This is a genomic window from Streptococcus sp. Marseille-Q8145 (assembly GCF_965112035.1).
The window spans coordinates 1-57,391 of sequence record NZ_CBCOPQ010000004.1 but is presented as its reverse complement, the minus strand read 5'-3'; the positions used below and the strand labels follow the sequence as shown (position 1 = coordinate 57,391).

54 protein-coding genes, 1 tRNA gene, 1 other RNA gene and 3 pseudogenes (1 of these 59 cut by a window edge) are annotated in these 57,391 nt (G+C 42.4%); 13 read left to right on the top strand and 46 right to left on the bottom strand.

Going from position 1 to position 57,391, the window contains the following annotated elements:
• The 4 genes in view from ACWPVL_RS08545 to ACWPVL_RS08530 are tightly spaced (at most 45 nt apart) and all read right to left on the bottom strand, a layout consistent with a single transcriptional unit that may run on beyond the window.
• A protein-coding gene (locus ACWPVL_RS08545; RefSeq protein WP_009659642.1) for a site-specific integrase crosses the window boundary here: on the bottom strand, positions 1-1,025 show its 5' portion. Its footprint begins 115 nt before the window's first position; only the first 1,025 of its 1,140 coding nucleotides appear in the window; it begins with the start codon at positions 1,023-1,025; the stop codon falls past the left edge of the window.
• A gap of 1 nt (position 1,026) precedes the next feature.
• On the bottom strand, positions 1,027-1,215 hold the full coding sequence (locus tag ACWPVL_RS08540; protein WP_000369785.1) for a DUF3173 domain-containing protein: 189 nt from the start codon (positions 1,213-1,215) through the stop codon (positions 1,027-1,029).
• A gap of 11 nt (positions 1,216-1,226) precedes the next feature.
• Positions 1,227-2,204 carry a replication initiation protein gene (locus ACWPVL_RS08535; RefSeq protein ID WP_454388280.1) on the bottom strand — a complete coding sequence of 326 codons (978 nt, stop codon included), beginning with the start codon at positions 2,202-2,204 and terminating at the stop codon, positions 1,227-1,229.
• A 45-nt stretch (positions 2,205-2,249) separates the two neighbouring features.
• A complete protein-coding gene (locus tag ACWPVL_RS08530) occupies positions 2,250-2,432 on the bottom strand; it encodes a hypothetical protein (RefSeq protein WP_002916824.1) in 183 nt (60 codons plus the stop codon).
• A 207-nt stretch (positions 2,433-2,639) separates the two neighbouring features.
• On the opposite strand from ACWPVL_RS08530, the gene ACWPVL_RS08525 reads away from it, so the two are divergent.
• On the top strand, positions 2,640-3,149 hold the full coding sequence (locus ACWPVL_RS08525) for a helix-turn-helix domain-containing protein (RefSeq protein WP_005591592.1): 510 nt from the start codon (positions 2,640-2,642) through the stop codon (positions 3,147-3,149).
• A gap of 314 nt (positions 3,150-3,463) precedes the next feature.
• Positions 3,464-4,609, top strand: a complete 1,146-nt coding sequence (locus ACWPVL_RS08520) for a low temperature requirement protein A (protein WP_125382826.1) — start codon at positions 3,464-3,466, stop codon at positions 4,607-4,609.
• Positions 4,610-4,637: 28 nt separating this feature from the next.
• Here ACWPVL_RS08520 and ACWPVL_RS08515 read toward each other — a convergent pair.
• Positions 4,638-4,739: pseudogene (locus ACWPVL_RS08515) on the bottom strand (IS30 family transposase); the annotation flags it as partial.
• Positions 4,740-4,798: 59 nt separating this feature from the next.
• Here ACWPVL_RS08515 and ACWPVL_RS08510 point away from each other — a divergent pair.
• Positions 4,799-4,942: pseudogene (locus ACWPVL_RS08510) on the top strand (SDR family NAD(P)-dependent oxidoreductase); the annotation flags it as partial.
• Between the two features lie 132 nt (positions 4,943-5,074).
• Here ACWPVL_RS08510 and groL read toward each other — a convergent pair.
• The 5 genes and pseudogenes from groL to ACWPVL_RS08485 form a co-directional block, all read right to left on the bottom strand.
• The gene (gene groL / locus ACWPVL_RS08505; protein ID WP_454388277.1) at positions 5,075-6,697 is read right to left on the bottom strand and encodes a chaperonin GroEL; all 1,623 of its coding nucleotides are present in this window, start codon (positions 6,695-6,697) and stop codon (positions 5,075-5,077) included.
• A gap of 23 nt (positions 6,698-6,720) precedes the next feature.
• Positions 6,721-7,002 (bottom strand): co-chaperone GroES, encoded by a 282-nt coding sequence (gene groES, locus ACWPVL_RS08500; protein WP_414291866.1) that lies wholly within the window; start codon positions 7,000-7,002, stop codon positions 6,721-6,723.
• 140 nt (positions 7,003-7,142) lie between these two features.
• Positions 7,143-7,325, bottom strand: a pseudogene (locus ACWPVL_RS08495) (DUF202 domain-containing protein); the annotation flags it as partial.
• A gap of 57 nt (positions 7,326-7,382) precedes the next feature.
• A complete protein-coding gene (locus ACWPVL_RS08490; RefSeq protein WP_454388274.1) occupies positions 7,383-9,161 on the bottom strand; it encodes an ABC transporter ATP-binding protein in 1,779 nt (592 codons plus the stop codon).
• Between the two features lies 1 nt (position 9,162).
• Complete coding sequence (locus ACWPVL_RS08485) at positions 9,163-10,869, bottom strand: ABC transporter ATP-binding protein (RefSeq protein ID WP_454388272.1); 1,707 nt, start codon at positions 10,867-10,869, stop codon at positions 9,163-9,165.
• Between the two features lie 157 nt (positions 10,870-11,026).
• On the opposite strand from ACWPVL_RS08485, the gene ACWPVL_RS08480 reads away from it, so the two are divergent.
• Entirely contained in the window at positions 11,027-12,043 is a 1,017-nt protein-coding gene (locus ACWPVL_RS08480) for an NAD(P)H-dependent glycerol-3-phosphate dehydrogenase (protein WP_454388270.1), read from the top strand.
• 30 nt (positions 12,044-12,073) lie between these two features.
• Complete coding sequence (gene galU / locus ACWPVL_RS08475; RefSeq protein ID WP_454388268.1) at positions 12,074-12,976, top strand: UTP--glucose-1-phosphate uridylyltransferase GalU; 903 nt, start codon at positions 12,074-12,076, stop codon at positions 12,974-12,976.
• Between the two features lie 291 nt (positions 12,977-13,267).
• On the opposite strand, the gene ACWPVL_RS08470 is transcribed toward galU, so the two are convergent.
• The 18 genes from ACWPVL_RS08470 to ACWPVL_RS08385 form a co-directional block, all read right to left on the bottom strand.
• Positions 13,268-13,951: a rhomboid family intramembrane serine protease gene (locus tag ACWPVL_RS08470; protein WP_454388266.1), complete on the bottom strand. Its 684-nt coding sequence runs from the start codon at positions 13,949-13,951 to the stop codon at positions 13,268-13,270.
• Positions 13,935-14,471, bottom strand: coding sequence for a 5-formyltetrahydrofolate cyclo-ligase (locus ACWPVL_RS08465; RefSeq protein WP_454388264.1), 537 nt, complete (start codon positions 14,469-14,471; stop codon positions 13,935-13,937). The genes ACWPVL_RS08470 and ACWPVL_RS08465 overlap by 17 nt, the downstream gene beginning before the upstream one ends.
• 19 nt (positions 14,472-14,490) lie before the next feature.
• A complete protein-coding gene (locus ACWPVL_RS08460) occupies positions 14,491-15,624 on the bottom strand; it encodes an N-acetyldiaminopimelate deacetylase (RefSeq protein WP_454388262.1) in 1,134 nt (377 codons plus the stop codon).
• A gap of 86 nt (positions 15,625-15,710) precedes the next feature.
• Positions 15,711-16,409, bottom strand: a complete 699-nt coding sequence (gene dapD / locus ACWPVL_RS08455) for a 2,3,4,5-tetrahydropyridine-2,6-dicarboxylate N-acetyltransferase (protein ID WP_048791915.1) — start codon at positions 16,407-16,409, stop codon at positions 15,711-15,713.
• 279 nt (positions 16,410-16,688) lie between these two features.
• Entirely contained in the window at positions 16,689-17,513 is an 825-nt protein-coding gene (locus tag ACWPVL_RS08450) for a hypothetical protein (protein ID WP_454388260.1), read from the bottom strand.
• 52 nt (positions 17,514-17,565) lie between these two features.
• Positions 17,566-18,471, bottom strand: a complete 906-nt coding sequence (locus ACWPVL_RS08445; protein WP_454388258.1) for a hypothetical protein — start codon at positions 18,469-18,471, stop codon at positions 17,566-17,568.
• A gap of 75 nt (positions 18,472-18,546) precedes the next feature.
• The gene (locus tag ACWPVL_RS08440; RefSeq protein ID WP_048791911.1) at positions 18,547-19,899 is read right to left on the bottom strand and encodes a hypothetical protein; all 1,353 of its coding nucleotides are present in this window, start codon (positions 19,897-19,899) and stop codon (positions 18,547-18,549) included.
• Between the two features lie 607 nt (positions 19,900-20,506).
• Entirely contained in the window at positions 20,507-20,878 is a 372-nt protein-coding gene (locus ACWPVL_RS08435; protein ID WP_048766068.1) for a PTS glucitol/sorbitol transporter subunit IIA, read from the bottom strand.
• A gap of 98 nt (positions 20,879-20,976) precedes the next feature.
• On the bottom strand, positions 20,977-21,957 hold the full coding sequence (gene srlE / locus ACWPVL_RS08430; protein ID WP_048766067.1) for a PTS glucitol/sorbitol transporter subunit IIB: 981 nt from the start codon (positions 21,955-21,957) through the stop codon (positions 20,977-20,979).
• 16 nt (positions 21,958-21,973) lie between these two features.
• Positions 21,974-22,516: a PTS glucitol/sorbitol transporter subunit IIC gene (gene srlA / locus ACWPVL_RS08425; RefSeq protein WP_048766064.1), complete on the bottom strand. Its 543-nt coding sequence runs from the start codon at positions 22,514-22,516 to the stop codon at positions 21,974-21,976.
• Positions 22,513-23,010: a transcriptional regulator GutM gene (locus ACWPVL_RS08420; RefSeq protein WP_048766061.1), complete on the bottom strand. Its 498-nt coding sequence runs from the start codon at positions 23,008-23,010 to the stop codon at positions 22,513-22,515. Before ACWPVL_RS08420 ends, srlA begins: the two co-directional genes overlap by 4 nt.
• Positions 23,010-24,836: a BglG family transcription antiterminator gene (locus tag ACWPVL_RS08415; RefSeq protein ID WP_080978303.1), complete on the bottom strand. Its 1,827-nt coding sequence runs from the start codon at positions 24,834-24,836 to the stop codon at positions 23,010-23,012. Before ACWPVL_RS08415 ends, ACWPVL_RS08420 begins: the two co-directional genes overlap by 1 nt.
• Before the next feature lie 62 nt (positions 24,837-24,898).
• Complete coding sequence (locus ACWPVL_RS08410; RefSeq protein ID WP_048766056.1) at positions 24,899-25,699, bottom strand: SDR family oxidoreductase; 801 nt, start codon at positions 25,697-25,699, stop codon at positions 24,899-24,901.
• A 184-nt stretch (positions 25,700-25,883) separates the two neighbouring features.
• Positions 25,884-27,233, bottom strand: a complete 1,350-nt coding sequence (locus ACWPVL_RS08405) for a glucose-6-phosphate isomerase (protein WP_002917809.1) — start codon at positions 27,231-27,233, stop codon at positions 25,884-25,886.
• Between the two features lie 310 nt (positions 27,234-27,543).
• An RNA gene (ffs, locus tag ACWPVL_RS08400) (signal recognition particle sRNA small type) lies at positions 27,544-27,642 on the bottom strand.
• A 32-nt stretch (positions 27,643-27,674) separates the two neighbouring features.
• On the bottom strand, positions 27,675-28,142 hold the full coding sequence (tadA, locus tag ACWPVL_RS08395; protein ID WP_179856415.1) for a tRNA adenosine(34) deaminase TadA: 468 nt from the start codon (positions 28,140-28,142) through the stop codon (positions 27,675-27,677).
• A gap of 181 nt (positions 28,143-28,323) precedes the next feature.
• Positions 28,324-28,980, bottom strand: a complete 657-nt coding sequence (locus tag ACWPVL_RS08390; RefSeq protein ID WP_454388253.1) for an HAD family hydrolase — start codon at positions 28,978-28,980, stop codon at positions 28,324-28,326.
• Between the two features lie 212 nt (positions 28,981-29,192).
• On the bottom strand, positions 29,193-30,485 hold the full coding sequence (locus ACWPVL_RS08385; RefSeq protein WP_048792129.1) for an adenylosuccinate synthase: 1,293 nt from the start codon (positions 30,483-30,485) through the stop codon (positions 29,193-29,195).
• Positions 30,486-30,786: 301 nt separating this feature from the next.
• Between ACWPVL_RS08385 and gshAB the strand changes: the two genes are divergently transcribed.
• The 3 genes from gshAB (at position 30,787) to ACWPVL_RS08370 (ending at position 35,390) form a co-directional block, all read left to right on the top strand.
• Positions 30,787-33,039, top strand: coding sequence for a bifunctional glutamate--cysteine ligase GshA/glutathione synthetase GshB (gene gshAB, locus ACWPVL_RS08380; protein WP_454388617.1), 2,253 nt, complete (start codon positions 30,787-30,789; stop codon positions 33,037-33,039).
• A gap of 224 nt (positions 33,040-33,263) precedes the next feature.
• Positions 33,264-34,109 (top strand): hypothetical protein, encoded by an 846-nt coding sequence (locus ACWPVL_RS08375; RefSeq protein WP_454388251.1) that lies wholly within the window; start codon positions 33,264-33,266, stop codon positions 34,107-34,109.
• Positions 34,110-34,133: 24 nt separating this feature from the next.
• Positions 34,134-35,390: a toxic anion resistance protein gene (locus tag ACWPVL_RS08370; protein WP_454388249.1), complete on the top strand. Its 1,257-nt coding sequence runs from the start codon at positions 34,134-34,136 to the stop codon at positions 35,388-35,390.
• 288 nt (positions 35,391-35,678) lie between these two features.
• Here the strand turns inward: ACWPVL_RS08370 and tpx are convergent, their stop codons facing one another.
• The 4 genes from tpx to ACWPVL_RS08350 form a co-directional block, all read right to left on the bottom strand.
• Positions 35,679-36,170 (bottom strand): thiol peroxidase, encoded by a 492-nt coding sequence (gene tpx / locus ACWPVL_RS08365; protein WP_454388247.1) that lies wholly within the window; start codon positions 36,168-36,170, stop codon positions 35,679-35,681.
• Between the two features lie 151 nt (positions 36,171-36,321).
• Positions 36,322-37,254, bottom strand: a complete 933-nt coding sequence (gene scbA, locus ACWPVL_RS08360) for a metal ABC transporter substrate-binding lipoprotein/adhesin ScbA (protein WP_045500328.1) — start codon at positions 37,252-37,254, stop codon at positions 36,322-36,324.
• A gap of 21 nt (positions 37,255-37,275) precedes the next feature.
• Entirely contained in the window at positions 37,276-38,112 is an 837-nt protein-coding gene (locus ACWPVL_RS08355) for a metal ABC transporter permease subunit (RefSeq protein WP_454388245.1), read from the bottom strand.
• Position 38,113: 1 nt separating this feature from the next.
• Entirely contained in the window at positions 38,114-38,833 is a 720-nt protein-coding gene (locus tag ACWPVL_RS08350) for a metal ABC transporter ATP-binding protein (RefSeq protein WP_454388243.1), read from the bottom strand.
• Between the two features lie 148 nt (positions 38,834-38,981).
• Here ACWPVL_RS08350 and ACWPVL_RS08345 point away from each other — a divergent pair, with 148 nt between their 5' ends.
• Positions 38,982-40,874 carry a M13 family metallopeptidase gene (locus ACWPVL_RS08345; protein WP_454388241.1) on the top strand — a complete coding sequence of 631 codons (1,893 nt, stop codon included), beginning with the start codon at positions 38,982-38,984 and terminating at the stop codon, positions 40,872-40,874.
• A gap of 72 nt (positions 40,875-40,946) precedes the next feature.
• On the opposite strand, the gene ACWPVL_RS08340 is transcribed toward ACWPVL_RS08345, so the two are convergent.
• A complete protein-coding gene (locus ACWPVL_RS08340; protein WP_454388239.1) occupies positions 40,947-41,648 on the bottom strand; it encodes an ion transporter in 702 nt (233 codons plus the stop codon).
• A 180-nt stretch (positions 41,649-41,828) separates the two neighbouring features.
• Between ACWPVL_RS08340 and leuS the strand changes: the two genes are divergently transcribed.
• A complete protein-coding gene (gene leuS / locus ACWPVL_RS08335; RefSeq protein WP_454388237.1) occupies positions 41,829-44,330 on the top strand; it encodes a leucine--tRNA ligase in 2,502 nt (833 codons plus the stop codon).
• A 146-nt stretch (positions 44,331-44,476) separates the two neighbouring features.
• Positions 44,477-45,532 carry a GTP pyrophosphokinase gene (locus tag ACWPVL_RS08330; protein ID WP_454388235.1) on the top strand — a complete coding sequence of 352 codons (1,056 nt, stop codon included), beginning with the start codon at positions 44,477-44,479 and terminating at the stop codon, positions 45,530-45,532.
• 319 nt (positions 45,533-45,851) lie between these two features.
• On the opposite strand, the gene tsf is transcribed toward ACWPVL_RS08330, so the two are convergent.
• Complete coding sequence (tsf, locus tag ACWPVL_RS08325) at positions 45,852-46,895, bottom strand: translation elongation factor Ts (RefSeq protein ID WP_454388233.1); 1,044 nt, start codon at positions 46,893-46,895, stop codon at positions 45,852-45,854.
• 81 nt (positions 46,896-46,976) lie between these two features.
• A complete protein-coding gene (gene rpsB / locus ACWPVL_RS08320; RefSeq protein ID WP_015605907.1) occupies positions 46,977-47,759 on the bottom strand; it encodes a 30S ribosomal protein S2 in 783 nt (260 codons plus the stop codon).
• A 275-nt stretch (positions 47,760-48,034) separates the two neighbouring features.
• Here rpsB and ACWPVL_RS08315 point away from each other — a divergent pair.
• Positions 48,035-48,105, top strand: a tRNA-Cys gene (locus tag ACWPVL_RS08315).
• A gap of 355 nt (positions 48,106-48,460) precedes the next feature.
• Here the strand turns inward: ACWPVL_RS08315 and nusG are convergent.
• The 4 genes from nusG to pbp2a all read right to left on the bottom strand — a co-directional run bounded on the left by nusG (position 48,461) and on the right by pbp2a (position 51,916).
• Positions 48,461-48,997, bottom strand: a complete 537-nt coding sequence (gene nusG, locus ACWPVL_RS08310) for a transcription termination/antitermination protein NusG (RefSeq protein WP_005591544.1) — start codon at positions 48,995-48,997, stop codon at positions 48,461-48,463.
• A 294-nt stretch (positions 48,998-49,291) separates the two neighbouring features.
• A complete protein-coding gene (gene secE, locus ACWPVL_RS08305; RefSeq protein WP_061422082.1) occupies positions 49,292-49,471 on the bottom strand; it encodes a preprotein translocase subunit SecE in 180 nt (59 codons plus the stop codon).
• A gap of 9 nt (positions 49,472-49,480) precedes the next feature.
• Positions 49,481-49,633 (bottom strand): 50S ribosomal protein L33, encoded by a 153-nt coding sequence (gene rpmG / locus ACWPVL_RS08300; RefSeq protein ID WP_015605910.1) that lies wholly within the window; start codon positions 49,631-49,633, stop codon positions 49,481-49,483.
• Between the two features lie 60 nt (positions 49,634-49,693).
• A complete protein-coding gene (pbp2a, locus tag ACWPVL_RS08295) occupies positions 49,694-51,916 on the bottom strand; it encodes a penicillin-binding protein PBP2A (protein WP_454388229.1) in 2,223 nt (740 codons plus the stop codon).
• 151 nt (positions 51,917-52,067) lie between these two features.
• On the opposite strand from pbp2a, the gene ACWPVL_RS08290 reads away from it, so the two are divergent.
• On the top strand, positions 52,068-52,958 hold the full coding sequence (locus ACWPVL_RS08290; RefSeq protein WP_454388227.1) for an RluA family pseudouridine synthase: 891 nt from the start codon (positions 52,068-52,070) through the stop codon (positions 52,956-52,958).
• 311 nt (positions 52,959-53,269) lie between these two features.
• On the opposite strand, the gene ACWPVL_RS08285 is transcribed toward ACWPVL_RS08290, so the two are convergent.
• The 7 genes from ACWPVL_RS08285 to comGC form a co-directional block, all read right to left on the bottom strand.
• On the bottom strand, positions 53,270-54,463 hold the full coding sequence (locus tag ACWPVL_RS08285) for an acetate kinase (protein WP_454388225.1): 1,194 nt from the start codon (positions 54,461-54,463) through the stop codon (positions 53,270-53,272).
• Between the two features lie 35 nt (positions 54,464-54,498).
• Complete coding sequence (locus ACWPVL_RS08280) at positions 54,499-55,464, bottom strand: class I SAM-dependent methyltransferase (RefSeq protein WP_454388223.1); 966 nt, start codon at positions 55,462-55,464, stop codon at positions 54,499-54,501.
• 80 nt (positions 55,465-55,544) lie between these two features.
• Positions 55,545-55,943 (bottom strand): competence type IV pilus minor pilin ComGG, encoded by a 399-nt coding sequence (gene comGG, locus ACWPVL_RS08275; protein ID WP_048791615.1) that lies wholly within the window; start codon positions 55,941-55,943, stop codon positions 55,545-55,547.
• A complete protein-coding gene (gene comGF, locus ACWPVL_RS08270; RefSeq protein ID WP_048791614.1) occupies positions 55,924-56,361 on the bottom strand; it encodes a competence type IV pilus minor pilin ComGF in 438 nt (145 codons plus the stop codon). The genes comGG and comGF overlap by 20 nt, the downstream gene beginning before the upstream one ends.
• Positions 56,345-56,638, bottom strand: a complete 294-nt coding sequence (gene comGE / locus ACWPVL_RS08265) for a competence type IV pilus minor pilin ComGE (RefSeq protein ID WP_193389924.1) — start codon at positions 56,636-56,638, stop codon at positions 56,345-56,347. The genes comGF and comGE overlap by 17 nt, the downstream gene beginning before the upstream one ends.
• Entirely contained in the window at positions 56,604-57,038 is a 435-nt protein-coding gene (gene comGD / locus ACWPVL_RS08260) for a competence type IV pilus minor pilin ComGD (protein WP_062006289.1), read from the bottom strand. The genes comGE and comGD overlap by 35 nt, the downstream gene beginning before the upstream one ends.
• Positions 56,998-57,267: a competence type IV pilus major pilin ComGC gene (gene comGC, locus ACWPVL_RS08255; RefSeq protein ID WP_454388615.1), complete on the bottom strand. Its 270-nt coding sequence runs from the start codon at positions 57,265-57,267 to the stop codon at positions 56,998-57,000. Before comGC ends, comGD begins: the two co-directional genes overlap by 41 nt.
• Positions 57,268-57,391 lie beyond the last annotated feature (124 nt).

Genomic DNA, 57,391 nt, shown 5'->3' with positions numbered 1-57,391 from the left:
TTTGCAATAACTCCAAGGTCAAATCCTTTGTGCCAGAGGTAGCTTCCATAGGTGTGGCGTGCTCCTTTTGTCGTGATAATTGGATAAATATCTAATTCATTTAAAAGAACACTCAAAGCTTTATTGACACTTGCAATATCTGGTACCAAGTGAATATATCCATAATGCTGAAAAATCATTTTATACCTATTCTTGATTCCTAGCTCTTTATTAGCCTTCTCCTGTTCAATTTTTAGAAATTGTAATATCTTAATACATTCTTCGTCTATCGGTACCATCCGAATGGACGTTTTGTTTTTTGGAGGGACAAATTTATGAGAAAGGGTATTAAACCTCCTATATGTTTTTAGCAGTCCTCTGTCAAAGTCAACTTCATTCCAAGTTAACGCTATTAACTCTCCAAATCTCATGCCTGTTTTTAATAGAAAATAGACGATATAAGGAACAATTGAACGTTGGTAATCAAATTTTCTCTTTACTGCTAAAAGTAAATCCAGATAGTCCTTTTCGGTATGTAAATATTTCTCTTCCGTCATCTGTTGTTCTTTGGATGAAAATAACTCGACATGTTGTGTAAAATCATCTATTAGAACTTTGTCGGCAATTGCCATTTGGATGCTCTGATGAATCCCAGTATTCAATCTACCAAGAAAATTTCTACCAACTGTTTGCCCATACTTATTCATTATTCTTTGGTATTCACTCGCACGAATTTGAGTGACTTTTTTATTTCCAAATAATCTTTCAATTGTGTTTTTACGGAGAAGATATTTTTTCTTTGTCTCTTCCGACCTACTACTCGGTAGAATTTTTAATTCAAGCCATTCTTGATATAGATCTACAAGAGAAATATCTCTAGAAATTCTTTTTCCTAAACGAAGTTCTTGCAGAATCGGTTCAGCTTCTGACTCTGCAAGTTTTTTTGTTTTAAAACCGCTATTATGAACAACAGTTTTTCCTTCGTTACGAATTTCATAGGTCCATAAGTTACTATCTCCTCGCTTTCGGTAACGAACACTTGCCATATTACGCCACCTCTGTTCCTAGAATCTCATTTACAACACTTTTGGGAACAACCATCAAACGTTTGCGATTATAAAATGTATAGCCTCGTGATACAAGTAATTCTCTTGCCTGATGAATGATATCATTCGCTGTATGAGGGCGATAGCCCATTTCAATTAATTCTTTGTTACTAATTAAATTATTGTCCATAGTTATCCTCCTTATTTATTTCCTAAATTCAGAAACTCACCTACAAGTAGTTGTAATTCTGTATTTAATTTAGGGAGATTCTGTATTAATACTTCTTTTAATTCTTCCGCAAATTGGTTCGTTTCTTCTCTCAATAGTTTGCGGACTCTTGTTTTTTTCTTTTTGATGCTGTCTGATTTTAAATTTGGAAAAGCCAATGACAACAGTTCAGGATTGTTGAGAAAGATAATTGTAAATGCTCTTTGCTCCACTCGAATATGTTCTAGCTTATAAAATCCGAAATTATCGAGTCGATTCATAATATCTTGGACCATCTCCTCTCCAATTGCTTTGGTTCTGAGTTGGAACTCTAGTCTCCACCAAAACGGATTTACACCCAAATCTAGCTTCTCTTCGCGCTTGTGAGCAATAATTTCTTTGTTCTTATCATATAACCTAACTTGTACATTACTACCGCTAGAACCCCAATATTTCGTCTCTAATTCGCCCCCTCGACCATAGAAGACCTTATGGGTAACACCACCTTTAATATGTTGTAAATTAACGATTTCAGGCCTGTTGAAAATGTCAAATGCCAAATCAAAACGAGACAAACGTACCGTCAATGAATTCAATCTGGCAAAGTACATTAATTGCCTCCATACTTTCATTCCATCAAATTCTTTTAAAGTATTAGGATTGAAATCAATTCGAATCAATTGTTCATTTCCATAAGTGGATAATTGAAAAAATATAATATTGATTGAATCATACTCATTAAAATCTTTAGCTAAAGTAAAGACATCATCTCGAACATTATCATATATTTCAAATGAATCAACTCTTGTACTTATTGCCTGTTTCAGATTTTTAAAAATTTGTCTTAGGGAACCAATGTCTGTATCCCAGATAACCGTTAATCTATCAATACTGACATCTAACCGCTGTACTAATTCTCCTACATCACATCGTTCTTGAATACTTCTTAAATCTTGTATAGAAACCAACAAAATTGTCCCCCCTTCTTTTAGATTTTTTAGGTTTCAGAAACACCGTCAAATCAACGATTGCTCGTTCCGTCGTTCTTTGGGCGTTGCCCTAAGTGTCCCTTTTTGCTGGCTGTTAGAATAGCCAGCTTTTGCTTGGCTAGAAATTGTCTGGACGGCAGTCTGCAGGACTTCGCCTGACTTCCCGTCAGGCTCGTCCCTTGTCCTTGTCCACACAATTTCTAGCTCCAAGGCTTCGAATAGTCATAAGTCATAGTCTCGTCCTCAACTTCCTCCTCACTCACTGTCCCTAAACTTATGAACTATTTTTTATCATTTATAACTTATTTCTAAGTTATAAATATATTTTATAAAAAATATTTGGGCAAGTCAACTAAAAACTTGATTTGTAAGTTTTTAGGTGATAAAATAAGTTAAAAATAAAAATAGGAGTTTCCCATGACCTTTATTATTCAAAATTTTGGACCCAATTTGGCACGACTACGCATAGAAAAAGGGGTAAGCCAAACTCAACTAGCTGAAGATTTAGGAATCGGTAAACAGTCCATCTCTGATTACGAAAAACAAAAAAGCTATCCTACCTTTGCAAATTTGGATAAGATAGCAGAATATTTTAATGCAACTCCAACCCAACTCTTTGGAACGAGTAAAGAGATTGAGTTAGAAAAGAGTGTTCTTGAATCGAATGAATACTCTGATAAAGTAAGTGAAATCTTAAAAGCTGTTAAATACATCGAGCATTTCCTACATACTGATGGACAGTACTTAGAGGATTTACTTTACCTAACAAGAGGCAACCAACTATACACAGAAGATGGAAAAGAGTTGTATATTGATCCAACTTCTCAGAAAAGAACACTTCATACCCAATATGAACCTGGTTTTATTGAAGCAAGAGATAAATCTCCACTAGAACTCTTAATTGAAAATAAGGAGCTATTAGATTAAATAAAAAAAGCGAGTTTTAGGCTCGCTTTTTCTATTGTATAATCTTATTCTTCAGTTCTTCCGGTTGCTTAGTTGCATTGAACTCAACTCGTTTTGTTGTTCCATCTTTCTCAGTATGATAATAACTTGAATGTTTCAACACCCATTCTTTATTACCAATCATCAAACACTCCGCCTGTGAGTTGGTACATGAGGTAAATGTGCTCCAAGGTTTTGACAATTCGCGTCACATGAAGTTATTTAAGCATTTCCTTTTCTCTCATTACCATTTTCTGTTATAATAAATTGTACTTCTAAAATAGAAAGGTCTTAAGATGACAACTCTTATTAAACATAAACGTGTAGAATTTTCAGAACTTTTTTATGACTTAGTTTTTGTTTTTGCAATTTCAAAAGTAACTACTTTAATTGACCATCTTCATAACGGTATTTTGACTTGGAATTCTTTCCTTGATTTTTTCATTGCTACTTTGCTTCTCATCAATTCCTGGATGATTCAAACCGATTATACCAATCGCTATGGAAAGAACTCTTTATTTAACATAGTAATCATGTTTATCAAAATGGGAATTTTACTCTTTATAGCCAATATGATTGGACCTGATTGGCAACAATATTTTCATTATCTCTGTTGGGCTATTGGTACATTAACCCTTACCTTATTTTTTCAATATTTGGTTGAATTTTTTAGAAAATCAACCGATGATGTTAATCGGGAAAGTATCAAAGGTTTTCTATGGATAACAGCTCTAGGAAGTTTAGGAGTCTATCTAGCAGCTCTTCTTCCTATTTACGTTGGAGTCTCTGTCTTATTTGCTAGTATTCTGCTAACATTTATTATGCCAAGTATCTTGCTTAATAAAGATAAGCATTACCAGGTAAATCTCCCCCATTTAATCGAGCGCATCTCCCTTCTTGTCATTATTATGTTTGGAGAGATGATTACGGAGCTAGCTAACTTCTTTACAATCGAGAATTTCTCGATTTATTCGGTTCTTTATTTCATTATTATGATTTCTCTGTTCTTGTTTTATTTTGGTCAATTCGACCATGCTATTGATGAAAAATCTAATCAAAAGGGGCTATTTCTAATTTACAGTCACTATCCTATTTTCATTGGACTTATGATGATGACTGTATCGATGGGCTTTCTTCAGAATCCTGAAGCTAATCGTCTCTTTGCAACCAGCTTCTCTTATATCGGATTTGGCCTCTTTCAAGCTGCTGTCCTAGTAAATGGGCCCCATAACAAACACTATCTTCGCTATTCGAAAAGTTACTACTGTGTCCAAGCGACACTCTATCTGGCTGCCTTGATTCTCTCTTTAATCTTTGCTTCTAATCCTATAATAGTAGTGAGTATAACAACCATTTTAGCTCTAGCTATAGCCATTCATTTTATTTATTTTTATATGACACAGAATAAAAAATATTCCAAATCTAACTGGGGATTATTTTAATGAGTTTATAACATCCTAAATTGTCAAATTAAGTTAGACTTTTCAAGTAACTCAGAAAAACTTGGTAGGGTGATTGATAATTCAATGATTTCCTAGGAATTCTATTTCTTTTATCAGCTATAGCTGATAAAAGAAATAGTAGCGAGCTGATTATCTATCCAAATGCAGGTCACGGTTCTATCTTCCAATATGCAGACGAATTTTAAAAAGAACCAATTGCTTTCTTGGAGGACTAATATAGTCAAAACCGTTCTAATTACAGGTGCTACTGACGGTATCGGTAAACATTTGGCAAAAAAACTGTCCAGTGAAGGCCATCATGTCATCCTCCACTTTCATTATTTTACAAGTTTTCATTGCATTATCCGCACAATAAAAAGGCTTCAAACCATTGTTTTTGATCAATAGTTTGAAGTCTTTTTTACTTTATTGATTTCAAAAAAGTTGTACTTTCTTCTATGTGTCTTACATCATTCCGCCCATCATGCTGGGATCCATAGCTGGTGCTGCTGGAGCAGGTTCTGGTTTATTGGCTACAACAGCTTCTGTTGTCAAAATCAAGCTAGCTACAGAAGCGGCATTTTGCAAGGCTGAACGCGTCACCTTAACTGGGTCAATGATTCCAGCTTCAATCATGTTGACCCATTCGCCAGTCGCAGCATTAAAGCCTGTACCTGCTTCAGAGTTTTTCAGACGGTCGATGACGATTGAACCTTCGAATCCTGCATTCAGAGCGATTTGGCGAACAGGCTCTTCCAAGGCCCGGAGGACGATGTTGCGGCCAGTCGCTTCATCACCTGTTAATTCAAGGGCAGCTACTGCACCCAATACGCTGACAAAGGCTGTACCCCCACCAGACACGATTCCTTCTTCCACTGCGGCACGGGTCGCATTGAGGGCGTCTTCGATGCGGAGTTTCATTTCTTTGAGCTCGGTTTCGGTTGCAGCTCCTACCTTAATCACCGCCACACCACCGGACAATTTCGCCAGACGTTCTTGCAGTTTTTCACGGTCAAACTCAGAAGTTGTACTTTCGATTTGTGATCTGATAACGGCCACACGATTGGCAATGGCTTCAGGATTGCCAGAACCTTCCACAATCACAGTGCTGTCCTTGTCAACAGTGACTTTAGAAGCTTGTCCAAGCGCTTCAATAGTAGCGTCTTTGAGCTCTAGGCCAAGATCATCTGTAATTACTGTACCGCCTGTCAAAATAGCGATGTCTTCCAACATAGCCTTACGACGGTCACCGAAACCTGGTGCTTTAACAGCCACTACATTGAAGGTACCACGAATCTTGTTAAGAACAAGTGTTGGCAAAGCTTCACCATCCACATCATCTGCAATAATCAAGAGCGGACGGTTGGTTTTCAAAATGTTTTCCAATAATGGGAGAATTTCTTGAATGTTAGAAATTTTCTTGTCTGTAATCAAGATATAAGGGTTGTCCAGATCGGCCACCATTTTTTCACTATCCGTCACCATGTATTGAGACAGGTAGCCACGGTCAAACTGCATTCCTTCTACGACATCCAGTTCTGTTTCCATACCTTTGGACTCTTCAATGGTGATAACGCCATCGTTGCCAACTTTTTCCATAGCTTCAGAGATGTACTCGCCGACTTTCTCGCTGCGAGAAGACACGGCAGCAACCTGAGCAATCGCTTCTTTGTTAGAAACCGGAATCGCCGTTTCTTTCAGAGCGCTGACAGCAGTCGCAACTGCTGCTTCAATCCCGCGGCGGATACCGATTGGGTTAGCACCCGCAGTAACGTTTTTAATTCCTTCACGAACGATAGCTTGGGTCAATACAGTAGCAGTCGTTGTTCCGTCTCCAGCGATATCGTTGGTTTTTGAAGCCACTTCTGACACCAGCTTAGCCCCCATATTTTCAAAGTGGTCTTCCAGTTCGATTTCCTTGGCAATGGTCACACCGTCATTGGTGATGAGAGGTGAGCCAAAAGATTTTTCCAAAACAACATTGCGACCTTTAGGGCCCAAGGTTACCTTGACAGTATCTGCTAGAATATCCACACCACGAACCATTGCACTACGTGCATCTGATGAAAACTTAATATCTTTTGCCATTTTTAAACCTCTTTCTTAGATTTTTACTCCACAATTGCAAGAATGCTTGCTTCTCCAACAACCAAGAATTTCTCATCCTGATCTTTGACTTCAATGCCAGCATGGCTTTCAACTAAAACCTTATCACCTGGCTTGACACTTGGTGCGACCAATTCTCCATTGAGCGTACGGATCCCTTGGCCGACTGCGATGACTGTCGCTTCTTTTGTCGCGTCTTGCCCTGCACCAGCAATGACAAAGCCACCAACTTTCTGTTCTTTTTCTTCTACTTTTAAGACCACACGGTCACCTAATGGTTTTAACATCTTTTTCCTCCAAAGATTGAATTTTAGCACTCTATGACATCGAGTGCTAATCTATAGTTATTATTTTATCACTTGGTCAGAAATAGTCAAGAAAAAACTTTGCCGAATGACAAAGTTTTTGGGGAAATTAATTGGAAACATTATTGAGCTAACTTCAGTTTCTCTTCAAAATCATCAATAACCTTTTGCAAATTTAGTCTACCCTTGTAGATGCCATAGCCAAAGACCAGCATGACAAGAATTCCCAAAATAGCTAAGATGACTCCTACGATGAAAAGAAGCAGATTGGTTCGATGAAAGAGATAGATCAGGACAAAATTGATTAATTCCTTTCAAAAAACGAAGGTATCCTCATGGAATACCTCCGTTTCTGTATATATTTATTCAAATACAAATTGATTGTGGTAGAGCTCAGAATAGAAGCCGCCTAGATGCAGCAATTCATGATGATTGCCTCTTTCAATGACTTCCCCATCTTTTAGGACAATAATCTGGTCTGCATTCAATATGGTCTTTAAGCGGTGAGCGATGACAAAGCTGGTTCGGCCTGCCACAATAGCCTCCATCGCGCTCTGAATCTTGCTCTCGGTTACCGTATCAACATTAGAGGTGGCCTCATCCAAGATCAGCACTTGAGGATCGGTCAAAAGGGTTCGAGCGATCGAAATCAATTGCTTTTGACCTGTTGAAAAGATGTTTTGATCATCATCTACGATTGTATCGTATTTATCAGGCAAGCTTTCAATATACTCGTGAATATGGGTAGCACGCGCAGCGATTTCAACCATCTCCTGACTTGCATCCGGCACTCCAAATCGGATATTGTCTCGAATGGTTCCACTGAACAAGACAGAATCTTGCAAAACGATACCTACATGACTGCGCAAGCTATCTAAGTCATAGTCTCGGATATCGCGTCCGTCAAATTCGATACTACCCTTATCCACATCGTAAAAACGATTGATCAGGTTCATGATGGTCGTCTTCCCTGATCCTGTCGGTCCTACAACAGCAATCATCTTACCTTTTGGCGCTGAAATGGAAACATCTTTCAAAATCGGCTTACCTTCGACATAAGAGAAATCCACATGCTTTATCTCGACGCCTTCTCTCAGCTCGGTAAAGGCTGGTGCATTCTGCGGGCGCACTTCCTCGGGCGCATCAAACATTTCCTGAATCCGATCCGCACCAGTGAAAGCCAGCTGCAGACTTCCCCAGCTTGCCGCAACCTGAATGATAGGCTGATAGTATTGTTGAGAAAACTGTGTAAAGGTTGAAATCAGACCAATGGCTACTGAGGTCTTCACATTAGGATCATTGAGCATAATGGCTGAACCTACAAAAATCACGATAGCCGTATTGATCAGGCTCATTCCGTTCATGACAGGAAAGAGCAAGCCAGCAAAAGCGCGTCCTTTGAAAGTAGCTGACCGAACCTTATCATTTTGCTGGACAAAGCCTTTGATGACTTCTTCTTGCATTCCCTGCACAATGACTACCTTCTGGCCGGAAATCGTCTCATCCATATAAGCATTGAGCTGACCAACTTCTTTTTGCTGCAAGTCTGTGTACTTGCGAGCCAGCTTGACGATGGACACCAAGACAATGATGGCTACTGGCGTACTGGCAATCGTCACCCAAGCCAAGGTCGCATGCCGCATAAACATGATGACAATCAGGCCGATGTAGAGAGCGATATTGCTCATCACTTGGACTAGGCTCTCGTTGAAAGCCTGCAAGATATTATCTAAATCGCTGGTAAAACGCGACAAGATATCCCCGTCTTGATGGCGGTCAAAGAAGGAAACGGTCAAGCGAGCTAATTTCCCAAAGAGACCCTTGCGCATTTCATTGGTTGAGTAGGAAATGATCCGACTCATCAATAGCATGTAAATCAAGCTCGATAGCGAAAGGAAGATGAAAGCCAGCGCTAAATTCCACATGATTCCTTGGAAAGCGGCAAAGGCTGAAACATCACCTGAAGCAAGCTTGCCACTCGCAAAAGCACTACCCAACTCCACCAGCTCACTGATGGCGAGACCTGTAAAAATCGGAAAGAGAACCTGTAAAACCGTCGAGATGACAATCATAATCATGACGACCAAAAAGGCCAGTTTATACTGCTTGAAATATTGCCAGAAAAATTTTGCTGTCTTCATCTTAGTCCTCCTTTCCTTTTTGTGTCTCATAAATTTCTCGGTAGACATCATTTGTAGCGACCAAGTCTGCGTGTCTACCTTGGCCAATCAAACGCCCTTGATCTAGCACCAAAATCTTGTCCGCATGAACCACGGAGCTAATCTTCTGGGCAATAATGATGGTTGTAGTTCCCTTCAAATCCTTGTTCAGCGCCTCTTGGACCAGCTTTTCGGACTTGGCATCCAGAGCGGAAGTTGAGTCATCCAAGATAAGAATATTAGGATTGCTGACAACACCACGCGCGATGGACATTCTTTGCTTTTGTCCGCCAGAGAAATTATTTCCCCGTTCTTCGACTTGGCTGTTGTAGGTATCTTCCATACGATTGATAAACTCGCTTGCCTGTGCAATGCGCGCCGCCTGTTCTAATTCTGGCAAGCTGGCATTTTGCTTTCCTTGACGCAGATTGTCCGCAATCGTCCCCTTAAATAAAATAGCTTTTTGCAGAACGATGGAGACATTTTTTCTCAGCGAAGCTTCACTAATATCTCGCAGATCCTTGCCACCAATTTTGATGGAGCCTTCCTGAGGATCAAAAAGACGTGGAATGAGCTGGGCCAGAGTTGATTTTCCTGCTCCTGTCGCTCCGACAACACCAATCATCTCTCCCGGTTTGACTTCAAAGCTAATATCCTTGAGCATGGGCTCTGTATCTGTCGGATAGGTAAAGGTCACATGGTCAAAGACCAGACTACCTTCCAAATCTTCTTCAGCTTCATTCTTGAAGGTCATCGCTGGCTCCGTATCCAAAACCTCCTTGATCCGCCGAATCGATACCATGGCACGCGTAACGGTATTGCCCAAAAAGCCAACCATGATGATAGTAAACATGATTTGATTCAAATAAGAAATGAAAGAGACAATCGAGCTAACCAAGCCTGGATCCATCTGTATCATGCTAGACAAGAGCCACATGGTCAGATAGACAGCCCCGTAGCCGACGATCATCATCATTGGTTGAACGATCGAAAAGGCATAACCAATAAAGAGATTTTGCTCCAAAAGTTCATCTGAAACTTGCGTAAACTTCTGATACTGCTCTCTCTCCTGCACGAAAGATTTGACGACACGGACGCCACGCAGGTTTTCTTTGGCAATCGCATTGATCTTTTCTAAGAGAACTTGAAATTTGGCAAAGCGTGGACCCATCAAGCCCATCATCACTCCTGTCAAAAAGAAGACCAAAAAGACCATCAGGACAATCACCCACCACAGGGAGGGAATAGTCACCACCGCCAAAATAAAGGAACCTAAAAATAAAATAGGCAGGCGGAATAAAATCTGGAACATCATCATGACCAAATTTTGTACTTGGTTGATGTCGTTTGTCATGCGGACAACTAGATTCCCCGCATTGAACTGTTCAATATTGGCATAAGAGAAAGTCTGGATTTTCCGAAAGGTTTTTTCCCGTAAATCCGACGACACACCTTGGGAAATATAGGCTGCCAGGGTCACATTTGCCCCGCCAGCAAGCAGGCCAACCAAACCAAAGCCCAGCAACCAAGCCCCCAAATGATAGATTTCTTCTCGATTTCCTGACAAAAGAGCATTCAAGACATCTTTGAGATATAGGGGCTGTAACAGCGAGCTAGCCAGCATCAGCGATGTCATCAGAAGAGATAAAAAGATAAATAATTTATAGGCTGATAAAGCTTTTCTGAACATAATTCCTCCTCGTAGATTTTTAACTTTGTTTAGCTTCCTTACTATATCATAGATAAAAACAATGTCAAGTAAGAAATTTCAGTTATTATATGGTACAATATAATAAATAACTCTAAATTGACTGAGTCCTTTTATAGGTCTCGTACAAGGAGAAAAGATGGATAAACAACGAATTGCTGTGATTGGTCCTGGCTCTTGGGGAACGGCTCTGTCTCAAGTCCTCAATGATAATGGCCATGAGGTCCGGATTTGGGGCAATATTGCAGAGCAGATTGACGAGATCAATCACCAGCATACAAACAAACGCTATTTCAAAGATGTGGTTCTAAGCGAAGAAATCAAGGCTTATCACGACTTGAAAGATGCTCTAGAAAACGTAGATGCTGTGCTTTTTGTCGTGCCGACCAAGGTGACCCGTCTGGTAGCCCAACAAGTTGCGCAAACCTTGGATCACAAGGTAAAAATCATGCATGCATCCAAGGGATTAGAGCCTAATAGCCACAAACGAATTTCGACTATTCTGGAAGAAGAAATCCCTGCAGACTTGCGTAGCGAGATTGTCGTTGTCTCAGGCCCTAGCCACGCTGAGGAAACTATCGTCCGCGATATTACCCTGATTACCGCAGCATCTAAGGATCTCGAAACCGCTAAATATGTGCAGGAACTCTTCAGTAATCACTACTTCCGCCTCTACACCAATACCGATGTCGTCGGCGTAGAAACAGCAGGTGCTCTCAAGAACATCATTGCAGTCGGAGCTGGAGCTCTCCACGGACTGGGCTACGGTGACAATGCTAAAGCTGCCATCATCACACGCGGGCTGGCTGAAATTACCCGACTTGGTGTTAAACTGGGAGCCAGCCCTCTGACTTACAGCGGTCTTTCTGGTGTTGGCGACTTGATTGTCACAGGAACCTCTATCCACTCTCGCAACTGGCGAGCCGGCGATGCGTTGGGTCGCGGCGAGAAATTAGCTGATATTGAAGCTAATATGGGCATGGTTATCGAAGGAATCTCTACGACCAAGGCAGCCTACGAACTGGCTCAGGAGCTCGGTGTCTACATGCCTATCACTCAGGCTATTTACAAGGTCATCTATGACGGCCATGATATCAAAGATGCCATTCATGATATGATGAGCAATGAATTCAAAGCTGAAAATGAGTGGTCTTAATTTACAGTATTTTTTATAAAGGAGAAATTTATGCCAAAAGTCAGAAAAGCAGTCATCCCTGCAGCCGGTCTCGGAACCCGCTTCTTGCCAGCCACTAAGGCACTGGCCAAGGAAATGCTGCCAATCGTTGACAAACCAACTATTCAGTTTATCGTCGAGGAAGCTCTCAAATCTGGAATTGAAGATATTCTGGTTGTCACAGGGAAGTCAAAACGCTCCATTGAGGACCACTTTGACTCCAACTTTGAGCTAGAATACAACCTCAAAGAAAAGGGCAAGAACGACTTGCTCAAGTTGGTGGATGAGACTACTGGTATTGGCTTGCATTTTATCCGTCAGAGCCATCCACGTGGACTCGGGGATGCCGTACTTCAAGCTAAGGCCTTTGTCGGAAATGAACCTTTTGTGGTCATGCTGGGTGATGATTTGATGGACATTACCAATGACAAGGCAGTGCCACTCACCAAACAACTCATGGACGACTATGCAGCAACCCACGCGTCTACAATTGCAGTTATGCAAGTTCCTCACGAAGAAGTCTCTGCTTACGGCGTTATTGCACCGCAAGGCGAAGGCGTCAATGGCCTCTACAGCGTTGAAAAATTCGTCGAAAAACCAGCACCAGAAGATGCACCAAGTGATTTGGCCATTATCGGTCGCTACCTGCTAACGCCAGAAATTTTTGAAATCTTGGAAAAACAAACTCCTGGTGCGGGCAATGAAATTCAACTGACTGATGCCATCGATACCCTCAACAAAACTCAGCGCGTTTTTGCCCGTGAATTCAAAGGCGATCGCTATGATGTAGGCGACAAGTTTGGCTTCATGAAAACTTCTATCGATTATGCCCTCAAACACCCTCAAGTCAAAGACGATTTGAAACAGTACATTATCGATTTAGGCAAAAAATTAGATAAGAAAACGAAAAAATAACAGAAGTGCACAAGCAATAGATTAGCTGATGCATCAGCTTTTAACACTATACAGAAAAACACCTAGTAAATCTAGGTGTTAGATTGAAGAAAAAGTCCATTTTGGACAATTTCTTCAATCTTTTTCTTTTACTGGATAAAGTAAAAAAACTCTTAAAAATAATGTCACATCAACATCTCTAAGAGTTTTCACTATATGATAATCAACCTCTATCAGCAATTTTTCTATTGCTGACAGAGGTTGGCCACATTTTGGAATACCGCTTTAAAAAGCGGTAATTGAATTCATTTCTCAAAAAATTGGTCGTTGAAAAGTCAGAAAAATCAAAATAGCTGCTAATCCAAGGTAGGCTGCCAGTGCTAAAAATCGTTGAGTCTTGCTAAAAGCGTAGCGTTCTCCCGATACTGGTAAGATCACAGCTCCTAAAGCTCCACCGACTAGACCACCCAAGTGACCAGAAAGACTGATTCCTGGTATGAAACTCATGATCAGATTGACAGCTAGCAGGCTCATATAGGACTGGCCTAACTGCTGTAGATAGTAGTTTCGCGTAGCATAACGAAGCACGACAACGGAAGCAAAAAGGCCGAAAAGAGCAGTAGAAGCCCCAGCTGCCAAACTTTCGGGTGAAAAATAGACCACGAATAAATTCCCCATCACGCCTGACATCAGGTAGAGTATCAAGAATTTCCAAGAGCCGAAGATGGCTTCAATCTGTCGGCCAAGAAAGTAGAGCGTCAGCATATTGACCACAAAATGCTCCAAACCAATGTGGATGAAAATAGCAGCAAAAATCCGCCAAAACTGCTCCGGCAGCGCTTGAATCGTATAACCGTGCACGGCTCCAAAGTGATACAAGGCTTCGGAACTGCTGTATTGAAAACCGTAAGAAAGAAACATCAAGACAAAAACAAGGCTCGTCAGGATAAGCAAGATGCTTGTCACAGGATAGTCTCTATCAAAGATTTGCTTCATAAATAAGTAACTCCTTTACCGCAACATCATGTTGAGCTGGTAGAAATTCTGCCTGTTGGACTGCATAAATAGTGCTGATGGATGCTCCTGCAAAATCAGCCAGATAACGGTCATAGTAGCCACCACCGTAACCGATCCGAAAGCCTTGTGAATTGAAAACCACACCCGGCACATGAATCAGATCAATTTCTGTCTTGTCCACAGCCTCTTCGCTCATTGGCTCCATAAGACCAAAAGAGCGTTTTTGCAGGCGACTTTCATCATAGTCCACAAATATCATCCGACCCTGGCCATAGGTCTTAGGTACCAAAACCCGCTTACCATCCAACTGAGCCTGCTTGATAAAGGCTACAGTTGAGACTTCATGCGGCATAGAAAGATAGGTAGCGATAACCTGAGCGTTTTGATAAGCTGTTGAACTAAGCAAGTGCTGGGTCAGCCAGTTATCTGCCTGCTCTTTTTCTTTTCCCGACAGTTTCTTCATCTGGTTCAGTACAGTTTGTCGTAGTTCTTTTTTCATGCGGCTCACCCCACCTTTTTTATCTTTCGTTGATTTTATAATCTAGGAATTTCCCAATCTTTTCAATAGCAAAGGGCAGTGCTGCCTCATCCGATGTCATCTTGGGATGATGGAGGGCATAGGGACTGTCCACTCCAAGCCAGAACATGACGCCCTTGACCTTGCTGAGCAGATAACCAAAGTCCTCGCCTGTCATAGCCGGCGCAATATCAATCAGCTGAACCCCTTCTTCCTTCTGGAAAAAGTCCATCAATTCGTCTGCTAGACTAGGATCATTTTCCACAGGCAGATAGCCGCCTTGCTTGAGTTCCAAGTCCAATTCCAGACCGAAACTTTGGGCTATGCCCTCTGCTATTTCCCGTAAGCGCTTCTGAGTCAAGAGATTCATCTCCTGAGTCAGAGTCCGAATGGTACCATGCAAAAAGGCCGTTTCTGCGATGACATTGTTGGTCGTGCCAGCATGGAGCGAACCAAAGGTCACAACCGCTCCCTCGATCGGATCGACATTGCGGCTGACAATGGTCTGCACCTGGGTGATAAAGTAGCTAGCTGCCACCAAAGCATCATTGGCCTCATGAGGAAAAGCCGCATGGCCTCCCTTCCCCTTAAAGGTCAGCTTGACTTCACAGGTGCCAGCAAAAAGCGTTCCTCTATTAGTGGCAACATCGCCAACTTTGAGATCTGGCCGCACATGGAGGCCGTAAAATTCATCCGGCAACCAGTCGCCAAAGGCACCGTCTTCGTACATGAGCATACCGCCAGCTTCATTTTCCTCAGCAGGCTGAAAGAGAAAGAGCAGATTGTGGGTAGGCTGAGCGCTCACAGCTTGCTCCAGCAGACCTAGAGCCACCGTCATGTGCATATCGTGTCCGCAGGCATGCATCCGACCTTCATGGGTACTAGCAAAGTCCAGACCTGTCTTCTCGACAATCGGAAGACCATCGATATCCGTCCGCCAACCAATCGTCTTATCCGGCGAACTTCCCTTGATAAAGACCAAAATACCCGTCCGCCAAGTTCGGATTTCCACAAAGTCTAGACCTGCTGTCAGTCCATCAATGACCTGCATCAGGTAGGCATGGGTCTTGTATTCTTCCAGACCGATTTCTGGTATCTGGTGTAAATCACGGCGAATGTTCAGATAATCAAGCATTTTTCTTTCCTTTAAAATCTTGTCAGTACAAACAAAGAGTCAGACCGCCCCGATGAAGTTCAAGGGCGGCTATCTTTTAACCAATATTAAAGAGTACGCAGAGCGTCTTCCAGAGCTGTCTTCTGCTGGGTCTTTTCGTCAATTTTTTTGATAACTCGTGCTGGAACGCCAGCAACTACTACGTTTTCCGGAACATCCTGGGTCACAATCGCACCAGCCGCAACAACGGAACCACTGCCAATTTGTACACCTTCGATCACAACCGCATTGGCACCAATCAACACATTGTCTCCAACCCGAACTGGCTCTGCGCTAGCTGGCTCAATGACTCCCGCCAGAACAGCACCAGCACCGACATGACTGTTTTTGCCGACAATCGCTCGGCCGCCCAGAATAGCACCCATATCAATCATGGTCCCAGCACCGATTTCTGCACCGATATTGATGACTGCTCCCATCATGATGACAGCATTATCACCAATTTCAACTTGGTCACGGATAATAGCACCCGGCTCAATACGGGCATTGATGTCGCGCTTGTCCAAAAGCGGCACCGCTGAATTGCGGGCATCCTGCTCCACGACATAGGTCTTATTTTCCTCTAAGTTCACTAGGAGTGGCTTGATTTCTTCCCAGTCTCCAAAAAGAACATTGCCTAACTTCACAACAGACCAAGGAATGGAACCGTGCAATTCTCCATCAAAGGTTACCTTGACAGGAGTTTTTTTCTTGGCATCAGCGATGAATTTGATGATTTCTTGAGCATTCATTTTCGTAGCAGACATGGCGTCACCTCTTTGTTCTTTCTATTCTTTGTTGGGAGGCTGGGACAAAAGTCCTAGCCTCTCAATTGTCTTTGGATTGTCGAGCAAGACGCAGTGGTTGAGTGGGCTCTACTACGCTGATTTCATCAGCTTTTACAGCCCTACTCAACTGTGCGGAGGTGGGACGACGAAATAGAATTCTAACGAATTACCGATTTCTGTCCCACTCTCTATCTCTTTTATTTTTCTATTATAACACAATTTGGCTATACAGTTAGGACTTTATTAGCAGCTAGTATGCTATTTAGTCTCTTGAACTTTATTCAAATGAAATTGTCCGTCCTTGCCCTTTACAAAGTTTAAGTGGAAGAAGGTTTTATCCTCTGCCCTATAGCCCATAGACATACTGTAATATCCTTTCACCACTGCTTTATAGTAATTGTTGGGGAGTCCCAAATGTTCTATCACTTCTAGATCAGTGATGCCAGTTTCTTCATTTGATGTCATTCCCTTAAGGAAAGAAAGCCGTTCCCCTGTCAAATCCTCATTTTGATAAATATTATAAGCTATGCTAGTAAGATGTAGACCTGAACCAAAATCCCAGAATTGAAGGACGGCAAAGCCTCCTCCCTTCAAATCATAGATCAGTGATAACAATTTATCCTTCTTGCCAATCACCGTTTCATCGCTGCTTTTAGCCAAACCATGTTGATGAACAAAGTCGGACACTGTGATATTTCTATCCTCGTCCTCTTCAATCTTATACTTTATAAAATCCCTTGGTTCCCAATCCAAAACTTCGGCATTTGAAGAAGAATATTTTGCTTCTGTTCTTACAAACGGATTCTTTCTGTAAGAATTGGTCCAATTCCCGATTAAGACAAGTAGGCCGATAACAAGGCCAATCAGGGCTAGAGCACTCACTAGCTTGAAAAATGGTGATTTGTGTTTAAACTTTGCGGTTCTCTTAAAAGTTGACTTTGATTCTTGTCTTGTGCCTTCCTTGAGGTTTGTTTCAGCTAGCAAACTAGCTCCTTCCTTAGACTCTCGTTTTAAGGGTTCCCTAGTTCTACTAAATTTTCCCTTATGTTCCCTTCGTAATTTTTCTAAATCTCTTTTTCCCATCTTTCTATCCTTGTCTGTTTAAGAAAAAATTCCGTGCTCTCAGTCTAGGCTCTCAGACCGTGCTTGTCATCATACTTTTTAGACGGTAAAGCCCATTCACTTCGTCAAAAAACAAAGAAACTGTCATATTGTCCGTGGTTGAATATTCAAGAAGAAGTGAATCAACTTGCCACTTAACTGGTTTAGAAGCATAAATAGTTTTAGGCATTCCCAGTTCTTCTATGGCTTGCTTGACTTCCATCCCTTCTCGATCACTTTTGGGAATGAGCGACCGATAATCATCAACTGTCTTCGTAATCGATTCCCCAGCATTCCGGAAGAAAGCGGCAGATACCGTATAGAGCTCCATTCCTCCTCCAGTACTCCTAAGACGCATATTAACAACTCCTTTTCTTCCTACTAAATTGTAGGAAAGTATCACCAATTTACTGCCTTTCACGCGATTATCCACACTCCCAGAGCTGGCTTTCCCATACTTCTCAACGATATCCTCTGGAGACACATTAGGTTGGTTCATGGTTTTAATCAACTCGAATATCTCTTCGAATGGAAAATCGACCTCTCGATTCTTTTCAATAAAAGCTGAATTCCCCTCCGTCAGGATCTCAATCTTATTTTCTGATTCTGTTGGAACAGTATGAACAGACGATATAGCTGATTGATTTCCCTCTGACTTAAAAGTTGGTCGCATATACACCATCAAGAAGCTAATCAGTCCCACTAGACCTGCGGCAATCACTAAGAGTGAGGCATAACGAGATAGCACAGACTTTGCTAAAAGCTGGCCATTAGGTTTGCCTGTTGACTCTGTTCTCTGCGTGTATTTCCTTGTTTCTTCCTTTGTCTGTTCGAGGGTAGCTTCTCCCCTTTCCCGCTGATTCTTGACCGACGAAGTGTTTCTAGCTTTAAACTTGGATTTGTGTTCCCGCCTCAATGCTTCTAAATTTCTATCTTTCACCTTTTCACCTATCAACTAAATACTTGATTGCTCATTCCCTTTCTACAAACAGCTGATGCTCCTGCTAGGAAAGCGCTACCGAGCACCTGCATCTCCCGCTTCGCTTGCCAAACCTGAGCTGTCTTTCAATCGATAGCTCTGAGTGTCATCTTTTTCAAAAGAAAAACTAACCTCTTGACCATCCTCCAAACGATAAGAAATTGATAAAGTGGTATAGCTCAAGATTCCCCCATGCCAATCGAGGCGCTCTGGAAGTCCCAACTGACTGACAATCTCTTGATAGGTCTTTCCTTTCTCTATACCAGAAAGATCTTGACGAGTGAGCTGAGCATTTCGGTTAGGCAGTTGCGCACTACTGAGATGCGTACATTTTAGGGATTCCAACTTAAGAGTTTCAGAAGGACCAAGATAGCTCTTAAAAGAGAGGTTAACTTTCGCTTCCGTCCCTGCTTGTGAATAGTTTAAATCTATTGTCTTGATTAGGTCATCTTGGTTCGTTTCCCTACCAGACTCAGCTTTCCCTAACTTTGCAACCACCTCGTCGACCTTTGTCAGATTTGGAACCGATGAAGTGAAGTCTGAGAATAAAGAAGTGATATCATCATAGGTGATATGAAACTGATACTCCTCTTTCTTAGCAATCCATTCTGGACGATTATCAGATTTTAAATCTTGATCCTTTCCATATGAGTCTAACATACGAGAAATAGCTGCAGCTTCTTCCATGCGTTTTATATCATCATTCTTTTTCCACTGCTCTACTATGCTATACATTGAGGCTATAATCCCCAAACTAGAAAGTAGCATCACCCTTATCTTAGAAAAGATTCCTCGTTTTTTCTTCCTAAACTCTACTTTATCTGTCTCTCTAGCAAGCTCATTGGAGCTTATTCGCGGAGAAAGCTTGGTCTGCTTTGCTTCAGTTACAAGGCCTGACATCGGCTGGCTAGCTTGATTTCCACGAAGGACTTGGTTTTGTTTTTTAGCTTTCAGTGATTCTAAGCTAGAAATAAGGCGCTTCAGCTCTCTCTGCTTTAATTCCAACAAATTCTGTGATAGAAGCGACAGAGGCTCCTTCACCTGCTGAGCTCCTTCTAATTGCTCAGAAAACACCGGCTGGTCTTGAGAACTTGGTTTAGCCCCATAGCCGGTTTTGTCCTCTATCGAAGAAATGTCAGATAGCTCATTGCTTGAGCTCTCTATTGGAAATACCACTTTTGATGGAGACGAACCTGAAGGACGAGGTTGATTTTCTTCTGCCCCTCTCTGCGCTTCTTGCAATTTAGCAGACGGTTTGATGTATTGGTCTTCCTTGGTTTTCCATTTGGATAGAAAGGATGATTGGCTATTTGCTGGCTTTTTCGTTTGGGCCTTCTTGAATTTTGATTGATGTTTCTGCCTCAAAGCTTCCAGATTTCTCTTTCCCATAACTCCTCCTCATCTATTGACTCTTCTATCATTGAAAAGACGACCCTATTAACCGTTAACAATTCCTACCGCTGAATGCTACTATTCTCTTTTCTATACCATTCATACTGGGGGTAACATCCAGCGATTGTCTGCACCATGAAACTTGTCATGCTAATATAACTTTATTCCAGTATATCATATTTTGAACTGGCTTAGCTTGAAAGCATACAAGCAAAAAGGCACGAACTCTCGTCCGTGCCCATGAAAATAACTATTTATGACTATTTTTGTTTCACTTTTTCAGCCAATAATAACTTCATCAGGACTCCTTTCCAATCTTGGTCTTCTGTTTTTCTAGAACCGTCCAAATAGCAGCCAGCTCAACTTTCTAGATAAAAGTCTATCACATTGCTACTGCATCTTCTCTGATTGTAACATATAATCAGGGAAAGGAAAACTGCTGCTGAATAGATAAGTAAGTAAAAGACAAGCTAGATAGCGAGCTAACTAACAAAACATGATAAAATCTATTTTTTAAAATAGCAAAAAACCTCCTAGAAGGGAGGTTGTGCCTAGTTTTAGACTTTTATTTTTCTAAATTGCTTGATTTGAAATTTTATTATGGTCAAGCAGTTTCGAAAATCTGAATGGTAGAGCTCTTTTCAATTACTACTGCTTGGTCTGCTGCAACATGGAGAGTGCCCGGCAGGCTGCCCTCTTTTGAACCATCAAAAGAAATCGTGATATGGCCCAGTCCAGTTAAATTTTTTTCTACTACATTTCCTACGGCAGTAATCGAATATTCCTGACTATCTACGACTAGCTTTCCACCTTCTAGTATTGCACCTAGAAGATTTTTGTTATCGATTTTAAAACAATACTCTGCTAAGTCTTCCGGAGCTTCTTCTCCAAACAAAATGAGCATATTGGCATCTTGAATCATATTCTGAGCTTCAGGCCCCACTTGAATTACTTTAGCTTCAAAAATTTTCTTCATCTAATTCCTATTCATCCTTTCTCAAATCTGTCATAAACTTATGCTTATAGATAAGTTTAACATAATAGTTGCTATGTTTACGTGCATCTATCAAAGGTCTACTGATAAAGACCAATACTAGCTATCCAAGCTACTAGCACCCGCGGAACACCATTGAGGAAGCGTGAATAAAGCACAGAAGGGACACCAACCTCAACTGTTTCAGACTTGGCTTCAGATAGACCGAGTGCTACAGGAATGAAATCACAACCGTTTTGAGTGTTGATAGCAAATATAGCTGGCAGAGCCATTTGGGGCGGAATATTCCCTTTGCCGATTTCAACTCCAATTAAGGTTCCAATAATCTGACTGATAACAGCTCCGGGGCCTAACAAAGGAGATAGGAATGGCAAGGAACAGATAAAGCCAATCAAAATGAGTCCCCAGATGTTCCCTGCTAGGGGAACCATTAATTTTGCCAGCCAATTTCCAACACCGGAACCTTGAATAACCCCAATCAGCAAGGAAACAAAGGCCATGAAAGGAATGATTGTGTTGAGCATTGTTTGGATGGCTTCACGAGCAGCCTGGTTGAAAGTCGCAACGACCTTCCCAGCGCCCATCCCAATTCGTGCTACAATACTTGTTTCAGCTTTTTGCTCTGTAATTTTTTTAGTAGTATCGTAAGTTGGCTTTTCTGTTACCACAGTTGTCTCTTTTTCATCTTCATTAGCAGCAGAAATTTGATTAAGGCCAACTGCTGACACATAGATTTCCTCAGTGATATATTGAGCTAGAGGGCCACTTTTCCCTGTAGCGACGATATTGATTGTAGGGATCCCCTTTTTAGGATAAATACCGCAGCGAAGAGTACCGCCACAATCCACGATTGCTAAAGCAATTTCCTCATCAGGGATAGAAGTTTTAAACCCGTTAACAGCTTCCATACCGGTCAAATCAGCAATTTTATCTACAATATCTGGCTTTTCTCCGCCGCCAGTGATATAGATAAATTTGTGCTTAGCCTCACTAGGTGTAATGACCAAAGGTCCTCCGAAGCCGCCATTTCCTTTAACAACTTTTATACTCTTATATGACATAATTTCACTCTTTCTATCAATCAAATGTTTTACTCAAGGTAACACCTTGCTGTTTTGCTACATAAGCAGTTGTAAAATCGGTCACCCAACCGCCTACAAAGTTCATGACAAGCCCAACAAGCATGTAACGAATGGCTAAGTCCATTTGACTTAAACCTAAAGTTTGAATTCCTGTTGCAATTCCCATCCATACAAACAATTCCCCAGGATTGATATGCGGAAATACACCATTTGAAGTGTGGCAGAACTGCATCTGAGCTGCTACAAAACTAGGTTTATAATATTCTGGTAAGAAACGTCCCATACTGATTGACATCGGATTCCCCAGCATAAAGGCTGAAATGAAAGGTAAAATCATATACCGGCTAACAGGATTTTTGGCAGAAATCTTAGCCAGGGAATTGACCTTCTCTTCTCCCAAGAAAGCGATAAGTGTATTCATTGCAATCAATAGCATTAAGACAAGCGGTACAATATTTGTCATCCAGCTAATAAAGGTTTCTCCACCTAATTGGAAGAGTTTCATAAAACTCTCTGCAAAATTTGTAATGTGATTCATAAGGAACTCCCTTTCTTATTTTTTTTAAATAACTGTTTAATAGATAATTGTAAGTAATTCGCATAAAAGCCGAATCCCAGAAAAGAATCAGATGAACTTGTCTCTTTCTCAATACCTGCCTCATGCCAAAGATAGACTTTTCTAGCATCTTCTATGGCTGATTGCATCAACTTATTTTCTTTTCTCACAAGAGGATTATACTTGTCAAAATAATGGATGTCTTCTCCAACATAATCGTCCATATTTTGAAAACGTGCTAAGATTGTGACTCCTTGCATTTTGCTAGCTTTAAGAACCCGACCGTTTTCATCAACCGCGAACATGACAATCGTACCGGATTTGATTCTTCCGGACTCCCTGCCAATCGCTACGCGCCCCAGTTTTCGGAGCATCGTATAGGTCTTATTGAAGTCTTTAAGTTGCTGCCAGCCGAGGAACATTTGAAATACATAAGCTGCCATGACAAATACAGCGAAAATTATTAGCGAACTCATTAAAATACTCCTTTACTCTTAGAAAATGATAGAAACTCTGTCTCTGTTTCTACAGCCCTCAATGCTTCTTTTAGAGAAGGCTCTCCTGCAATTCGAAAAATATCGTCATACAATTCCAGCAATTCACTTTCCATTTTTCTTTCAATTTCTGAGGGAATGGCGACTAGAAAGATAAATTCAATCCATTCATCTTCTTTTTGATAAGGCTCTTCTAGTTTTCCGAACATTAAAATAGTCTTTGCATAACCCTGGTTAATTGTATGGGGGAAGGCAATTCCTCCACCAAAAATGGTTGATTGCTTTTTCTCCCTATCAATTATCCGATTTCTAAACCCTTCATCAATCATCTGAAGCTTCTCTAACTCTGCAACCATATTTAGCAAGTATTGCTGATAGGTTTTTTGGGGGCTCAACCGAAGAAAGCGCAAGCTGACTGTTTCTAGATTTTTTTGATGAAAAGCATTGGCCCTCTGCCATTCTTCCTGCAGCCATTGATCATCAAAAAGATGATTAACCTGAATGACTGGAGATTTGGAATTTTTATATTTCAGAGGCACCGTCGTAAAAATTGCAAAATATTCCTGGTTCAGCTCTACATTAAAATCCTCTTCAGAATGTTGGGTAATGTCTATATCATTTCCAAGGACTCGCCTGAGTTGCTGAATAATCATCGCAGCAGTTCCTCTTCCTGTTGTGCAAACTACAGCTATCTGCTTGCGAGAACCCTTAACAGCAGAATTTTGCTTTCTTAAAATCATTTCAAAATACAAAGCCAGATATCCGATTTCAGATAATTCCAATTCAGAACCAAAAATTACAGATAGTTCTTCTCCAGCTATTTTTGCCATTTCAAAAGCAAAAGGATATTGAGTTTGAACCTCGCCATGAAATATATCATTAGCTTGCACATGGAAAATCAGTCGATTGATTAAGGGGCCTAGATGAGATTTGATTTCTTCAAATAATTCTTCATCATCAAAGTGAACCAACATTGTCTCTTTGACTTTCTTGACAATCCCTTGAAAAATGTTTGAAAGCTGTTCAGATTGATAAGACGGCTTGCTTAAAGTGTCAATAAAACGGACATTAAACGGAAAACACAAAAAGTCTATCTCAAACTGACTGAGGGAAATCTTATAAGTCATCTCAATATGATAGATTAATTTCTCAGCCAAATGTGTCTCTGTTAAATCATTCCTATAGTAAGGAATAGGACAATTCAACACTCTAGATGTATGAATACGCTCCACCATAATTGAAATGGTCTTTCGAAGGAGTTCCTGTGTTTCTTTAGGGATTTTATAGTCCTGAACTAGCGTCTCCAGAAAAGAAGATGTTGCCTCAGTGAGTGTCCTTCCTTCAAAGTAAGGAGCCACTTGGTGAATATAGAGCAAGCGCAAATTCAGCTCGCTCCCCAAGACCTCCAGCCCACGGTTGGGCTTTCCTGAAATAGTGATAGAGTAACTCTCTGCCAAAGATTTTACTTGTTTCAAATCCTTATTAAGGGTACTTCTACTAACACCTACTTCCTCAGCCAAGTCGTCAATAAGAAGAGGGGAGGTTGACTCAATTAAACGTTTTAGCAAATAGGCAATTCTTTTACTGGAAGAATTGAAGTCACTCTCCTGTTTTAAACTACCAGATAAAATCCTTTCCAACTCTGTATAGTCATATACTTCTAACATTAACTGATCATCTTGTGCGATAATCTGGATATTAGGAGCCAAAACATCATTTAATTGTTGGATACTCTTTTGCAAGGTTTGCAAGCTAATATCCAGTTCTGAGCGCATATCTACCAAGGAATAAGTTGGCTGCGAGACCATTTTATCTAAAATATTATACCACCGATTTACTAAGGTCAACTCTCTTCCCTACCTTCATTGTTTTAACCGCGAGTTTTACCTCCGGCAATATTTGTAGTGACACCTGTTATATAGCTAGAACGGTCTGAAATATAGAACGCTACAAGATCAGCTACTTCCCGTAGTTTCCCACTCCGTCCCAATGGAGTCGTTGAAGTTGAAGCATAACCAGCTCGAATATCTTCTACCGTCTTTCCACGAGTATAAGCAAGAGCTTCCTCATAAGAAAGAGTTCGAAGTCCCGTAGCTTCCATAATTCCTGGAGCAATTCCAACCACACGTACACCATGTTTACCAAGCTCTTTCGCCCATGAACGAGTGTAACTATAGACTGCCGCTTTCGTTGCAGCATAGGCACTTTGTCCTTCAGAACCTTCCAAGCCTGCTTCTGAAGCCATGTTCACAATTACACCTTTTCCGTTTTGAACCAGAATCCGGCCTACTGCCTGACTAACCAAATACAGACCTTTTTGGTTAATCATTGTTACTTTTTCAAACGTTTCATCGTCTAACTCGTAAGGACCTTTAGGATTTTCTGCATCAATTAATAATCTAGGAACATTAATCCCTGCATTATTGACTACCGCATCAATATTGCCAAATCTTTCAACTATTTTGGCAACACCCTCTTCTACTTCAGAGCGAGAAGTTACATCAACTTTTACAAATAATAGATTCGGGTGACGTAAATCGTTGTCGCTAAGATCAAAATTCGCTACATTGACTCCTAATTCCAACAATTCTTCGACGATTGCCTTACCAATCCCAGATGACGCACCCGTCACAAGAACTGTTTTGCCTTTAATGTCTAACCAATCATTCATTTTGATACCTCTCAAATTTTATTTACAAGGCAATTATACAGCGCTTTCATAAAAGAATTAAGACACTCTTTTTTACACTGTTCAAAAAAATAATAAACTAATTAAGAGGCTTGTACTAAAAAATCCACAAGAAATGAACCTGTGGATCTTTTTATATCCTGAATGAACTCAAAGCATATGAGAATCAAAGGCGTGCATTCAACTCAGCACCCAGCTCTTCAAAGCCTGGTTTCCCAAGAAGAGCAAACATGTTTTTCTTATAAGCCTCAACTCCAGGCTGATCAAATGGATTGATACCATTCAGGTAGCCAGAAAGAGCAATAGCTAACTCAAAGAAGTAAATAGTATAGCCCAAAGTGAACTCATCTTGCTCAGGCAGGGTCACAAACATATTTGGCACTCCGCCGTCTGTGTGAGCTAACAGCACTCCATCTGTTGCTTTCTTATTGACAAAGTCAACATCTTTTCCTTGCAGATAGCCAAGGCCATCCAAGTCTTCTGCTAATTCAGGAATCAACACATTTTTGCGAGGCTTATCTACACGAATAACTGTTTCAAAGAGGATACGAGTTCCTTCTTGAATAAATTGCCCCAAAGAGTGCAGGTCTGTTGAGAAGTTGGCTGAAGTTGGGTAGATACCTTTTTGGTCTTTACCTTCTGACTCACCAGCCAGTTGCTTCCACCATTCTGAGAAGTATTGCAAAGATGGTTCGTAGTTAGCTAGAACTTCTGTCAGATAACCTTTACGGTACAAGATATTGCGTACAACTGCATATTGATATGCTTCATTTTCAGCCAACTTATCAGAAGCATAAGCCTTGCGAGCAGCATTTGCTCCTTCCATCAACTTGCTGATATCAGCCCCTGCAGCTGCGATTGGCAAGAGTCCCACTGCTGTCAATACTGTAAAACGACCACCAACACTATCAGGCACTACAAAAGTATCCCAGCCATTAGCATCTGCTTCAACCTTAACTGCACCTTTAGCGCGGTCTGTAGTTGCATAAATCCGTTTATTTGCTTCTTCCTGACCATACTTCTTAACCAAGAGTTCTTTGAAGACACGGAAAGCAATAGCAGGCTCTGTAGTTGTTCCTGACTTAGAAATAACGTTGACAGAGAAATCTTTGTCTGATACATAATCTACCAAATCAGCCAAATAGCTTGAAGAGATAGAATTACCAGCATAGAGGATTTGAGGTGCCTTACGTTCTTCCTTGCTTTGTAGATTTACAAAAGAATTATTCAAGAAATCAATCGCTGCACGTGCCCCTAAATAAGATCCTCCAATACCGATGACGATTAACACTTCACTATCAGATTGGATTTTAGCAGCCGCCTTTTGAATACGAGCAAATTCATCTTTATCATATTCTTCAGGCAAATTCAACCAGCCTGTCATTTCTGCTCCAGGACCTGTTCCATTTCGTAGAGCATTATCTGCTGCAGTCACTTGAGGCTGCATATAATCTAATTCATGTGGTGCTACAAACTTATCCAGTACCTTTGAATAGTCAAATTTAATATGTGTCATGTTTATCCTCCAATTGTTCTTTTCTTTTATGATAACGCTTTAAGAAAAAATAAGCAAGTACTTTTACTATTTTAAAACGTTTACATTTTTTATTCTATACTATTTTTCTAAATAAGCTAACCCTAGGACATAACTGATAGCAATCGTTTGCGCAAGTCAACAAATCTTAGGCCTATTGAGAAGAACAGTTTTGATTGACAAGAAAACCAATATGCTTCTTAAGATTGGATGTCAGCTGAATTCATTTCAGGTCCGTTCAAACTAGATTCACTGCTCCAATATTCATCTGCGCCTTTTAGGCTTGATTCATCAAGGGCAATAGAAAAGAGCACACAGTTCAAATCGCTTAGGGCTGCTGGATTCCTCCCCTGACCCGCTTCACGCAGAACTGTTGCTCCATTAATTAGTATAACACAAACTTTCTTTTTTGGCTAATTTTCTTTACTTTTTCCTGCGATTTCTGAAAAAGTTCTGCATAATCGCCGCACATTCTTCTTCTAAAAGGCCGCTTTCAACCTCTACGCGATGATTCAACCGCTCATCCGTCAGAATATCGTAGAGACTACCCCCAGCCCCGAATTTCTGGTTTTTCGCCCCATAGATCACCTTGGGAATGCGAGCCAGACCGATGGCTCCGCTGCACATGACGCAGGGCTCAATCGTGACAAAAAGCGTCGTATCCAGCAGGCGCCAGCTATTTTCATGCTGATTGGCCTCCTCAATCGCCATGATTTCCGCATGCATGACCGCCCGCTGCAGCTCCTCACGCGCATTATGCCCGCGTCCGACGATCTGACCATCCTTGACCAAAACACAACCAATCGGTATTTCATCATTGGCGAGGGCAATCTCCGCCTCCTTCAGCGCTTCCCTCATAAACATTTCTTTTTCCTCTATCGTGTAATCCATCTCTTCCCTCTTCCTTTTAGTTTCTTTGTTCATTATACCACAGGCAGCTTATGACTCACAAAAAAGCCGCCGATTGGGCGACTCTTATGGGAGATTATTATGAAAAAGTTTAGGAGGTTTAAACAAAGTTAGGAGGTCTTTGTTTATGCTTCTAGTATAGCTGGTCTATCTTAAATAAAGCTTAAGCTTTTTGAGTATTGATAATTTTAGCAATTTCTCCAACTTCTTGGACAATATAGGTGGCGCCGGCTTCTTCCAATTCTTCCTTGCTACCAAAGCCATAAAGGACACCGATAGAATCAAGCTTTTGCGCTTGAGCCCCAAGCACATCGTGCTCCCTGTCTCCAATCATGATGGTATGCGCCAAATCTGTAATCCCATTTTGCTCTAAGGCATACTGGATAACATCGCTTTTTTTACTACGTTTTCTATCCATGGTCGCACCAGCAACAAAGTCAAAATAATCATACAAGCCAAAGTGCTTGAGAATCTGAATGGAAAATTCTTCAGGTTTTGACGTAGCTATAATCAACTGTTTGCCAGCCTGCTTCAGAGAAGCTAGCAAGTCAGGTATACCTGGATAGACCTCATTTTCATAAAGGCCTTTTTCAGAAAAGTACTCATGATAGTAGTCAATGGCCTTTAAACATTCTTCCTTAGAAAATCCATAAAAGCGCTCAAAAGAATCCTGCAAGGGCGGACCGATGAAGACTCTTAATGCTTTCTTGTCTGGCACTTGAATCCCATATTTTCCTAAGGCATAGGCCACTGAGTTGGTAATCCCTAGTTCTGAATTGGTCAAGGTGCCGTCTAGGTCAAATAAAATCGTTTGATACATTTTTTCCTCTTTCTGCTTTCAAAAAGAGGCTGGGACAAAGTCCTAGCCTCTCAATTGTCTTTGGATTGTCGAGTAAGACGCAGTGGTGAGTGGGCTCTATTACGCTGATTTCATCAGCTTTTACAGCCCTACTCAATTGTGCGGAGGTGGGACGACGAAATCGAATTCTAACGAATTACCGATTTCTGTCCCACTCTCTTGTCTTCATTTGCTTATAAACTAGACCAAACACTTTCCAAAATATTGGTTTGCTCACGACCTGGTCCGACTGAGAAGGTCGAAATGCGGACTCCAACCAGTTCGCTGACACGGCGAACATAATTGCGGGCATTTTCTGGCAGGTCTTCTAGACTGCGGACACCAGTGATGTCTTCTGACCAACCTGGCAATTCTTCATAGATTGGCTTGCAGCGCTTGAGCTGCTCCAAACTTGCTGGATAATGGTCGATTCGCTCCCCATCCAAGTCATAGGCCACACAGATTTTGACTGTATCCAGACCACTCAAAACGTCAATAGAGTTGAGGGAAAGATTGGTAATGCCTGATACACGGCGGCTGTGGCGCATAACAACGGAGTCAAACCAGCCCACACGACGCGGACGGCCCGTCGTTGTACCGTATTCATGGCCCACTTCGCGGATACGTTCGCCCACTTCATCAAACAATTCAGTTGGGAATGGTCCATCACCGACACGGCTCGTATAGGCCTTGCAGACACCAACTACCTTGTCAATCTTGCTTGGACCAACACCTGAACCGATCGTTACCCCGCCGGCAACTGGGTTAGACGAGGTTACAAATGGATAGGTACCTTGGTCAATATCCAGCATAACGCCTTGTGCCCCTTCAAAGAGGACACGCTTGCCTTGATCCAGCGCATCATTGAGGATGACTGATGTGTCGGTCACATACTGCTTGATTTGCTGACCGTATTCATAATATTCTTCAAAGATATCGTCAACGCTCATCGCTTGGCTATCGTACAATTTCTCAAAAAGGCGGTTTTTCTCAGCTAGATTCCGCTCCAAGCGCTCTCTGAAAATGTCTTTATCCAAGAGGTCAGCGATACGGATACCAACACGCGCAGCCTTGTCCATGTAGGCAGGACCGATTCCCTTGATTGTGGTACCGATTTTATTGTCGCCTTTAGCTTCCTCTTGCAGGCGATCCAGCTCGATATGGTAAGGCAGGATGACATGGGCACGGTCTGAAATGCGCAAATTATCTGTGGTAACACCTTCTTGGTGCAGATAAGCCAACTCCTTGACCAGAGATTTAGGATTGACCACCATCCCATTTCCGATCACTGAGATTTTTTCTGGGAAGAAAATTCCTGACGGAATCAAGTGCAATTTATATTTTTTTCCGTCAATCACAATCGTATGTCCAGCATTGTCACCGCCTTGGTAGCGGGCAATCACTTCAGCATTGGCCGAAAGGAAATCCGTAATTTTCCCTTTTCCTTCATCTCCCCACTGGGTTCCTACAACAACAACTGATGTCATAATTTCGTCTGAGCTACGAGAGCTCTTCCTTTCTTAATCTACAAGGCAGGAGTTTCACCTGCAAACGTATCTTACACTTTATTATAAGAAAATTTTGAATTTTTTTCAAGATTAGGTATCTTTTAAATTTGGATTTTCACTTTTGAAAACGAATAATTCTTTTTAAAATTTTCTATTTTCACGAAATATATCCAACAAATGGCGATAAAAGTTCGGAAATTCATTAAAAACGTAGTGAATAGTTGTTTTCTGGCCTTTTTTATAATAGACTGAAAGTACTATACTAAGGACGGAAAAAATGATGACTATTGATCGTTTACTTGAAAAGCTAGACCCTGCCAGCCCGATCTTACAGGCGACTTTTGGACTGGAGAGAGAATCCCTACGCGTGACAGAGGCTGGGACACTGGCATCAACTCCCCATCCCAGCTCTCTGGGTTCTCGGAGTTTTCATCCCTATATCCAGACGGATTTTAGCGAGCAACAGCTCGAATTGATTACGCCCATCGCCTCTTCAACTCAGGAGGCTCGTCGCCTGCTGGGTGCCATCACCGATGTAGCTGGACGCTCCATTCCCCAAGTTGAACTCATGTGGCCCTTGTCCATGCCTCCCCAACTCCGAGAAGACGAGATTGAAATCGCCCACCTCGAAAATGCCTACGAATTCCATTATCGTCAAGGTTTAGCGGAAAAATATGGCAAACGCCTCCAGACCATTTCCGGCATTCATTACAATATCGAGCTAGGAAAAGATTTGATGACGTCTCTCTTTGAGGCTAGCAACTTTTCTTCCTTCAAGGATTTCAAAAATGCCCTCTATCTCAAATTAGCTCGCAATTTCCTCCGTTTCCGCTGGTTCTTGACCTATCTTTATGGTGCGGCTCCACTGGCAGAAGCTGGCTTTTACGATGAGCCAGTTGAGGCTCCTGTCCGTTCACTCCGAAATAGCCATCACGGCTACGTCAATGACGAGCATATCCATGTATCATTTCGCTCGCTGGAAAGCTATGTCTCGGACATCGAGGACTATGTCGGGTCTGGCGACCTAAGTGCGGAAAAGGAATTTTACTCGCCTGTGCGCTTTCGCGGTCAAAAACGAAATCTAGATTATCTGGAACAAGGCATTACTTACTTGGAACTGCGCTGTTTCGACCTCAATCCTTTCAACGTTTTAGGTATTAGTCAGGAAACCTTGGACACGGTCCATCTCTTTCTCTTGGCTCTATTGTGGCTGGATGATGTGACAGATAGTGATACACAGCTACAAGCGGCTCATGCTCTCAACGATGCCGTTGCTTTGGCTCACCCCTTGACGCCTCTACCTGCAGGGGCCGACAGCTCTGCTATTCTCCATGCTATGGAAAATGTGATCCAGCATTTCAATCTTCCTGCCTCCTACCGTCAATTGCTAGCACAAGTCAGAGCTACGCTGGCTGAGCCCAAGCTGACTCTGGCAGGGCAATTATTGCCCCATATTGAAAAGAATTCCCTCTCAGCATTTGGACTGGCAAAGGCTAAGAAATATCGAGATTACGCTTGGACTGCGCCCTATGCCCTCAAGGGCTATGAAAAGATGGAGCTTTCCACTCAAATGCTTATGTTTGACGCTCTCCAGAAAGGCCTCCATCTCGAGATCCTAGATGAAAATGACCAATTTCTCAAGCTTTGTCACGGTCACCATGTGGAGTATGTCAAGAACGGAAATATGACCTCCAAGGATAACTATGTCATCCCTCTGGCTATGGCCAATAAAACCGTCACCAAAAAGATTTTGGCTGCAGCTGACTTTCCTGTTCCGGCTGGAGCAGAGTTTTCTTCTCTTGAAGAAGGACTGGCCTATTATCCTTTGATTAAAGACCGACAAATTGTTGTCAAACCCAAGTCAACCAACTTTGGACTAGGCATCTCTATCTTCCAAGAACCAGCTAGTCTGGAAGCTTATCGCAAGGCTTTAGAGATCGCTTTTTCAGAAGACGCTGCCGTCTTGGTGGAGGAATTTATCGCTGGAACGGAATACCGCTTCTTTGTCTTAGACGGTCAGTGTGAGGCAGTCCTCTTACGCGTGGCAGCTAATGTGGTCGGAGACGGTCAACATACCGTGAGAGAATTAGTTGCTATCAAAAACGACAATCCCCTACGCGGGCGCGACCATCGTTCACCGCTTGAAATCATTGAACTGGGGGACATTGAACTGCTCATGCTGGACCAGCAAGGCTATGGACCAGATGATATCCTGCCTGATAGAGTCAAGGTTGACTTGCGGCGCAATTCCAACATCTCTACTGGCGGAGACTCGATTGATGTGACTGAAAGTATGCACCCATCTTATAAAGAACTAGCTGCGGACATGGCACGAGCTATGGGAGCTTGGGCTTGTGGCGTTGACCTCATCATCCCTGACAGCTCTGCTATTTCCACCAAGGAAAATCCCAACTGTACCTGCATCGAGCTCAACTTCAATCCCTCTATGTATATGCACACCTATTGTGCTGAGGGGCCGGGACAAAGCATCACCCCTAAAATACTGGCTAAACTTTTCCCAGAAATAGACTGATAAAACAAGAATCGCAGGGGATTCCTTGCGATTCTTGTTTGCCCACTTGTGATAAAAAAGAACTCTTACGCTTACTTTTAGGAAAGGAAGCAAAGCTCTCTCTTGATGAGGCAAATATTCTCATCAAATCTAAAAGTGCGGCTGAATATATCAATCTTTCTCCTTCAAAAACTAGCTTTTATGTTAAAATAGAAATATCACATTGAGAAGAAAGAGAAAAGTCCATGTCGAGAAGAAGGAATAATTCGAAGCAGCAATCGGAATGGTTTGGCTGGATTTGGATACTTGCAATTATATTTGGTTCTGGAGTGGTAGCCAGCTATCTGATCCCCATTGCTATTTTGGGAGGTATTGGCTACGGAATCTATCGCTACCAAAAGCAGAAAAGAGTTCGTATTGAAGCTAAACAAGCCAGCATTGGCCGTATTGAAGATTTAAAAGCAGAGATTGGGCAGGCTGACCGCCGTATTAAAGAATTAGAAAGCTACCAAGAATACGGCAAGAAGGAAGATTACCAAGATTTGGCCCTGCAAATTCTTCCCCAACTCACCTATATCAAAAACGTTGCTAAGGAATTGCGAGATGAAATTCCTGCATCTGTCTACCAGCGCATTCAGACTAAAATTACTACTGTAACCGAGGAAATTGATAAACAACTGCAAAAAATTGAACGAGAGAAAAGGCAAAAGGAAGCGCAGCCTAAGAAAACTAGTCTAGAAGAGCTAGCCCCAGAATTGGTCGCTACGGTTCGCAATATTCAGATTGACCACGAGGCCATTCTTCACAAAATCTCTCAATCTGAAAGCAATAATAAGGAAGAGCTGACTGCCATCCATCAGTCCCAGATGGAGCACTACGAAGATATTTTAGAAGGCTACCTCAAAATCAAAGCTTCTCCCAAAGATTTTTACAATGCCGAGGAGCGGCTAGCCAAGGCTAAAGCAGCCATCGAGCAGTTTGACTTGGACCTAGACGAAGCGCTGCGTCAGTTAAACGAAGCTGATTTGAGGGACTTTGACATTAGCCTGCGTATCTTAGACAAAGAAAAGCAAACAGACACTGGCTTTTAAGCTAGATAAACCAAAGGAGAAACTATGAGCCAAGAATTTAATTTTGACATTGATAAAATTGCCAACAATGCCATCAGCAAAAGCGACAAAACAACAGAAATCATCGAAGCCAATACGACCCAAGAAAATGGCCAGCTCACTTTTCTGGAAAAGCTGACTCCTGAGCAACAGAGTGCGATTACGGCTAAAGCTCCGCAGCTTGTGGATAATTTCGTATCAGACCAAAATGCCTTGCTGGACTTTGGCCAATCTGCTGTCGAAGAAGTCAATAGCACCGTCAATCGTATCTTAGCCGAGCAGAAAAAATTGCAGATTCCCCAGGTAGATGAGCTTTTAAAAAATACCAACAAGGAACTCAATGGCTTTGTCGCAAAATACAAGGATGCTCAAGTAGCGGAACTAGACAAGAAGCCTAATTTCTTGGAAAAACTCTTCAAACAGAGCAAAAACACTCTTCAGGAATTCTATTTCGACTCACAAAACATTGAGCAGAAAATGGACGGCATGGCTGCAACCGTCGTCAAGCAAGAGGATGTCTTGGCTCGCAACATCGTTTCTGCAGAAATGCTGATTGAGGATAATACCAAATCGATTGAAAACCTAGTTGGAGTTATTTCCTTTATCGAAGCTGCTCAGCAAGAATCTGGCAATCGAGCGCTCAAACTGCAGGCTGAAGTCGCTCAGTTAGATATGACAACTGTTGACTACCAAGTCAAATCGCAAGAATTAGCTCGAATGACAGAGGTGGTCAATACCTTAGAGCAGCAACACACTGAATATGTCAGCCGTCTCTATGTGGCTTGGGCAACTACCCCTCAGATGCGCAATCTGGTCAAGGTTTCCTCTGATATGCGCCAAAAGCTCGGAATGCTTCGTCGCAATACCATTCCAACAATGAAGCTGTCTATCGCCCAGCTAGGTATCCTCCAGCAATCCATGAAGTCTGGTCAGGTAGCTGACGCCATCTCTAATGCCAATAACGCTGCCCTGCAAATGCTCGCCGAAACCAGCAAGGAAGTCATTCCTCAGCTGGAACGGATTTCCCAAAGCCCTACTATCGCTGTCGAGTCTGTTACTAAGCTGGCAGAAAGCCTCGTTGCTCAAAACCAAGGCATTATCGAAGCCATTGATAAAGGACGGGAAAAACGTGCTCTGCTAGAAGCGGCGGTCATCCAATCCGCAGAAACCATCAACAACTCTGTCAAACTGCGTGATCAAAAGATTATCCAAGCCCTGCTGGATCAAGGCAAGGAAGCCCAGAAAGAATTAACTTCAGAATAAGTAAAAGAGCCATCCAGACTCTTTCAACTCGTAGACAAATGTCAAAACTGATGTTTGTCTTTTTGTATTTTTGGTCAAGAAGACAAAAATGAGGCTGAGACAAAAGTCCTAGCCTCTCAATTGTCTTTGGATTGTCGAGCAAGACGCAGTGGTTGAGTGGGCTCTACTACGCTGATTTCATCAGCTTTTACAGCCCTACTCAACTGTGCGGAGGTGAGACGACGAAATCGAATTCTAACGAATTACCGATTTCTGTCCCACTCTCATTTTTTTGAAAAAGATATTTCTTTATAGACTTTTGACGGCCGCAATAGCTGCATCATAATCTGGCTCGGTGTTGATGTTATCCACATATTCAGCATAGGTCACAGTATTGTTTTCATCCAAAACTAGGACTGCACGAGCTAACAGGTGCCATTCATTGATGAGGACAGCATAGTCACGGCCGAAAGAATGGTCGAAGTAGTCAGATAGCATGACAGCATTTTCGATGCCTTCAGCGGCACACCATTTTCCTTGAGCAAAAGGTAAGTCAACTGAAATTGTGATTACAACAGTATTGTCCAAATCAGCAAGTTCTTGATTGAAACGACGGGTCTGAGTTGAGCAGACACCAGTATCGATAGACGGTACGATGCTGAGGACTTTCTTTTTACCAGCAAAGTCAGCCAGAGTTTTCTTTGAAAGGTCAGTAGCTGTCAGGCTAAAATCGTGGGCTGTGTCGCCGACTTGCAGTTGCTTTCCAGTAAAGGTTACAGGATTTCCGAGAAAAGTTGTCATAGGAAGTCTCCATTCATGTTTGATAGTTCCATTGTACTGCGAATAGTGATTTTTTTCGAATAATTTGACTGAAAATTTGAGAGCGACTCCATATGAAGCTTGTTCTTCAGAAATAAAGAGGTTAGGATTCTATCTTCCCAACCTCTTATCATTATTTAGACAGACCTTCTGCAATCTTTTCTAAGTTGTATTTCATCATGCTGTAATAGCTATCTCCTTCTTCTCCTTTTTCTGCAACAGAGTCAGTAAAGATTTTAGCGTAGATTGGGATGTTGGTGTCTTTAGAAACAGTCTTCATCGGACGGTCGTCTACACTTGATTCCACAAAGAGAGATGGCACTTTCGTCTTGCGTAGTTTTTCAACCAAAGTTTTAATTTGGTCTGGAGTCCCTTCTTCTTCAGTGTTGATTTCCCAAATATAGGCAGATGGCACATTGTAGGCCTTAGAGAAGTATTTGAAGCAACCTTCGCTGGTTACAATCATTTTCTTTTCTTCAGGAATGTTGTTGAATTTCTCTTTGGCTTCCTTGTCCAAAGCGCTTAGTTTTTCCACATAAGCTTTAAGATTTTTCTCGTAAGTTTCTTTGTTAGCTGGGTCTTTTTCGCTCAAACGCTTAGCAATGTTTTGAGCATAGATGATCCCATTTTCCAAGTTGAGCCAAGCATGTGGGTCTTCTTTCCCTTTTTCACTTTGGCCTTCCAAGTAAATGACATCAACACCTTCGCTGACAGCATAATAGTCCTTGTTTTCTTTCTTCTTAGCATTTTCTACCAATTTTGTGAACCAAGCATTGCCACCTGTTTCTAGGTTGATCCCATTGTAGAAAATCAGATCCGCTTGGGAAGTCTTTTTGACATCTTCAGGCAGAGGCTCGTATTCATGTGGGTCTTGGCCGACAGGTACGATACTGTGCAAATTGATCTTATCGCCAGCGATATTCTTTGTAATATCCGCAATAATCGAGTTGGTTGCAACAACATTCAATTTTGAAGAACCAGTCTCGGTACTGCTTTTTTGACTAGAGCAGGCTGCTAGGCCGACAAAAGCCAGCAAAAGCAGAACTAAGAAACGACATTTTTTCATTGGAAATCCTCCATAAATATATTATTTTACTTTTCTTTTTAAATACCGCTGTTTTGGTGCGATAAAAAATGAAACCAAAAAGATCAGGGCAGAGGTTAGAACGATACTAGAACCTGCTGCAACATTAAAACTATAACCGATGAAGAGACCTAAAACAGATGCACCAGCCCCCAAGGCAGATGACAATAAAATCATAGTCTTGAGACTCTTGGCATAGAGATAGGCCGTTGCAGCTGGTGTAATCAGCATGGCCACAATCAGAATCGTTCCGACACTTTGCATGGCTGTGACAGATACCAGAGTCAAGAGAATCATCAGTAAATAGTGGTAAAAATTCACCTTCATTCCCATAGCTTGGGCTAAGAGCGGGTCAAAGGACGTCAGCAAAAGCTGCTTGAAGAAAATAGCAATGACCAGCAGCACCAAGATACCCACACCGATACTAATCCACATATCAAGGTCTTGCACCGCCAAGATATTCCCAAAGAGAATATGGAAGAGGTCGGTCGAACTCTTGGCAACGCTAATCAAAATGATCCCCAGAGCCAGGAAGGAAGAAAAAGTAATCCCGATAGCCGTGTCACTTTTTATAATAGAATTGCCCTTGATGTAAGTGATAATGATGGAAGCTAGTAAGCCAAAGGTAATGGCACCGATGAAGAAATTAATCCCCAAAATATAAGACAGGGCCACACCGGGCAGCACCGCGTGAGAGATGGCATCCCCCATGAGCGACATGCCCCGCAAGATGATAAAGCACCCAACGGCACCGGCCACCACTCCAATTACAATGGCTGTAATCAACGCATTTTGCAGGAAATGAAAATCATGCAATCCTTGAATAAATTCCTGGATCATCCTAGTCACCTCCATTCATAAAGAGCTGAGAGCCGTAGGTCTTCTGCATATTTTCTTTGGTGAAGGTACTCTCGGTTGATCCGAAAGCGACGACTTTTTTGTTAAGTAGCAAGACCTGATCAAAATAAGCGACCACCTTGCTCAAGTCATGGTGGACAATCAAAATCGTCTTCCCATCTTTTCTTAGCTGACGGAGTGTTTTCATAATAATCTCTTCGCTGACCGAGTCAATCCCAACAAAAGGCTCATCTAGGAAAATATAGTCCGCCTCCTGAACCAAGCAACGGGCAATCAAGACCCGTTGAAATTGCCCACCAGACAACTGGCTAATCTGCCGCTCAGCAAAATCTTCTAAACCAACGATTTTCAAAGCCCGAGCAACCTTTTCCCAGTCAGACGCTTTGAGGCGTTGAAAGAGCTTAATCTTAGGATACAAACCCAGAGACACACACTCCTTGACCTTGATAGGAAAATTATAATCAATGTGAATTTTCTGCTCTACATAAGCAATCTTGCTTAATTCTTGCTCCATGGGTTTTCTATCTAGAAAGGTCTGCCCCTCACTCTCAACAATTCCTAACATCCCTTTTATGAGAGTTGACTTTCCAGCCCCGTTTGGTCCGATAATACCTGTGATAGTTGGTCCTTTTATTGTTAAAGAAGTTGGTTCTAAGGCCAGCTGTCCTTGATAACTGACACTTAAATTTTTCATTTCAATCATTGTTATACCTCTTTTGTTTTAATATACATTAAAATGAAAATTAAGTCAAGTTAATTTTTAAAAAATCCTTAAAATCAATATAAGAAATATTTGAAAAAAGGAGCTAATTTTGATAAGGTTATATCAAAAGCAGGAAAGTGAGAAAAACATGACACGTTTACAAGATGATTTTTATGATGCTATTAATGGTGAATGGGCCAAAACGGCCGTTATCCCAGATGACAAGCCTGTCACCGGCGGGTTCACAGATTTGTCAGATGAGATTGAAAAGCTGATGCTCTCCACTACCGATAAATGGTCGCGGGGTGAGGAAATTCCTGATGATGCTATTTTGCAAAACTTTATCAAGTACCATCGTTTAGCAGCTGACTATGACAAGCGGGAAGAACTCAGTGTCAAGCCTGTTTTGCCTTTGATTGCGGAATACCAAGCACTCAACTCCTTTGCAGAATTTACCACAAAGATTGCCGAGTTTGAGCTGGCTGGCAAGCCCAATTTCTTTCCTTTTGGTGTGGCGCCTGACTTTATGGACGCCCGTATCAATGTCCTTTGGGCAGATGCGCCTGGTACTATTCTCCCAGACACAACCTACTATGCTGATGGGCATCCTCAAAAGGATAAGCTCTTGAAAAAATGGCGCGAAGCTTCCGAAGCTTTGCTGCAAAAATTCGAATTTTCAGCAGAAGAAATTCAAGATTTGCTGGATAAGGTTTTAGAACTGGATGCTCGAATTGCCAAAGTCGTTCTGTCACGGGAGGAAAGTTCAGAATATGCCAAGCTTTACCACCCTTACAAGTGGGAAGATTTCAAAGCCTTAGCACCGAATCTACCTTTAGATGCCATCTTCACCCAACTCATCGGGCAAATTCCTGACCAGATTATCGTACCTGAGGAGCGTTTCTGGCAAGCTGCCAACCAATTCTACTGCGAAGAGACTTGGCCCCTCCTCAAGGCCGTGCTTATCTTTAATGCTATCGCGTCAGCTGAAGCCTACTTGACTGACGAAATCCGTGTCCTAGCAGGCGCTTACCGTCGCGCCCTATCTGGAACACCTCAGGCGCAAGACAAGAAAAAAGCTGCCTTTTACCTAGCTCAAGCGCCTTTCAATCAAGCCATCGGACTCTGGTATGCTGGACAAAAATTCTCCCCAAAGGCCAAGGCCGATGTGGAGCAAAAAGTAGCCAACATGATCCAAGTCTACAAGGAGCGCCTCGCAAGCAATGACTGGCTAACACCAGAAACTCGGGACAAGGCCATTGTCAAACTCAATGTCATCAAGCCTTATATCGGCTACCCAGAGGAGCTGCCTGAGCGCTACGCAGACAAGATTGTGGATGAAAATCTCAGCCTCTTCGAAAATGCTCAAAAGCTTCGACAAGTGGAAATCAAGCATGGTTGGAGCAAGTGGAACCAGCCAGTGGATTACAAAGAATGGGGAATGCCTGCCCATATGGTCAATGCCTACTACAATCCTCAAAAAAACTTGATTGTCTTTCCAGCGGCTATCCTGCAGGCACCATTCTATGACCTGCACCAGTCTTCTTCAGCCAATTATGGCGGTATCGGAGCGGTTATTGCCCATGAGATTTCCCATGCCTTTGATACCAACGGCGCTTCCTTTGATGAAAACGGCAGCCTCAACAACTGGTGGACGGAGCATGACTACCAAGCCTTTACTGAGCGGACTCAGAAAGTCATCGACCAGTTCGAAGGTCTAGATTCCTACGGTGCCAAGGTCAATGGCAAGCTGACCGTTTCAGAAAACGTAGCGGACTTGGGCGGTATTGCAGCGGCTCTCGAAGCAGCCAAGAAAGAAGACGATTTCTCTGCGGAGGAATTCTTCACCAACTTTGCTCGCATCTGGCGGATGAAGGGTCGCGAAGAGTACATGAAGCTTCTAGCCAGCGTCGATGTCCATGCGCCCGCTAAACTTCGGACCAATGTGCAGTTGCCAAACTTTGACGACTTCTTTACGACCTTTGATGTCCAAGAAGGAGACGGTATGTGGCGCAGTCCAGAAGAACGGGTAGTGATTTGGTAAGCGACTTTAATAATATTTAATCAATCAAAAAACCTGCTCAGGAAGCGCAATAGAGCCTTCTCGAACAGGTTTTTATAGTTCTTTGATTTCTTTCATATAGCCGGCCGTGATGATACCAGCGGGCAGAGCCACAATGGCGATTCCTAAAAAGGAAGAAATCATGGTAATAATTTTTCCAGTCGTTGAAACTGCATAAATATCACCATAGCCAACCGTCGTCAGGGAGATGGTTGCCCAGTAGAGGACGTCAAAAAAATTAGGAAATGTGCTGGGCTCGACATTAAAAATGATAAGGCCAGAAATGAAGACATAGCAGAGAGCCAAAAGACCCACGATCATCAAACTGTCCTTCTGCTTCTTTAAGATATTGGTCAATATTTGGATATTTTTAGAATAGCGAATAAACTTGAAGACACGCAAGATACGAAGCATGCGCAAAATCTTAAAAAGCCGCAAACTATTATTTAACAAAAAGAGGGAAGGCAATATGCATAGCAAATCAGCCAACGCCAAAAAGGTAAAAGGATAGAGGAAAAAAGAAAGCTTACCTTTTTCCAATTTATAATCGGCAGTGACGAGCCTGAGCACATAGTCAATACTAAAAATAATCGTTGACACAAAATCCAGCCACATGAAGATTCCTGTGTGACTTTTTGTGGTTAGGGGGATCAGGCTGACAATAATAGTCAGGAACATAAAGACATCATAGGTTTTTTCAATCACATTTTCCTTTTGACGGGGCTCAATAATCTGAAATAAAGTCTTCCTTGTCATCCTCAACCTCACTTTTTTAAACTTGCTTTCATTCTATCTGTTTTTAAAAATAAGTAAAGGTCAAGCCGCAAAGATTTTCTTCATTCTCCTTCGTCAGTTACTTTCAAAATCCCTTGAAAATGGTATAATAGATAGAAACGTGTCTAGAACACGGAAAAGATCGTTGGAGAGTAAATGATTATGGCAACTTACAATCACAAAGAAATCGAGCCCAAGTGGCAGAAATACTGGGCTGAGCACCATACATTCAAGACAGGTACGGACAAGGACAAGCCTAACTTTTATGCGCTGGATATGTTTCCTTATCCATCAGGAGCTGGATTACACGTAGGACACCCAGAAGGCTACACAGCGACGGATATCCTCAGCCGCTACAAGCGCGCGCAAGGCTATAATGTCCTTCACCCAATGGGCTGGGATGCCTTTGGTCTGCCAGCCGAGCAGTACGCTATGGATACAGGCAATGACCCGGCTGACTTTACAGCAGAAAACATTGCCAACTTCAAACGCCAAATCAATGCGCTTGGTTTTTCTTACGACTGGGATCGGGAAGTTAACACGACTGACCCTAACTACTACAAGTGGACCCAGTGGATTTTCACCAAGCTTTATGAAAAAGGCCTGGCCTATGAAGCTGAAGTGCCAGTAAACTGGGTGGAAGAGCTGGGAACGGCTATCGCCAATGAGGAAGTTCTGCCGGACGGCACATCTGAGCGCGGTGGCTATCCAGTCGTCCGCAAACCAATGCGTCAGTGGATGCTGAAAATCACAGCCTATGCAGAGCGTTTGCTCAATGACTTGGAAGAGCTGGACTGGCCTGAGTCTATCAAGGACATGCAGCGCAACTGGATCGGCAAATCAACCGGTGCCAATGTAACCTTCAAGATTAAGGACACTGACAAGGACTTCACCGTCTTTACCACTCGTCCGGACACCCTTTTTGGTGCTACCTATGCTGTTTTGGCTCCGGAGCATACTCTCGTTGATGCCATTACGAGTGCAGAGCAAGCTCAAGCAATTGCAGACTACAAACATGCAGCCAGCCTCAAATCCGACCTTGCTCGGACTGATTTGGCTAAGGAGAAGACTGGTGTCTGGACAGGAGCTTATGCCATCAATCCTGTCAACGGCAAGGAAATCCCCATCTGGATTGCCGACTATGTGCTTGCAAGCTACGGAACAGGTGCCATCATGGCTGTTCCTGCACACGACGAGCGCGACTGGGAGTTTGCTAAGCAGTTTGATTTAGAGATTATTCCGGTTCTAGAGGGTGGCAATGTTGCTGAAGCTGCTTACACAGAAGACGGTCCGCATATTAACTCTGGCTTCCTAGATGGCTTGGACAAGGCTGCCGCTATTGACAAGATGGTTGCTTGGCTGGAAGCGGAAGGTGTCGGAAATGAAAAAGTCACCTATCGCCTGCGTGACTGGCTCTTTAGCCGTCAACGCTACTGGGGTGAGCCAATTCCAATCATTCATTGGGAAGATGGCACCTCAACGGCTGTTCCTGAAAATGAATTGCCACTTGTCCTACCTGTAACCAAGGACATCCGCCCTTCTGGTACTGGTGAAAGTCCTCTGGCCAATCTCACCGACTGGCTGGAAGTGACTCGCGAAGACGGTGTCAAAGGACGCCGCGAGACCAATACCATGCCTCAATGGGCTGGTTCTAGCTGGTATTACCTGCGTTACATTGACCCGCATAACAATGAGAAATTAGCAGATGAGGACTTGCTCAAGGCTTGGCTGCCAGTTGATATTTACATCGGTGGCGCGGAGCATGCCGTGCTCCACCTCCTCTATGCTCGCTTCTGGCATAAATTCCTTTATGACCTCGGTGTCGTTCCAACAAAAGAGCCTTTCCAAAAACTCTTTAACCAAGGAATGATCTTGGGGACTAGCTACCGTGACCACCGCGGTGCTCTAGTAGCGACAGACAAGGTGGAAAAACGCGATGGTTCTTTCTTCAACATCGAAACTGGAGAAGAGTTGGAGCAAGCACCTGCCAAGATGTCTAAATCCCTGAAGAATGTAGTCAATCCAGACGATGTAGTGGAGCAATACGGTGCTGATACACTTCGTGTCTATGAAATGTTCATGGGGCCGCTGGATGCGTCTATCGCTTGGAGTGAGGAAGGTCTGGAAGGCAGCCGCAAGTTCCTAGATCGTGTCTACCGTTTGATTACAAGTAAAGAAATCGTTGCGGATAACAATGGTGCTCTCGACAAGATATACAACGAAACAGTCAAGTCTGTCACAGAGCAGATTGAGGAGCTCAAGTTTAACACAGCCATTGCCCATCTCATGATCTTTGTCAATGCAGCCAACAAGGAAGAGAAGCTCTATGTCGAATATGCCAAAGGCTTTATCCAATTGCTGGCGCCTTTTGCACCGCACTTGGCTGAAGAACTCTGGCAGGCGGTAGCTCAAACTGGCGAGAGCATCTCCTACGTAGCTTGGCCAACTTATGATGAAAGCAAACTGGTCGAGGCAGAGGTCGAAATCGTAGTTCAAATCAAGGGTAAAGTTCGTGCTAAGCTAGTCGTAGCAAAGGACTTGAGCCGTGAGGAATTGCAGGAAATCGCTCTGGCAGATGAGAAAATCAAGTCTGAAATCGCTGGTAAAGAAATCGTGAAAGTCATTAGTGTGCCAAATAAACTGGTTAATATCGTGGTGAAATAACGAGTTTATTAGCCCTATCTGCCATCTTCAATAGTCCGCTGGACTATTGAAGCTAACTAAAGTCGTTATTATTGTTGGGAAATAATTGTAAATTATAGTTAATTAAAAAGAGAGACAGTTTTTGTTTATTTTTTTGGGAGGTATTAATGAGGACTCAAAGTCATAAGAAGATTATTGATGGATACTCTGTTTCACGGGGGAGTTATGAAGATTGCTTAAATTATGTAGAGAATACTATAAAGAATATTATTAAAAGTCAATCTATTAACGTTCATGAAATAATTGGGAGAGTAAAAACTGTAGAGTCTCTTGAAGGCAAAGTAAAAAGGAAAAATTATTCTAATTTAGCTGAGATTACCGATTTATGCGGTATTCGTATCATAACGTACTTTAGTGATGATGTTGATAAAATAGCTGAGTTAATAAGTCAAGAATTCGAGGTTGATGTAGAGAATACTATTGATAAACGTAAAAGTGAGGATCCAACAAAATTTGGTTATGTTTCACTTCATTATGTGGTGGGTTTAAAAGCAGAAAACACTTCACCTACTTTATATGGTAGATTTAAGAATATAAAATTAGAGATACAAATTAGGACAGTTATGCAGCATGCCTGGGCTGAAATTGAACATGATTTGGGATATAAAAGTAAGGAAGATATACCTGATCAATATAGAAGACAATTCTCCAGATTGGCGGGACTAATTGAATTGGCCGATGATAATTTTTTACAGTTAAAAAATAATATTAATAACTATGAGCAGGAGATAAGGGAAAAATTACCTACTTCGAAAAAAGAATTACCGATAGATAGCAGTACGCTTATGACTTATGTAACAGAAGATCAAAATTACATTGAACTACTGAATATGATTAAATTGTCAGTTGTGAATATAGATTTTAATATTGATAGTTCTTTTCTATCTACGGTAGTTCAGAGGGTGAAAAAATTGGGTTTGAAGACTATAGGAGATATAGATGGATTATTAGAAAGATACAAGGATATCTTTTTAAGGATATGGGCAATTGAGATGAATATTATGCATTATACGGGTATATTGTCATTGACTCCATTATTACGCATTACTAGGGTGTTAGAATCAATTAATAGGATCGATATTTCTGATGAAGAATTTATAAAAATCTCAGAGAATCTATTTTTAGATGAATATGGAATTTCGTATCCAACTGATGTTTATTAACGTTAAAAACTAATTTGTTAAACATGAAAAGTGGTACTTTTCGTTTGGATAGGTTACAGAAATTGTAGTATAACTCTTTCTAAAGTTGTACTGACCCCAAAAAGTTAGACAATTAATTTATCCAAAGAATTTAGTTCTGTATTGCACAGGGCTAAGTCCCTTTGATATAAACTCTCCTTAATCGGACTTTTAACAATGACTGTCACCTATCTCCTAGGCCAATTCTTCTCAATTTAAAAGAAGAACTATTCAGGCCAGAATAATAAAAAGATTGAAAAGAAATTATTTTCTCTTCAATCTTTTTTGTTTTAAACTTAGATTAGTTTTGGCCAAGAGCAGCTGCCATTGTTGCTGCAACTTCTGATTCGAAGTCGTTAGCTGCTTTTTCAATACCTTCACCAACTTCAAAGCGAACAAACTCAACTACTGAAGCATTCACTGATTCAAGGTAAGCTTCAACTGTCTTGCTGTCATCCATGATGTACACTTGTGCAAGAAGTGTATAAGCTTGGTCAACTTTAGTGTTGTCAAGCAAGAAGCGATCCATTTTACCTGGGATGATCTTGTCCCAGATTTTTTCTGGTTTGCCTTCAGCAGCCAATTCAGCTTTGATATCAGCTTCAGCTTGTGCAATCACTTCGTTAGTCAACTGAGCTTTTGAACCATATTTCAAGTGTGGAAGTGCTGGCTTATCAACCATAGCGCGGCTTTCATTGTCTTGATCGATAGCGTGGTTCAATTGTGCCAATTCATCTTTAACAAATTGCTCATCCAATTCTTTGTATGAAAGAACAGTTGGTTTCATCGCAGCAATGTGCATAGAAATTTGTTTAGCAAGAGCGTCATCTCCACCGTCAATCACTGAAACAACACCGATACGGCCACCGTTGTGTTGGTAAGCACCAAAGTGTTGAGCATCAGTCTTTTCAACCAAAGCAAAACGACGGAATGAGATTTTTTCTCCGATAGTTGCAGTTGCAGATACGTATGCAGCTTCAAGAGTTTCACCTGAAGGCATTGTCAATGCAAATGCTTCTTCGTTGTTAGCTGGCTTGCCTTCTGCGATTACTTTTGCAGTAGCATTTACCAATTCAACGAATTGAGCGTTTTTCGCAACAAAGTCAGTTTCAGCGTTGACTTCAACGATAGCTGCAACGTTACCATCCACGTAAACGCCTGTCAAACCTTCAGCGGCAACACGATCAGCCTTCTTAGCTGCTTTTGCCATACCTTTTTCGCGAAGCAATTCAATCGCTTTTTCGATGTCACCATCTGTTTCAACCAATGCTTTCTTAGCGTCCATGACACCAGCACCAGATTTTTCGCGCAATTCTTTTACAAGCTTAGCTGTAATTTCTGCCATTTTTCTTCTCCTATGTTTACTATTTTTAAATAAAGGGGCTGGGCTGAGCCCCGCCCCTTTAGGTTAATTGACTTATGAAAATTATGCGTTGTCGCCTTCTACAACTTCAACGATTTCTTCGATTGAGTCTGCTTGAGTTTCAGTTGCAGCAAATTCTGCTTCAACAGTCGCTACAGCGTCCTCACCTTGACGACCTTCGATAACAGCGTCAGCCATTTTCGCAGTGATCAATTTAACGGCACGGATTGCGTCGTCGTTAGCAGGGATAATCACATCGATATCGTCTGGATCAGTGTTTGTGTCAACCATCGCAACTACTGGAATACCAAGTTTCTTAGCTTCCTTAACAGCGATTTGCTCTTTATGAGGGTCAACGATGTACATTACATCTGGGATGCGAGGCATATCTTCGATACCACCCAAGAATTTTTCAAGACGAGCACGTTGTTTGTTCAAAAGTGCTACTTCTTTCTTAGGAAGAACTTCGAAGATTCCTTCTTCTTCCATACGTTTGATTTCTTTCAAACGAGCAACACGTTTTTGGATAGTTGTCCAGTTTGTAAGAGTTCCACCCAACCAACGGTGGTTGATGTAGTATTGACCAGCACGTTCTGCTTCTTCTTTTACAGCTTCAGCAGCTTGCTTTTTAGTACCAACAAACAAGATAACTGCATCGTTTGCAGCTGCATCACGCATGAAGTCATAAGCTTGATCTGCGTATTTTACAGTTTGTTGAAGGTCGATAACGTGGATACCGTTACGCTCAGTGAAGATGTACTTAGCCATCTTAGGGTTCCAGCGACGAGTTTGGTGACCAAAGTGAACACCAGCCTCAAGAAGTTGTTTCATTGAAATTACTGCCATGAGTAAATTCTCCTTTTTGTTTTTTTCCTCTCTTAGATTTCAGCTCGCAGAGCTACCAATTGGCAACGGCTCCACAATTCATCTAAAATGAGTATTTCTGCCGTTTAAACGGCATCTACTATCATATCAAATTTTCGAGCTTTTGACAAGTCTTTGAGCAGTATTTTCTCTTCCTAATCCAGCTCATCTATTAAAATTCCTTCAAGAAATTCTCACTTAAGTCAGGTCAGGCTCTTGACGAATAGGCCGTTTTACGATAGAATAGTAAGAGTTGCGGCGGTATAGCCAAGTGGTAAGGCACGGCTCTGCAAAAGCTTGATCGTCGGTTCAAATCCGTCTACCGCCTTTTTTATCGGTTTAAATCCGACTTTATACTAACCAAGAGGCTGGGACAAAAGTCCTAGCCTCTCAATTGTCTCTGGATTGTCGAGCAAGACGCAGTGGTTGAGTAGGCTCTACTACGCTGATTTCATCAGCTTTTACAACCCTACTCAACTGTGCGGATGTGGGACGACGAAATCGAATTCTAACGAATTACCGATTTCTGTCCCACTCTCTTTTTTGTTTGTCTTTTTTACATCATTGGTCAAGTTTAATGAATTTCAATGAGACCAGAATGACCAGCTTTTATCTAAAATCTCAGGGCTGCTAACAAAAAAGAGCGGAAAATACTTTCCGACTCTTTTTTATGCATTCAAAAATTATAATTCAGCAATTTGGCTCAGGTTGACTTCTGCAACCGTGTCATTTCCAAACATAGAGATAATCATCTTGACCTTATTATTGTCAATTTCCGTAATTTTGCCAGTATAGTTAGCAAAGGCACCGTCAATGATGCGAACTGTATCGCCCACTTTGACATCCAAATCAAATTCTTGAACCGTTTGTCCCATAGAAATCAGAATGCTGCGGATTTCTTCTTCCAAGAGCGGGGTTGGTTTCGAACGGTTTCCGTGTGAACCCACAAATCCAGTTACGTTTGGCGTATTCCGCACGACAAACCAAGCTTCGTCCGTCATAACCATCTCAACCAAGACATAACCTGGGAAGCGGTTTTCTTCGACTTCCTTGCTCTTGCCGTTTTTCTCGACTTGCACGGTCTGAGTTGGAATTTCCACGCGCAGGATATTTTCCAGCATATTATAGGTCTGAGCACGTTGCAAGAGATTTTCCTTTACCTTATTTTCATAGCCTGAGTAGGTTTGCAGTACAAACCAGCCTTTATCAAAACTGTCCATGTTTTGTCCTTTCCTAAATAAAAAAGCCTAGGGCTTCTGCTTGATATCTAGCCTTATTATACCATAAAATCTAAAATTACAAAGCATTTTGGTAAATATTTTACAGACAAATGAGAGTGGGACAGAAATCGGTAATTCGTTAGAATTCGATTTCGTCGTCCCACCTCCGCACAGTTGAGTAGAGCTGTAAAAGCTGATGAAATCAGCGTAGTAGAGCCCACTCAACCACTGCGTCTTGCTCGACAATCCAAAGACAATTGAGAGGCTAGGACTTTTGTCCCAGCCTCATCTTTCTTATGAAAACATATTGATTATGCGGAAGAGACCGCTGGCAACTACCTTATCAAAAATATAGATGACAATAGCAAAGAATGCTGTGTATTCCATTACGGAAAGGAAATCAGTCCATCTTTCTTTACGGGTAGGCCAAGTTGTATCTCGTAGCAAAACGAAAACATCTTTAATGAATTTCACAACTATCTCCTATCTGGTTTCTTTATGCAGCGTATATTTACTGCAGTGTTTACAATATTTATTCACTTCTAGACGCGTAGGTTTTGGAGTGCTACTAAGTTTGATTGAGTAGTTTCGTGACCCACAAACTGTACACGCTAGACTCGCTTTTTTTAATGCCATGACGCCTCCATTCCCCTTATTATAGCAGTTTTCTACCTCTTTGACAAGCCGTTTAGACGATTAATGGAACCAGCCAGTAATGGTATCCCATAGATTTTTGGCTTTTTCAGTAATCCCAGACTCATCGATAGCTTTCTTGGCATCATCTACCAGGTTTTGCGCCCGCTCCTGGACATCTTTCAGGAAGTCTTTATTTTCGCTAGTCGTATTCGTTTGACCAGTACCGTAGGTATCGACTGGGGAAATCCCATTTTCAGCATAGGCATTTTTCTGACCCGAGAAGGACGTTCCTTCCGTATAAGGCAGGATGGTGTTGGCTACATTACGGAAAATAGCCGAAGCTTCATTGGCACTCGTACCAGTCAGATAGTGAGTTTCATCTGTCTTAGGGAAGCCCAGCCATTGGCTGATAACCACATCTGGTGTGTAGCCGATGACCCACTGGTCTCCTGACAGATCAGGGTTAAAGTCAGTCTCTGTCGTTCCTGTCTTTCCAGCCATTGTATAGCCATACGGAGCCGCATAAACTCCCGTTCCGTTTGAGAAGGTTCCCAGCATCATACTGGTCATCTTTTCTGTGGTTGAGCGATTGAGAACGCGGGTAGAAGTCTGCCGGTGGGTTTTGACAACCTGACCACTAGCATTTTCTATCTTGGTGATAAGATGGGCATCATTCATAATTCCATCATTCGCAAAGACTGAGTAGGCTTGAGCCATCTGAAGTGGATTGGTCGTCACGCCGCTTCCCAGAGCTACACCCAGATTCTGTTCTACCTTATCCATATTAAGACCAAACTTTTTGCCGTACTCAAAGGCCTTGTTCACGCCTAATTCGTCCACTGTTGAAACCGCGGGAATATTGAGGGATTCAGCCAAGGCTTGATACATTGGAACCGTCGGTGAACTTTGGATATTGCCGTAGTTATTGACCTTATAGTCACCAAAAACTGTCCGACTATTATCTAGTTCCTTATCCGTTGACCAGCCGGCTGCTATAGCTGGGCTGTAGGCCACCAAAGGCTTGATGGTTGAGCCTGGACTACGAGCAGACTGAGTCGCGTAGTTGAAAGTCCGAAAAGCAGAGCCATCAGCACTGTTGACACGACCAACCAGAGCCCGAACACCACCCGTCTTAGGATCCAGCGCTACGCTTCCTGACTCGGCCCTCGTTCCGTCTTCAGCCTGCGGGAAGAGATCAACATTGCTATAGATGACCTGCATGCTGGCTTGGTAATTTTGATCCAATTCGGTGTAAATCCGATAGCCGTTGTTGACGATTTCTTCTTCCGTCAGACCGTAATCATTGACCGCTTCATTGATAACCGCATCAAAATAAGACGGGTAGCGATAGTCTTCTGACTTGCCTTCGTAGGCATCGACTAGCTGGCCTCCAATGCCAACCGTCGCAGCTTGATCCGCCGTTGCCTGATCAATATAACCTGCCGCCACCATATTTTGGAGAACGGTGTCACGACGGTTGGTCGCATTCTCAATCGAATACAGGGGATTATATAGTTCTGGTCCTTTGAGCATACCAGCTAGAACCGCTGATTGATCCAAGCTGAGCTGGCTGGCAGATATACCAAAGTATTTCTTGCTGGCATCTTCCACTCCCCAAACGCCATTTCCAAAATAAGAGTTATTGAGGTACATGGTCAGGATTTCCTGCTTGCTGTATTTTTTGTTAATCTCTAAAGCTAGGAAAAATTCCTTTGCCTTCCGCTCAATGGTCTGATCCTGAGAAAGATAGGCATTTTTGGCCAACTGCTGCGTGATAGTCGAGCCACCACCCGAACGCCCCGCAGTCAAAATGGCCAGAAAGAAGCGACTATAGTTAATCCCGCCATTCTTATAAAAAGAACGGTCTTCTGTCGCAATCACCGCGTTCTGCAAGTCCTGACTAATCGCATCCAATTCGACATAGGTTCCCTTTTGCCCAGACAAGCTACCCGCTTCGTTTCCATCCTTATCATAGATCAAGGTCGTGGCTTTAAGAGCATTCTGCAAGTCTTTGACATTGGTCGTCTTAGCTACATAAAAAAGATAGCCACCGACCACCAAACCAAAGGTCAAGCCGAGAATCAAGAATATCTTGGTCAGATGGAACCTGCGCCAAAAGCGGCGGAAAGGATGTTGAGACAAGGGCTTCTTTCGATTCTTACCAGACCGGCTATAGCTAGGTTCAGGCGTCTCGCCCTCCAGCTCCTCAGCAACTTTCTTCTGAGGATGATCCGTTTTAAACAGATTGACTAATTTTTCAAATATATCATTTAATTTCTTCATAAAACATATTTTATCACCTTATCCATGCAGACACAAGGCACGACTCTGCTACTTTCTACTCCTTTTAGCTTTCTTTAAGGAAATAGCAGAGCTCCTTTCCTCTTTCCAACGAAGCATTTTCAAATGGGCTAGTTTTTGCTACAATGAAAACATGAAATTTACTATTACCATCCCCGCAAGCCTGCCTCCGATGACCGTCAAAGAACTGCTAGAAGAGCAGCTGCTCATCCCGCGAAAGATTCGTCACTTTCTCCGAACCAAGAAACACATTTTGGTTAACGGTGAGTCCATCCATTGGCAAACTTTGGTCAAGCCTGGTGACAGCATTCAACTAACTTTTGACAAAGAGGATTATCCAGAAAAAGAACTCCCCGCTGGCCAGCCTCATCTGGTCGAGGAACTCTATCAGGACGAGCATCTCATTATCGTCAACAAGCCAAACGGCATGAAAAGTCACGGCAATGAGCCGACAGAAGTCGCTCTGCTCAACCATGTGTCAAGCTATGTCGGCCAGACCTGCTATGTCGTCCACCGACTGGACAAAGAAACCAGTGGCGCCATCCTGTTTGCCAAAAATCCCTTTGTCCTCCCCATTCTCAATCGCCTCTTGGAAAACAAAGAAATCTCTCGTGAATATTGGGCCCTTGCTCAAGGAAAATTTCACAGCAAGACTATCGTTTATAAAGATAAAATCGGACGCGACCGCCATGACCGACGGAAACGACTCGTTGATCCGAAAAAGGGACTCTACGCTGAAACTCATGTAACCCGACTCAAGGACTTCGGAAAGACGACTCTGGTCAAATGTCAATTGAAAACCGGACGGACTCACCAAATCCGCGTCCATCTCGCCCATCACGGTCATCCCATCATTGGCGACCCCCTCTACCATCCTCAACCCCAAGGCCGCCTCATGCTCCATGCCCACCGCTTGACATTGACTCATCCGTTCACCCTAGAAACCATCAGTGTGGAAGCACCGTCAGAGAGTTTTGAAGCAGAAATCAAACGGCACAAAAGCAAGGCTAAAAAAGATAGCTAACCAGATAACCGATTCCCCAAGACTAATACTCTACATCGCCAACTAGCCACAATTCTTTCAAAAAACAGATTTTCCCCAAAAAGACGATTCCCTATCGGACATCGTCTTTTTCTTCTCCTCTAGCTAGCAACTTAGCACGCTAGATATCAACAAGCAGCAATCTGATCTCGATAGGTCATCTACCTTGTACCAACTTGCTCCCCAGTCCATCTTTGACTACTAGCACCTCCACCTCGCTTTGAATCATCCTATCTGACCAAAGAGTAATCACAAAGTCACAAGAAAAAGCTCAGCTAGGCCGAGCTTTTTGATTATTGATTTTTAAAGCGTTCTACATCACGCGCAATGACTAACTCTTCATCTGTCGGGATAACCAGAACTCTGACTTTAGCAGCTTCTGTTGAAATATCTCCTGTAGCACCAAAGAAATTCTTCTCTGGATCGACATCGCAGCCAAACCAAGAAATTCCTTCGATAACCATGCGACGGATAGTCACAGAGTTTTCACCGATACCAGCTGTAAAGATAATGGCGTCTGCTCCATTTAAAACAGCTAAATACTGACCAATGTATTTTTGAATGCGATCCACAAAAATTTCATTTGCCAATTGTGCCTTTTCATCACCCGCACGCATAGCTTCGTGAATATCGCGCATATCACTTGATTTCTCAGAAACGCCCAACAGTCCAGATTCACGATTCAGAATTCGACTGATATCTTCTGGCGTGTTAAAGTCATCTGTATGCTGCATCAAGTATGGAATAATCGCTGGATCGATGTCACCCGTACGTGTTCCCATCATAACCCCACCAAGAGGAGTGAAGCCCATAGAAGTATCCACTGAGCGCCCCTTATCAACTGCTGTGATAGAAGCACCGTTTCCTATGTGGCAAGTGATAAGTTTCAATTCTTCAATCGGTTTACCCAAAAGTTTCGCAGCTTCGTGGGCTACATACTCATGGCTGGTTCCGTGTGCTCCGTATTTACGGACCTGATTTTCAGTGTAGTACTTGGTTGGCAATGGGTAGCGATAAGCTTTTTCTGGCATGGTTGTGTGGAAAGATGTATCAAAAACAGCCACACTGGTAATGTCAGGAAGAATTTCCTTGAAAGCACGGATACCGTCAGCATTGGCAGGATTGTGCAAAGGAGCTAGTAGAGACAACTCTTCAATCTTTTCCAACACATCGTCAGTCACAAGAGCTGATTCTTTAAAATACTCGCCTCCAGCTACGACACGGTGCCCAACACCTGTGATTTCATCGTAAGATTGAATAATTTCAAACCGTTTCAAATCATCCAATAAAATTTTCACAGCTTGTGTATGGTCAGCAATATCTAAGGTTTGGCGTTCAGAACGACCATCAAATTTAACCGTAGAGATTGAGTCCTTGAGACCAATCCGCTCAATCAAACCTTTAGCCAGCACCTTTTCTTCTGGCATTGAATAAAGTTGCCATTTTACACTCGAACTTCCAGCATTGATAGAAATAGTTTTTGACATCTCGTCACCTCTTTAAGCGTTTTCAAACTATTATATCAAAAATTTGTTTGAATTTCACTAACTTTGACCCAGTTTTGAAAACTTTCACGAAACTTCAAGATTTCATCCTGACTTTGCAAGTCCTGCAAAGGGTAGATAAACGGCTGAATGTCTGATTCGCCTTGTTTTCTCAGGACAAATATCGTCTTAGCATTCTGCCGGCTCGCGAAAATCTTTTCTGGCAGGGAAATCATTGCCAAGAGCTGAGCGCTAGACAGTAGCCATTTTTTCAGCAGGTGACTTTGTGGGCTCGTCAGCAGATTATTTGGGGCGAGAAAGATAGCATAGCCCCCCGGTTTTAAATATTTTAACGATTGCTCCATCAAGAGATGATGGGCGTAAGTATGCTCGTCTGGACTGGCAACCTCATAACGAGCCGCCACTGTATCATCTGGATAATAGCCCACTGGCAAATCACTGATAATCAAGTCGCTTTCTTTCAGAACCTGAGGCCGTACCGCGTCTCCTTGAGCAAAGTGTGCCTTGGAATTCATGACTTCGGCAATGCTGGCAGACAAATCAATCAGCAAGTCGTCAATTTCTAGGCCCAGATAATCCATGTTTTTTTGTGTGTGGTTGAGCAGAGTCTCCGCCAAATTCCCTGTCCCACTGCCGATCTCGAGCAAATCGACTCTCTCTCCTTGAGCCAACTGATCAACCAAAAAGCTCAGCAAGAAGCCGACCGAATCAGGTGTGAACTGATGATTAGCTTGGAGTGGCTCTGTCTGAGAAGCCTTCATGAAAATAAACTGATAAGCCCGCCGCCACTCCTCCTTGGTCAAATGCAGGGCACGAAGTTTCTCATTATTTTTCAGAATTTCTTGTAATTCTGTATCTCCGTCCAGATAAATCCCATTCTGCTCAATCAAGGCATCATAGAAATTAGTTCCCAGCACATTTTGGATATTTTGCACGTTTTCTAAAAGTAGATGAAAAGCTCGTTCTATTTTTTCAAATTTCATGGCATCCTCCGTTGTCTTATGATACCAAAAAGAAGCCCTCTTTCCAAGGGCTATCGGATTACAAATCTTTTACATTTATATTAGTCGCTTCTCTTGTCAGTTGAAGGAGAGGGCACTTTAGTTTTTTTAGTATCTTTGGAGTCTTTAGCTTCTTTGTCCTTCTTCTCTGGCTCCTTTTTACTCTCAAAATAGAAAGAATAACTCTTCTGATTGGCAAGTTGGCTGCTGACTTCCAGCATATTTCCCTGCCTGCGATAATGGGTGCTCCCTTGGTCAAAGGCTAATTGCCCGTTCTCCTCTGTGGCAGTCTCCTTGGTCAAAACAGCCAAGGCATAGGCTTCTGTCCGCTCCCGATTGGCTTGAAAGAGACGCTGATTGGTCACCTGCCGGTTCAGATAAAATTGCAAGAGCAAGCTAAAGACAGCTGCCATAAAGAGGGCATAAAGCAAGATGCCTGCCTTAACTTTTATCTTGAACACGATAGATGTACTCTCTTTCTAAATTATTTTCAAACCGGAAGCGAAAGCGAACAAGGTCCCCCTGCTGACTGACCGGAGCAGCTTTAAGTCCATAGATCATGGGTTGATAGCCACGTCCCGAAGCATCCGTCTTGCGAAAATCATCACTCCGAGATTTGCCCAAAGCTATATGTTTGCCATCCTGTTTGACATAGATTTTGTCGTTTTCGACTCGGTCAAATTGGCTGCGCGATAGCTCCGTCTCCAACTGATCGACAAATAAGAGCCATTCCTGCTGCTTATTTTCCTGTTGATGTCGCAGTTCAAAAGCCAGAAGCTTGGTCATCGACTGAAAGACCAATATACCACCGCTCAAGACCAGCAGGGCGACTAGAGTCTCTAAAAGTGTAAAAGCTTTGATTTTAACGTTTTTTAACACTGAGCACCTTCTCCTCTTGGTGATAGACGGTTAATTGCTGGTCTGTTTTAACCTGGCGGACTGTAATGCCGTTTACTGTCAGATTTTCCTGTCCCGTCTGCATGGCCATCCGAGCAACCCGTAGGACTTCCTCCTCCTGCAATAAGCGAATCTGTTCCTGCCGCGACTGACTAATCTGGCCAAGCAGGAGGCTGGCAATAGCCGCAAAAACCGCCATTGCCACCAGAGCCTCCAGCAAAATGCTAGCCTTCATTTGTCGTCTTTTTAAATTTTCCATTACCCATATAAAGCTGGTAAACAACCTTTTTATCCTCCGTTTGAAAAACAATCTTGCTGAGCGAAGAATTCCCGCCAGCCTGATCAAACTGAATGGTCTGAGGAGCATGTTCCTGCAAAGTCTTGGGAAATTCTACTTGCTGATAGCCGTTGGAGATATTGCGCTCCGAAATGGTCAATTTGATCTTTTCATGTCCAGCCATACTTAGCTTTTGGCTCTCCTGATAAAGATGCTCAAATTCCATGAAAAACAGCTGCTCCTGTACTTGATTGAAACCAGCCTGGACAGAGCCAGATAAACCTAATAAAATGAAACTGACCACAAATAAAGCCAGGAGACTTTCTAACAGCGTAAAAGCCTTAATCCGCAACTGCACGAACTTCACTGCTGTTTTTTCCATAGTAAGCCTTATAGGATGCCACCTGCTTATCGGTAATCCGACCATCGGCAACTAATTTTCCTAGAGTAGCTTTTTCATTAACATTCTTCAATTCATAAAGCTCAGCCTGACTTTCTACCACCTTGACTACAGCCGCATTGCCCGTATCTGAAACAGCATCCTTCTGCTTGGTCAAATTTGGGACAAACAAGAGCATCAAGACACTGATGATTAAAAGGACGACTAACATTTCAATAAAAGACACTAAAATTCTCTATGGCCTGTCTAGTATAAACAAGGGAAAACAAAAACAGACCGACATCGCTGTCAGTCTGCCAACTCTATCACTACGGAAAGTTTTAAATTTTTCCATT

What these genes read in the sequence shown, in the direction of transcription:
- ACWPVL_RS08540 (WP_000369785.1), bottom strand. Translation starts at nt 1,215, where the DNA reads ATGGACAATAATTTAATTAGTAACAAAGAATTAATTGAAATGGGCTAT.
- ACWPVL_RS08525 (WP_005591592.1), top strand. Translation starts at nt 2,640, where the DNA reads ATGACCTTTATTATTCAAAATTTTGGACCCAATTTGGCACGACTACGC.
- ACWPVL_RS08520 (WP_125382826.1), top strand. Translation starts at nt 3,464, where the DNA reads ATGACAACTCTTATTAAACATAAACGTGTAGAATTTTCAGAACTTTTT.
- groL (WP_454388277.1), bottom strand. Translation starts at nt 6,697, where the DNA reads ATGGCAAAAGATATTAAGTTTTCATCAGATGCACGTAGTGCAATGGTT.
- groES (WP_414291866.1), bottom strand. Translation starts at nt 7,002, where the DNA reads ATGTTAAAACCATTAGGTGACCGTGTGGTCTTAAAAGTAGAAGAAAAA.
- ACWPVL_RS08490 (WP_454388274.1), bottom strand. Translation starts at nt 9,161, where the DNA reads ATGAAGACAGCAAAATTTTTCTGGCAATATTTCAAGCAGTATAAACTG.
- ACWPVL_RS08485 (WP_454388272.1), bottom strand. Translation starts at nt 10,869, where the DNA reads ATGTTCAGAAAAGCTTTATCAGCCTATAAATTATTTATCTTTTTATCT.
- ACWPVL_RS08480 (WP_454388270.1), top strand. Translation starts at nt 11,027, where the DNA reads ATGGATAAACAACGAATTGCTGTGATTGGTCCTGGCTCTTGGGGAACG.
- galU (WP_454388268.1), top strand. Translation starts at nt 12,074, where the DNA reads ATGCCAAAAGTCAGAAAAGCAGTCATCCCTGCAGCCGGTCTCGGAACC.
- ACWPVL_RS08470 (WP_454388266.1), bottom strand. Translation starts at nt 13,951, where the DNA reads ATGAAGCAAATCTTTGATAGAGACTATCCTGTGACAAGCATCTTGCTT.
- ACWPVL_RS08465 (WP_454388264.1), bottom strand. Translation starts at nt 14,471, where the DNA reads ATGAAAAAAGAACTACGACAAACTGTACTGAACCAGATGAAGAAACTG.
- ACWPVL_RS08460 (WP_454388262.1), bottom strand. Translation starts at nt 15,624, where the DNA reads ATGCTTGATTATCTGAACATTCGCCGTGATTTACACCAGATACCAGAA.
- dapD (WP_048791915.1), bottom strand. Translation starts at nt 16,409, where the DNA reads ATGTCTGCTACGAAAATGAATGCTCAAGAAATCATCAAATTCATCGCT.
- ACWPVL_RS08450 (WP_454388260.1), bottom strand. Translation starts at nt 17,513, where the DNA reads ATGGGAAAAAGAGATTTAGAAAAATTACGAAGGGAACATAAGGGAAAA.
- ACWPVL_RS08440 (WP_048791911.1), bottom strand. Translation starts at nt 19,899, where the DNA reads ATGGGAAAGAGAAATCTGGAAGCTTTGAGGCAGAAACATCAATCAAAA.
- ACWPVL_RS08435 (WP_048766068.1), bottom strand. Translation starts at nt 20,878, where the DNA reads ATGAAGAAAATTTTTGAAGCTAAAGTAATTCAAGTGGGGCCTGAAGCT.
- srlE (WP_048766067.1), bottom strand. Translation starts at nt 21,957, where the DNA reads ATGTCATATAAGAGTATAAAAGTTGTTAAAGGAAATGGCGGCTTCGGA.
- srlA (WP_048766064.1), bottom strand. Translation starts at nt 22,516, where the DNA reads ATGAATCACATTACAAATTTTGCAGAGAGTTTTATGAAACTCTTCCAA.
- ACWPVL_RS08420 (WP_048766061.1), bottom strand. Translation starts at nt 23,010, where the DNA reads ATGAGTTCGCTAATAATTTTCGCTGTATTTGTCATGGCAGCTTATGTA.
- ACWPVL_RS08415 (WP_080978303.1), bottom strand. Translation starts at nt 24,836, where the DNA reads ATGGTCTCGCAGCCAACTTATTCCTTGGTAGATATGCGCTCAGAACTG.
- ACWPVL_RS08410 (WP_048766056.1), bottom strand. Translation starts at nt 25,699, where the DNA reads ATGAATGATTGGTTAGACATTAAAGGCAAAACAGTTCTTGTGACGGGT.
- ACWPVL_RS08405 (WP_002917809.1), bottom strand. Translation starts at nt 27,233, where the DNA reads ATGACACATATTAAATTTGACTATTCAAAGGTACTGGATAAGTTTGTA.
- tadA (WP_179856415.1), bottom strand. Translation starts at nt 28,142, where the DNA reads ATGGATTACACGATAGAGGAAAAAGAAATGTTTATGAGGGAAGCGCTG.
- ACWPVL_RS08390 (WP_454388253.1), bottom strand. Translation starts at nt 28,980, where the DNA reads ATGTATCAAACGATTTTATTTGACCTAGACGGCACCTTGACCAATTCA.
- ACWPVL_RS08385 (WP_048792129.1), bottom strand. Translation starts at nt 30,485, where the DNA reads ATGACATCAGTTGTTGTTGTAGGAACCCAGTGGGGAGATGAAGGAAAA.
- gshAB (WP_454388617.1), top strand. Translation starts at nt 30,787, where the DNA reads ATGACTATTGATCGTTTACTTGAAAAGCTAGACCCTGCCAGCCCGATC.
- ACWPVL_RS08375 (WP_454388251.1), top strand. Translation starts at nt 33,264, where the DNA reads ATGTCGAGAAGAAGGAATAATTCGAAGCAGCAATCGGAATGGTTTGGC.
- ACWPVL_RS08370 (WP_454388249.1), top strand. Translation starts at nt 34,134, where the DNA reads ATGAGCCAAGAATTTAATTTTGACATTGATAAAATTGCCAACAATGCC.
- tpx (WP_454388247.1), bottom strand. Translation starts at nt 36,170, where the DNA reads ATGACAACTTTTCTCGGAAATCCTGTAACCTTTACTGGAAAGCAACTG.
- scbA (WP_045500328.1), bottom strand. Translation starts at nt 37,254, where the DNA reads ATGAAAAAATGTCGTTTCTTAGTTCTGCTTTTGCTGGCTTTTGTCGGC.
- ACWPVL_RS08355 (WP_454388245.1), bottom strand. Translation starts at nt 38,112, where the DNA reads ATGATCCAGGAATTTATTCAAGGATTGCATGATTTTCATTTCCTGCAA.
- ACWPVL_RS08350 (WP_454388243.1), bottom strand. Translation starts at nt 38,833, where the DNA reads ATGATTGAAATGAAAAATTTAAGTGTCAGTTATCAAGGACAGCTGGCC.
- ACWPVL_RS08345 (WP_454388241.1), top strand. Translation starts at nt 38,982, where the DNA reads ATGACACGTTTACAAGATGATTTTTATGATGCTATTAATGGTGAATGG.
- ACWPVL_RS08340 (WP_454388239.1), bottom strand. Translation starts at nt 41,648, where the DNA reads ATGACAAGGAAGACTTTATTTCAGATTATTGAGCCCCGTCAAAAGGAA.
- leuS (WP_454388237.1), top strand. Translation starts at nt 41,829, where the DNA reads ATGGCAACTTACAATCACAAAGAAATCGAGCCCAAGTGGCAGAAATAC.
- ACWPVL_RS08330 (WP_454388235.1), top strand. Translation starts at nt 44,477, where the DNA reads ATGAGGACTCAAAGTCATAAGAAGATTATTGATGGATACTCTGTTTCA.
- tsf (WP_454388233.1), bottom strand. Translation starts at nt 46,895, where the DNA reads ATGGCAGAAATTACAGCTAAGCTTGTAAAAGAATTGCGCGAAAAATCT.
- rpsB (WP_015605907.1), bottom strand. Translation starts at nt 47,759, where the DNA reads ATGGCAGTAATTTCAATGAAACAACTTCTTGAGGCTGGTGTTCACTTT.
- nusG (WP_005591544.1), bottom strand. Translation starts at nt 48,997, where the DNA reads ATGGACAGTTTTGATAAAGGCTGGTTTGTACTGCAAACCTACTCAGGC.
- rpmG (WP_015605910.1), bottom strand. Translation starts at nt 49,633, where the DNA reads ATGGCATTAAAAAAAGCGAGTCTAGCGTGTACAGTTTGTGGGTCACGA.
- pbp2a (WP_454388229.1), bottom strand. Translation starts at nt 51,916, where the DNA reads ATGAAGAAATTAAATGATATATTTGAAAAATTAGTCAATCTGTTTAAA.
- ACWPVL_RS08290 (WP_454388227.1), top strand. Translation starts at nt 52,068, where the DNA reads ATGAAATTTACTATTACCATCCCCGCAAGCCTGCCTCCGATGACCGTC.
- ACWPVL_RS08285 (WP_454388225.1), bottom strand. Translation starts at nt 54,463, where the DNA reads ATGTCAAAAACTATTTCTATCAATGCTGGAAGTTCGAGTGTAAAATGG.
- ACWPVL_RS08280 (WP_454388223.1), bottom strand. Translation starts at nt 55,464, where the DNA reads ATGAAATTTGAAAAAATAGAACGAGCTTTTCATCTACTTTTAGAAAAC.
- comGE (WP_193389924.1), bottom strand. Translation starts at nt 56,638, where the DNA reads ATGGAAAATTTAAAAAGACGACAAATGAAGGCTAGCATTTTGCTGGAG.
- comGD (WP_062006289.1), bottom strand. Translation starts at nt 57,038, where the DNA reads ATGGAAAAAACAGCAGTGAAGTTCGTGCAGTTGCGGATTAAGGCTTTT.
- comGC (WP_454388615.1), bottom strand. Translation starts at nt 57,267, where the DNA reads ATGTTAGTCGTCCTTTTAATCATCAGTGTCTTGATGCTCTTGTTTGTC.